The 56,591-nt window shown below is 66.8% G+C and carries 51 protein-coding genes and 1 other RNA gene (1 of these 52 running past the window's edge); 20 read left to right on the top strand and 32 right to left on the bottom strand.

Going from position 1 to position 56,591, the window contains the following annotated elements:
- Nucleotides 1-273 precede the first annotated feature (273 nt).
- The 5 genes from secF to queA all read right to left on the bottom strand — a co-directional run bounded on the left by secF (nt 274) and on the right by queA (nt 6,046).
- Complete coding sequence (gene secF, locus RCF13_RS02450; protein WP_049413603.1) at nt 274-1,254, bottom strand: protein translocase subunit SecF; 981 nt, start codon at nt 1,252-1,254, stop codon at nt 274-276.
- 16 nt (nt 1,255-1,270) lie between these two features.
- Nucleotides 1,271-3,127, bottom strand: a complete 1,857-nt coding sequence (gene secD, locus RCF13_RS02455) for a protein translocase subunit SecD (RefSeq protein ID WP_005416202.1) — start codon at nt 3,125-3,127, stop codon at nt 1,271-1,273.
- 61 nt (nt 3,128-3,188) lie between these two features.
- Nucleotides 3,189-3,533 carry a preprotein translocase subunit YajC gene (gene yajC, locus RCF13_RS02460; protein ID WP_005416201.1) on the bottom strand — a complete coding sequence of 115 codons (345 nt, stop codon included), beginning with the start codon at nt 3,531-3,533 and terminating at the stop codon, nt 3,189-3,191.
- Nucleotides 3,534-3,667: 134 nt separating this feature from the next.
- The gene (gene tgt / locus RCF13_RS02465; protein ID WP_014646826.1) at nt 3,668-4,798 is read right to left on the bottom strand and encodes a tRNA guanosine(34) transglycosylase Tgt; all 1,131 of its coding nucleotides are present in this window, start codon (nt 4,796-4,798) and stop codon (nt 3,668-3,670) included.
- Between the two features lie 180 nt (nt 4,799-4,978).
- Nucleotides 4,979-6,046, bottom strand: a complete 1,068-nt coding sequence (gene queA / locus RCF13_RS02470; RefSeq protein ID WP_134968678.1) for a tRNA preQ1(34) S-adenosylmethionine ribosyltransferase-isomerase QueA — start codon at nt 6,044-6,046, stop codon at nt 4,979-4,981.
- Nucleotides 6,047-6,256: 210 nt separating this feature from the next.
- Between queA and RCF13_RS02475 the strand changes: the two genes are divergently transcribed.
- Nucleotides 6,257-7,753 (top strand): aminotransferase class III-fold pyridoxal phosphate-dependent enzyme, encoded by a 1,497-nt coding sequence (locus RCF13_RS02475; protein WP_134968677.1) that lies wholly within the window; start codon nt 6,257-6,259, stop codon nt 7,751-7,753.
- Nucleotides 7,754-8,008: 255 nt separating this feature from the next.
- Nucleotides 8,009-8,602, top strand: coding sequence for a TIGR00730 family Rossman fold protein (locus RCF13_RS02480; protein ID WP_005416197.1), 594 nt, complete (start codon nt 8,009-8,011; stop codon nt 8,600-8,602).
- 19 nt (nt 8,603-8,621) lie between these two features.
- Here the strand turns inward: RCF13_RS02480 and RCF13_RS02485 are convergent, their stop codons facing one another.
- Nucleotides 8,622-11,462: an EAL domain-containing protein gene (locus RCF13_RS02485; protein ID WP_231352675.1), complete on the bottom strand. Its 2,841-nt coding sequence runs from the start codon at nt 11,460-11,462 to the stop codon at nt 8,622-8,624.
- Nucleotides 11,463-11,709: 247 nt separating this feature from the next.
- Here RCF13_RS02485 and RCF13_RS02490 point away from each other — a divergent pair, with 247 nt between their 5' ends.
- The 5 genes from RCF13_RS02490 to RCF13_RS02510 all read left to right on the top strand — a co-directional run bounded on the left by RCF13_RS02490 (nt 11,710) and on the right by RCF13_RS02510 (nt 15,887).
- Complete coding sequence (locus RCF13_RS02490; protein WP_231352748.1) at nt 11,710-12,228, top strand: RNA polymerase sigma factor; 519 nt, start codon at nt 11,710-11,712, stop codon at nt 12,226-12,228.
- Nucleotides 12,225-13,220, top strand: coding sequence for a hypothetical protein (locus tag RCF13_RS02495; protein WP_061477928.1), 996 nt, complete (start codon nt 12,225-12,227; stop codon nt 13,218-13,220). Before RCF13_RS02490 ends, RCF13_RS02495 begins: the two co-directional genes overlap by 4 nt.
- A gap of 40 nt (nt 13,221-13,260) precedes the next feature.
- Nucleotides 13,261-13,857 (top strand): YigZ family protein, encoded by a 597-nt coding sequence (locus tag RCF13_RS02500; RefSeq protein WP_061477929.1) that lies wholly within the window; start codon nt 13,261-13,263, stop codon nt 13,855-13,857.
- Nucleotides 13,850-15,622 (top strand): ABC transporter transmembrane domain-containing protein, encoded by a 1,773-nt coding sequence (locus RCF13_RS02505; RefSeq protein ID WP_061477930.1) that lies wholly within the window; start codon nt 13,850-13,852, stop codon nt 15,620-15,622. The genes RCF13_RS02500 and RCF13_RS02505 overlap by 8 nt, the downstream gene beginning before the upstream one ends.
- Nucleotides 15,623-15,692: 70 nt before the next feature.
- Nucleotides 15,693-15,887 carry a hypothetical protein gene (locus tag RCF13_RS02510; protein ID WP_005416191.1) on the top strand — a complete coding sequence of 65 codons (195 nt, stop codon included), beginning with the start codon at nt 15,693-15,695 and terminating at the stop codon, nt 15,885-15,887.
- Between the two features lie 259 nt (nt 15,888-16,146).
- Here the strand turns inward: RCF13_RS02510 and RCF13_RS02515 are convergent, their stop codons facing one another.
- The 3 genes from RCF13_RS02515 to RCF13_RS02525 form a co-directional block, all read right to left on the bottom strand.
- A complete protein-coding gene (locus RCF13_RS02515; protein ID WP_134968926.1) occupies nt 16,147-17,271 on the bottom strand; it encodes a prephenate dehydrogenase in 1,125 nt (374 codons plus the stop codon).
- Nucleotides 17,268-18,176 (bottom strand): pyridoxal kinase, encoded by a 909-nt coding sequence (gene pdxY, locus RCF13_RS02520; RefSeq protein WP_061477932.1) that lies wholly within the window; start codon nt 18,174-18,176, stop codon nt 17,268-17,270. The genes RCF13_RS02515 and pdxY overlap by 4 nt, the downstream gene beginning before the upstream one ends.
- Nucleotides 18,177-18,739: 563 nt before the next feature.
- Entirely contained in the window at nt 18,740-19,939 is a 1,200-nt protein-coding gene (locus tag RCF13_RS02525) for an MFS transporter (protein WP_005416188.1), read from the bottom strand.
- Between the two features lie 72 nt (nt 19,940-20,011).
- Between RCF13_RS02525 and RCF13_RS02530 the strand changes: the two genes are divergently transcribed.
- The gene (locus tag RCF13_RS02530) at nt 20,012-20,809 is read left to right on the top strand and encodes a helix-turn-helix transcriptional regulator (RefSeq protein WP_061477934.1); all 798 of its coding nucleotides are present in this window, start codon (nt 20,012-20,014) and stop codon (nt 20,807-20,809) included.
- A 122-nt stretch (nt 20,810-20,931) separates the two neighbouring features.
- Here the strand turns inward: RCF13_RS02530 and dnaJ are convergent, their stop codons facing one another.
- The 4 genes from dnaJ to hrcA form a co-directional block, all read right to left on the bottom strand.
- A complete protein-coding gene (gene dnaJ / locus RCF13_RS02535; protein ID WP_061477935.1) occupies nt 20,932-22,056 on the bottom strand; it encodes a molecular chaperone DnaJ in 1,125 nt (374 codons plus the stop codon).
- Between the two features lie 154 nt (nt 22,057-22,210).
- The gene (dnaK, locus tag RCF13_RS02540) at nt 22,211-24,133 is read right to left on the bottom strand and encodes a molecular chaperone DnaK (RefSeq protein ID WP_005416183.1); all 1,923 of its coding nucleotides are present in this window, start codon (nt 24,131-24,133) and stop codon (nt 22,211-22,213) included.
- A gap of 181 nt (nt 24,134-24,314) precedes the next feature.
- Nucleotides 24,315-24,830, bottom strand: coding sequence for a nucleotide exchange factor GrpE (grpE, locus tag RCF13_RS02545; protein ID WP_061477936.1), 516 nt, complete (start codon nt 24,828-24,830; stop codon nt 24,315-24,317).
- A 63-nt stretch (nt 24,831-24,893) separates the two neighbouring features.
- Nucleotides 24,894-25,958, bottom strand: a complete 1,065-nt coding sequence (gene hrcA / locus RCF13_RS02550) for a heat-inducible transcriptional repressor HrcA (protein WP_005416180.1) — start codon at nt 25,956-25,958, stop codon at nt 24,894-24,896.
- Nucleotides 25,959-26,073: 115 nt separating this feature from the next.
- Between hrcA and recN the strand changes: the two genes are divergently transcribed.
- On the top strand, nt 26,074-27,735 hold the full coding sequence (gene recN / locus RCF13_RS02555; RefSeq protein WP_231352673.1) for a DNA repair protein RecN: 1,662 nt from the start codon (nt 26,074-26,076) through the stop codon (nt 27,733-27,735).
- Between the two features lie 122 nt (nt 27,736-27,857).
- Here recN and RCF13_RS02560 read toward each other — a convergent pair whose 3' ends face one another.
- Nucleotides 27,858-28,775: a LysR family transcriptional regulator gene (locus tag RCF13_RS02560; RefSeq protein WP_134968051.1), complete on the bottom strand. Its 918-nt coding sequence runs from the start codon at nt 28,773-28,775 to the stop codon at nt 27,858-27,860.
- Between the two features lie 97 nt (nt 28,776-28,872).
- Between RCF13_RS02560 and RCF13_RS02565 the strand changes: the two genes are divergently transcribed.
- Nucleotides 28,873-30,117: an SGNH/GDSL hydrolase family protein gene (locus tag RCF13_RS02565; protein ID WP_231352672.1), complete on the top strand. Its 1,245-nt coding sequence runs from the start codon at nt 28,873-28,875 to the stop codon at nt 30,115-30,117.
- A gap of 58 nt (nt 30,118-30,175) precedes the next feature.
- On the opposite strand, the gene fur is transcribed toward RCF13_RS02565, so the two are convergent.
- On the bottom strand, nt 30,176-30,583 hold the full coding sequence (gene fur, locus RCF13_RS02570; RefSeq protein ID WP_005409235.1) for a ferric iron uptake transcriptional regulator: 408 nt from the start codon (nt 30,581-30,583) through the stop codon (nt 30,176-30,178).
- Between the two features lie 103 nt (nt 30,584-30,686).
- Here fur and bamE point away from each other — a divergent pair, with 103 nt between their 5' ends.
- Complete coding sequence (bamE, locus tag RCF13_RS02575; RefSeq protein ID WP_005409234.1) at nt 30,687-31,079, top strand: outer membrane protein assembly factor BamE; 393 nt, start codon at nt 30,687-30,689, stop codon at nt 31,077-31,079.
- 34 nt (nt 31,080-31,113) lie between these two features.
- Here bamE and RCF13_RS02580 read toward each other — a convergent pair whose 3' ends face one another.
- Entirely contained in the window at nt 31,114-31,371 is a 258-nt protein-coding gene (locus RCF13_RS02580; RefSeq protein WP_072168307.1) for an RnfH family protein, read from the bottom strand.
- Nucleotides 31,372-31,374: 3 nt separating this feature from the next.
- Entirely contained in the window at nt 31,375-31,800 is a 426-nt protein-coding gene (locus RCF13_RS02585) for a type II toxin-antitoxin system RatA family toxin (protein WP_061477941.1), read from the bottom strand.
- A gap of 57 nt (nt 31,801-31,857) precedes the next feature.
- Between RCF13_RS02585 and smpB the strand changes: the two genes are divergently transcribed.
- Entirely contained in the window at nt 31,858-32,361 is a 504-nt protein-coding gene (smpB, locus tag RCF13_RS02590) for an SsrA-binding protein SmpB (protein WP_005416174.1), read from the top strand.
- Between the two features lie 75 nt (nt 32,362-32,436).
- Here the strand turns inward: smpB and RCF13_RS02595 are convergent, their stop codons facing one another.
- Nucleotides 32,437-33,009: a hypothetical protein gene (locus RCF13_RS02595; RefSeq protein ID WP_061477942.1), complete on the bottom strand. Its 573-nt coding sequence runs from the start codon at nt 33,007-33,009 to the stop codon at nt 32,437-32,439.
- A 220-nt stretch (nt 33,010-33,229) separates the two neighbouring features.
- On the opposite strand from RCF13_RS02595, the gene ssrA reads away from it, so the two are divergent.
- Nucleotides 33,230-33,583, top strand: a transfer-messenger RNA (tmRNA) gene (gene ssrA, locus RCF13_RS02600).
- 158 nt (nt 33,584-33,741) lie between these two features.
- Nucleotides 33,742-34,224, top strand: coding sequence for a hypothetical protein (locus tag RCF13_RS02605; RefSeq protein ID WP_134968055.1), 483 nt, complete (start codon nt 33,742-33,744; stop codon nt 34,222-34,224).
- A gap of 14 nt (nt 34,225-34,238) precedes the next feature.
- Here the strand turns inward: RCF13_RS02605 and RCF13_RS02610 are convergent, their stop codons facing one another.
- Nucleotides 34,239-34,700, bottom strand: a complete 462-nt coding sequence (locus RCF13_RS02610) for an isoprenylcysteine carboxylmethyltransferase family protein (RefSeq protein WP_061477972.1) — start codon at nt 34,698-34,700, stop codon at nt 34,239-34,241.
- A 146-nt stretch (nt 34,701-34,846) separates the two neighbouring features.
- Here RCF13_RS02610 and RCF13_RS02615 point away from each other — a divergent pair, with 146 nt between their 5' ends.
- The gene (locus RCF13_RS02615) at nt 34,847-36,868 is read left to right on the top strand and encodes an alpha/beta fold hydrolase (protein WP_134968056.1); all 2,022 of its coding nucleotides are present in this window, start codon (nt 34,847-34,849) and stop codon (nt 36,866-36,868) included.
- Nucleotides 36,869-36,885: 17 nt separating this feature from the next.
- Here RCF13_RS02615 and RCF13_RS02620 read toward each other — a convergent pair whose 3' ends face one another.
- Nucleotides 36,886-38,109 carry a cytochrome P450 gene (locus RCF13_RS02620; RefSeq protein ID WP_229298538.1) on the bottom strand — a complete coding sequence of 408 codons (1,224 nt, stop codon included), beginning with the start codon at nt 38,107-38,109 and terminating at the stop codon, nt 36,886-36,888.
- 379 nt (nt 38,110-38,488) lie between these two features.
- On the opposite strand from RCF13_RS02620, the gene hchA reads away from it, so the two are divergent.
- The 3 genes from hchA to RCF13_RS02635 all read left to right on the top strand — a co-directional run bounded on the left by hchA (nt 38,489) and on the right by RCF13_RS02635 (nt 41,168).
- Nucleotides 38,489-39,361 carry a glyoxalase III HchA gene (hchA, locus tag RCF13_RS02625; protein ID WP_134968057.1) on the top strand — a complete coding sequence of 291 codons (873 nt, stop codon included), beginning with the start codon at nt 38,489-38,491 and terminating at the stop codon, nt 39,359-39,361.
- Between the two features lie 4 nt (nt 39,362-39,365).
- Nucleotides 39,366-40,070 carry a PA1136 family autoinducer-binding transcriptional regulator gene (locus RCF13_RS02630; protein WP_231352669.1) on the top strand — a complete coding sequence of 235 codons (705 nt, stop codon included), beginning with the start codon at nt 39,366-39,368 and terminating at the stop codon, nt 40,068-40,070.
- 240 nt (nt 40,071-40,310) lie between these two features.
- Entirely contained in the window at nt 40,311-41,168 is an 858-nt protein-coding gene (locus RCF13_RS02635) for an endonuclease/exonuclease/phosphatase family protein (RefSeq protein WP_061477948.1), read from the top strand.
- Between the two features lie 19 nt (nt 41,169-41,187).
- Here RCF13_RS02635 and RCF13_RS02640 read toward each other — a convergent pair whose 3' ends face one another.
- Nucleotides 41,188-41,451, bottom strand: a complete 264-nt coding sequence (locus RCF13_RS02640) for a hypothetical protein (RefSeq protein ID WP_032959134.1) — start codon at nt 41,449-41,451, stop codon at nt 41,188-41,190.
- Between the two features lie 142 nt (nt 41,452-41,593).
- Between RCF13_RS02640 and RCF13_RS02645 the strand changes: the two genes are divergently transcribed.
- On the top strand, nt 41,594-41,971 hold the full coding sequence (locus tag RCF13_RS02645; RefSeq protein ID WP_134968058.1) for a VOC family protein: 378 nt from the start codon (nt 41,594-41,596) through the stop codon (nt 41,969-41,971).
- A 42-nt stretch (nt 41,972-42,013) separates the two neighbouring features.
- Here RCF13_RS02645 and RCF13_RS02650 read toward each other — a convergent pair whose 3' ends face one another.
- The 6 genes from RCF13_RS02650 to RCF13_RS02675 all read right to left on the bottom strand — a co-directional run bounded on the left by RCF13_RS02650 (nt 42,014) and on the right by RCF13_RS02675 (nt 49,837).
- On the bottom strand, nt 42,014-43,435 hold the full coding sequence (locus RCF13_RS02650; protein WP_134968059.1) for an efflux transporter outer membrane subunit: 1,422 nt from the start codon (nt 43,433-43,435) through the stop codon (nt 42,014-42,016).
- A complete protein-coding gene (locus RCF13_RS02655) occupies nt 43,429-44,166 on the bottom strand; it encodes an SDR family oxidoreductase (protein WP_049470334.1) in 738 nt (245 codons plus the stop codon). Before RCF13_RS02655 ends, RCF13_RS02650 begins: the two co-directional genes overlap by 7 nt.
- Before the next feature lie 63 nt (nt 44,167-44,229).
- Nucleotides 44,230-47,400: a multidrug efflux RND transporter permease subunit gene (locus tag RCF13_RS02660; RefSeq protein WP_111201968.1), complete on the bottom strand. Its 3,171-nt coding sequence runs from the start codon at nt 47,398-47,400 to the stop codon at nt 44,230-44,232.
- Between the two features lie 127 nt (nt 47,401-47,527).
- A complete protein-coding gene (locus tag RCF13_RS02665) occupies nt 47,528-48,751 on the bottom strand; it encodes an efflux RND transporter periplasmic adaptor subunit (protein ID WP_049414417.1) in 1,224 nt (407 codons plus the stop codon).
- Between the two features lie 91 nt (nt 48,752-48,842).
- Nucleotides 48,843-49,613, bottom strand: a complete 771-nt coding sequence (locus RCF13_RS02670) for an SDR family NAD(P)-dependent oxidoreductase (protein WP_053499154.1) — start codon at nt 49,611-49,613, stop codon at nt 48,843-48,845.
- On the bottom strand, nt 49,610-49,837 hold the full coding sequence (locus RCF13_RS02675) for a hypothetical protein (RefSeq protein ID WP_049414419.1): 228 nt from the start codon (nt 49,835-49,837) through the stop codon (nt 49,610-49,612). Before RCF13_RS02675 ends, RCF13_RS02670 begins: the two co-directional genes overlap by 4 nt.
- Before the next feature lie 147 nt (nt 49,838-49,984).
- Between RCF13_RS02675 and RCF13_RS02680 the strand changes: the two genes are divergently transcribed.
- Complete coding sequence (locus RCF13_RS02680) at nt 49,985-51,016, top strand: LysR family transcriptional regulator (protein ID WP_061477953.1); 1,032 nt, start codon at nt 49,985-49,987, stop codon at nt 51,014-51,016.
- 256 nt (nt 51,017-51,272) lie between these two features.
- On the opposite strand, the gene RCF13_RS02685 is transcribed toward RCF13_RS02680, so the two are convergent.
- The 5 genes from RCF13_RS02685 to RCF13_RS02705 all read right to left on the bottom strand — a co-directional run.
- Nucleotides 51,273-51,968 carry an OmpA family protein gene (locus tag RCF13_RS02685; RefSeq protein ID WP_014646784.1) on the bottom strand — a complete coding sequence of 232 codons (696 nt, stop codon included), beginning with the start codon at nt 51,966-51,968 and terminating at the stop codon, nt 51,273-51,275.
- Nucleotides 51,969-52,107: 139 nt separating this feature from the next.
- Nucleotides 52,108-53,523: a deoxyribodipyrimidine photo-lyase gene (locus RCF13_RS02690; RefSeq protein ID WP_134969272.1), complete on the bottom strand. Its 1,416-nt coding sequence runs from the start codon at nt 53,521-53,523 to the stop codon at nt 52,108-52,110.
- Between the two features lie 89 nt (nt 53,524-53,612).
- Nucleotides 53,613-54,227 (bottom strand): inorganic diphosphatase, encoded by a 615-nt coding sequence (locus RCF13_RS02695; RefSeq protein WP_134969271.1) that lies wholly within the window; start codon nt 54,225-54,227, stop codon nt 53,613-53,615.
- 10 nt (nt 54,228-54,237) lie between these two features.
- Nucleotides 54,238-55,587: a metallophosphoesterase family protein gene (locus tag RCF13_RS02700; RefSeq protein ID WP_229298558.1), complete on the bottom strand. Its 1,350-nt coding sequence runs from the start codon at nt 55,585-55,587 to the stop codon at nt 54,238-54,240.
- Between the two features lie 14 nt (nt 55,588-55,601).
- Nucleotides 55,602-56,591, bottom strand: the 3' portion of a protein-coding gene (locus RCF13_RS02705; RefSeq protein ID WP_231352668.1) for a phytase. It continues 126 nt past the right edge of the window; 990 of the gene's 1,116 nt are visible here — the last part of the coding sequence; its start codon lies off the right edge, out of view; the stop codon is at nt 55,602-55,604.

Genomic DNA, 56,591 nt, shown 5'->3' on the forward strand with positions numbered 1-56,591 from the left:
CCCGAGGCATGCCTCGGGCGGGTTGGGCAGGACGCCCAACCCCGGTCTTGCCGTGTGCGCAGGAAAGCGCACACGAGCAAGCGGCTGCCAAGCCTACACGGACGTACTTGCGGCGTCCCCGCACTCCGACACCGCCCCGCCCACCCACGGAATACTCGCTGTTGCTGTTGCCGGCCAGCGGCCGGCACTACCGTGGGTGCAGGGCTGCAAGCCCTGCACACAAAAAACCCCGCTTGCGCGGGGTTCTCTGTGTGTTGCGTGCAGCGCGAACGCTTACGGGCGACGGGCCAGGGCCTCGACGTCCTTCGCCTTCGGCAGCAGGTCCTGCTTGCTCACGCGCAGCACACCAATCGTCAGCATCGGCACCGCCACCAGGATCGAGGACAGCACCACGATCACCGCGCCGATCATGTGCGTCTCGGCCAGCCCTTCCATCGAGCTGCCGCCGTACAGATACAGGGCAAGCGCCGACAGGAAGAACATCACGGCAGTGATCACCGTACGCGACAGCGTCTGGTTGATCGAACGGTTTAGCACTTCCATCGAGTCCACGCGCAGGCTGCGGAAGTTCTCACGGACGCGGTCGAAGACCACGATGATGTCGTTGATCGCAAAGCCCATCACCGACAGCAGGCCGGCCAGCACGGTCAGGTCGAACTCACGGCCCAGCAGGGACACGTAAGCGACCGTCACGATCAGGTCGAACATCGCCACGATGCTGGCGGTGACCGCGAACTTCCACTCGAAGCGCACCGCGATGTAGATCAGGAAGCCGGCCAGCATGAAGATGGTGGCATACAGGCCATTCATCGCCAGGTCCTTGCCGATCTGCGGGCCCACGAACTCGTTGCGGAGCACGGTGGCCTGATTGTCGGCAGTGGACAACGCCTTCACCACGGCAGCGGCCGTGGCCTTGTCCTCGTGGGCGGCGTCGCCGGTACCCGGAGCATGCTCGCCGTGCGGGGCCAGGCGGATCAGCAGGTCGGTGTTGCCACCGACGCTCTGCACCTGGGCGCCTTCGAAGCCACTCTGCTCGAGCTTGGTGCGGACCTGCTCAACATCCACCGCCTTGTCGAAGCGGGCTTCGATCAGGGTGCCTCCGGTGAAGTCCAGTGCGTAGTTGAAGCCCTTGATGCCGATGATGGCGACCGAGGCCAGGAACACCACGATGGTGACTGCCATGGCGACATGGCGCCAACGCATGAAGTCGATCTTGGTGTCGTTCGGGAGGATGTGCAGCGGAAACAGTTTCATTGTGCGTGTCGTCCCGTCAGATGGCCACGTTCTGGAGCTTCTTGCGGCGGCCGTAGATCAGCGTCGCCAGCGCACGCGACACGGTGATCGCGGTGAACATGGAGGCGAAAATACCGATGATCATGGTCAGCGCGAAGCCCTTCAGCGGACCGGTACCGAATGCAAACAGCGCCACGCCGACGATCAGGCCGGTCAGGTTGGCGTCGAGGATGGTGCCCGAGGCACGCTCGTAACCGGTCACGATCGCCGTCTTGCCCGGCACGCCGGCTCGCAGCTCTTCACGGATACGCTCGTTGATCAGCACGTTGGCGTCCACCGACAGGCCGACAGACAACGCCAGGCCGGCAAAGCCCGGCAGGGTCATGGTGGCACCGAACAGCGACATCACCGCCACTACGATCAGCAGGTTGAACAGCATCGCTGCCGAGGTGATCACACCGAACATGCGGTAGTACACGCTGAAGAACACCAGGGTGAACAGGAACGCGAACACCACCGCGCGCATGCCGTTCTTGACGTTCTCGGCGCCGAGGCTCGGGCCGACCACGCGCTCCTCGACGAAGTCCATCGGCGCAGCCAGCGAACCCGACTTCAGCAGCTTGGCCAGGTCTTCGGCTTCCTTCTTCTGCAGGCCGGTGGTCTGGAAGTTCTTGCCGAACACGCCGTTGATGTTGGCCACCGAGATCACTTCCTCGTTGACCTTGAAGCCACGCACTTCCTGGCCGTCGACGACGGTTACGGTCGGCACGCGCTCGGTGTAGACCACCGCCATCGGCTTGTTCACGTTGGCGCTGGTGAAGTCGAACATGCGCTGGCCACCGACGTTGTTCAGCGTCACGCTGACGGCCGGCGAGCCGCTGTTCGAATCGGTCACCGCCTGCGCACCGACCATCTGGTCGCCGGTGACGATCACGCGCTTGTTCAGCAGGATCGGGCCGCGGCCGTCACGCTGCTGGTAGACCTTCGCTTCCGGCGGAATGCGGCCGGAGTTGATGGCGTCCTGCGCATTGCCTTCAACCACCGCACGGTACTCCAGGGTGGCGGTGGCACCGATCATGCGCTTGGCTTCGGCGGTGTCCTGCACGCCCGGCAGCTGCACGACCACACGGTCGGCACCCTGGCGCTGGATGATCGGCTCGGCCACGCCGAGCTGGTTCACGCGGTTGCGCAGGGTGTTGATGTTCTGCTCGATGGCGCCGTTGGCGATCTGCGTGATCTCGGTCTCCGGCACGGTGACCGTGATGCGGTTGCCGCTGACGTCATAGCCGAGGGTCGGCTGTGCCTTGACCAGCGCGGCGCGGGCACGCTGCGCGGCGTCATCGCCGGCGGATGGGCTCAGGTTGGCCACGATGCTGTTATCGGCGCGGCGTTCCACCGACTGGTAGGCGATGCGCGCGTCACGCAGGGTGCTGCGCACGTCTTCGGTATAGGCATCCAGGCGCTTGTCGAGGGCAGCCTTCTGGTCGACCTGCAGCACGAAATGCACGCCGCCCTGCAGGTCCAGGCCCAGCACCATCGGGCGACCGCCGAGGTTGGCCAGCCAGTCCGGCACGGTCGAAGCGAGGTTCAGCGCCACGGTGTACTTCTCGCCGACGGTGTCACGCAGGGCGTCGCTGGCAGCGGACTGCGACTTCAGGTCCGACAGGCGGACGATCAGGCTTTCCCCTTCCTTTTCGGCACCGATGGTGGCGATGCCGGCCTTTTTCAGGTCGGCCAGCACACGGTCGCGCAGCGCATCGTCGATCTGCCCGCCACGGTTGGCGGTGATCTGGATGGCCGGGTCCTTCTGGTAGATGTTGGGCAGCGCATACAGCGCGCTGAGCGCCAGTACGATCAGGATGACGACGTACTTCCAGCGTGGAAATTCGAGCATTGCTTGGGTCCCGCGCGGCGCCATCCCCGGCGCCGCGGTTGTGCTTCGGAAAGGGAGTGGCTTACTTGGCCGAATCCAGGGTGCCGGTCGGCAGCACGCTGCCGACAGCGCCCTTCTGCACGCGGATGCGCACGTTGTCGGCCACTTCGACGGTGATGAAGTGGTCGCCAATGTCGGTGACCTTGCCGGCGATGCCGCCGTTGGTCAGCACTTCATCGCCGCGCTTGATCTTCTCCAGCATGGCCTTGTGCTCCTTCTGCCGCTTCATCTGCGGGCGGATCATCAGGAAGTACATGATGGCGATCAGGATGATCGGGAACAGCAGCGTGGTCAGGCCCATGCCCTGCGGTTGGCCGCCGGCGGCCTGGGCGTGGGCGGCGGGAATCAGGAAAGCAAGCAGGTTCATCGTTGGTCCTTTGGTTGGGCGGCGCTCCCGTCCCTTGAGGGGCGGGGGTGTCGACCGCGGATCTGGGTCAGCCTTGAAGTATGCCACGGCCCCGGGCGTTCGTCCTTGGGCCGTTCGGCAGGGGGGCGTCGGGGTTACAGCGGCGGGGCCACCGCTCCGCGTGCCGCGTAGAAGGACTCGCGGAAGGCCAGGAAGGTTCCCGCCTCGATCGCGGCACGGATGTCGGCCATGAGCTTTTCGTAATAGAACAGGTTGTGCAGGGTGCCCAGCATCGGCGCCAGCATCTCGTTGCAGCGGTCCAGGTGGCGCAGGTAGGACCGGGTGTAACCGCCGGTGCAGGCCACGCAGCCGCAGCCCGGCTCGATCGGGTCCATGTCCCGCGCGTACTGGGAATTGCGGATGCGAACGGTGCCGAACGAGGTGAAATAGTGGCCGTTGCGCGCATTACGGGTCGGCATCACGCAGTCGAACATGTCCACGCCGCGCGCCACGCCCTCGACCAGGTCCTCCGGCCGGCCCACGCCCATCAGGTAACGCGGCCGGTCGCCCGGCAGCTCCGGATCCAGGTGGTCGAGCATGGCATTGCGCTCGTGCTCCGGCTCGCCCACGGCCAGGCCGCCGATGGCGTAGCCGTCGAAGCCGATCGCCTGCAGGGCGTCGGCCGAGCGGCTGCGCAGGTCGGTGTGCACGCCCCCCTGGACGATGCCGAACAAGGCCGCGTCGTTGCCCAGCTCGTCATGCGCGTTGCGGCTGCGCTGGGCCCAGCGCAGGCTCAGCTCCATGGAACGGCGGGCAACGTCTTCGGTGGCCGGATACGGGGTGCACTCGTCGAAGATCATCACGATGTCCGAATCGAGCACCTTCTGGATCTTCATGCTCTCCTCGGGACCGAGGAACACGCGGGCGCCGTCGGTGGGCGAGGCAAAGGTCACGCCCTGCTCGGTGATCTTGCGTCGATGGGCCAGCGAGAACACCTGGAAACCACCCGAATCGGTCAGGATCGGGCCATCCCAGCGGCAGAAGCCGTGCAGCCCGCCGTGGTCGGCGATGATGTCCAGGCCCGGGCGCAGGTACAGATGGAAGGTGTTGCCGAGGATGATCTCGGCACCCAGTGCACGCACCTGGTCCGGCAGGATGCCCTTGACCGAGCCATAGGTCCCGACCGGCATGAAGGCCGGCGTTTCCACCGTGCCACGCGGGAAGGTCAGGCGGCCACGGCGGGCACGGCCGTCGCGGGTCTGGAGCTGGAACTGCAGTCGGGACATGGAGCGGTCATTCAGGCAAATAGTCGCTCATTGTCTCCCAAAACCGGGGCGACCGCCCATTCAGGCCTGAACGGCACGGCAGTAGAGCCACCACGCCATGCGTGGCTTTCCTGGTCTCCAGGCACCTGCAAGTGCGCACCAATGGTGCGCACCCACCACAAGCAGGCAGAGGTCAGCGCCCTACCCCGCTTGCGGGAACAGCAGCATGGCGTCGCCGTAGCTGAAGAAGCGGTAGCGCTGCTCGATCGCGTGCTGGTAGGCCTCGAACACGCGGTCCTTGCCTGCAAACGCCGAAATCATCATCAGCAGCGTGCTTTCGGGCAGGTGGAAATTGGTCACCATCGCGTCGACGCTGCGGATGCGGTAGCCCGGGGTGATGAAGATCTGGGTCTCGCCGGCGAACGGCAGCAGTTCGCCATCGCGCATCGCGCTTTCCAGCGCGCGCACCACGGTGGTGCCGACGCCGATCACCCGGCCGCCGGCGGCGCGCGTGCGCCGCATCTGCTGCACCAGTTCGGCGCCGACGTTCAGCCACTCGCGGTGCATCACGTGGTCCTTCAGGTCATCGGCGCGTACCGGCTGGAAGGTGCCCGCGCCCACGTGCAGGGTGACGTGGCCGAACTCCACGCCCTTGTCCTTCAGCGCCGCCAGCAGCGGCTCGTCGAAATGCAGGCCGGCAGTCGGTGCCGCCACCGCGCCCACCTCGCGCGCGAACACGGTCTGGTAGCGCTCGCGGTCGTCCACGCCCGGCTCGCGCTGGATGTAGGGCGGCAGCGGCAGGCGGCCGGCGTGCAGCAGCCACTGTTCCAGCGATTCCGGCACATGGAACTGCAGCACGTAGAACTCGCCATCGCGGCCCAGCACCTCGGCTTCGCCACCGGCATCCAGCACGATGCGGCTGCCGGCCTTCGGCGACTTGCTGGCGCCGACCTGCGCACGCGCCTGCTGAGCGCCGAGCAGGCGCTCGATCAGGATCTCCACGCGGCCGCCGCTGGCCTTCTGCCCGAACAGGCGCGCCGGAATCACCCGGGTGTCGTTGAACACCAGCAGGTCGCCCGGCTGCAGCAGCGACGGCAGGTCGCGCACCTGCAGGTCGGTGAAGGCACCGGGCGCCGGTGGTACCACCAGCAGGCGGCTGGCGGAACGTTCGGCCAGGGGAGCCTGCGCGATCAGTTCAGCCGGCAGGTCGTAATGGAAATCGGACTTCTTCAAGGCGGTGGGCGGCAACAGGTCGACAATGGCGCGCATTGTACGTCCAGCGTCTGCGAGCCGGCGCACTTCGCGGCGAACGTCGCGCAAAATGCTGCTATGCAGCAGGTTTCTACGGGGTTATCGCGCAAAAAAACAAGTGCTAGCATCGAACCGGAAGTCCGCTGCACGAGCCTGCCCCAAGCGCGCGTGATGACGCGCGTTTTGCTTTTGATGGCCCGTGCGACCCATTGTTTCAGGAGATCTGCAATGAGCTTCATCGAACGCCTCGCCCCCCTGCGCAACCAGCCCGGCACCCGCCTCACCACCGGCCTGGACGATGCCACCCTGACCGCCCTGTCCGCCAACCACCCGCAGCTGATCGCCGCCGTGGACGCCGCCGCCGAGGAATTCGCGCGTGTGCAGGCCGACCTGGGGCCGCTGCTGGCGCAGGACGAACAGGCACAGATCGACGCGATGCAGGACGGATTCGTCAATTTCTATGCCGATGACGCGGTAACCCCCTACGTGGCGCTGGCCGCGCGCGGCCCATGGGTGGTCACCCTGAAGGGCGCCGTGCTGTACGACGCCGGCGGCTACGGCATGCTCGGCTTCGGGCACACCCCGGACGCCGTGCTGGAAGCCATGGCGCGCCCACAGGTGATGGCCAACATCATGACCCCCAGCCTGTCGCAGCAGCGCTTCATCACCGCCCTGCGTGCCGAGATCGGCCACCGCCGTGGCGGCTGCCCGTTCGCCCGTTTCATGTGCCTGAATTCCGGCTCCGAAGCCGTCGGCCTGGCCGCGCGCATCGCCGACGTCAACGCCAAGCTGCAGACCGATCCTGGCGCACGTCACGCCGGCGCTGCGATCAAGCGCGTGGTGGTCAAGGGCAGCTTCCATGGCCGTACCGACCGCCCTGCCCTCTATTCGGATTCCAGTCGCAAGAGCTACATGCAGCACCTGGCCAGCTACCGCGGCGAGGACTCGGTGATCACCGTGGCGCCTTACGACGAGGCCGGCCTGCGCAAGGTGTTCGAGGATGCCGCGCGCAACCAGTGGTTCATCGAAGCCGTATTCCTGGAGCCGGTGATGGGCGAGGGCGACCCGGGCCGTTCGGTGCCGCCGTCGTTCTATGCCGTTGCCCGTGAGCTGACCCGTGCACACGGCAGCCTGCTGCTGCTCGACTCGATCCAGGCAGGCCTGCGCGCGCATGGCGTGCTGTCGGTGGTCGATTACCCCGGCTTTGAAGGCCTTGACCCGCCGGACATGGAGACCTATTCCAAGGCGCTCAACGCCGCGCAGTACCCGCTGTCGGTGCTGGCGGTGACCGAGCATGCCGCGCAGCTGTACCGCAAGGGCATCTACGGCAACACCATGACCAGCAATCCGCGTGCGCTGGACGTGGCCTGCGCCACCCTGGCCCAGCTGACCCCACAGGTACGCGCCAACATCGCCGAACGTGGCGCCGAGGCCGTGCGCAAGCTGGAACAGCTCAAGAGCGAGCTGGGTGGCCTGATCACCAAGGTGCAGGGCACCGGGCTGCTGTTCTCGTGCGAGCTGGCGCCGCAGTTCAAGTGTTACGGCGCCAACTCCACCGAGGAATGGCTGCGCCAGCACGGCATCAACGTGATTCACGGTGGTGAGAACTCGCTGCGCTTCACCCCGCACTTCGGCATGGACAGCCAGGAGCTGGACCTGCTGGTCGGCATGGTGGGACGTGCCCTGCGTGAAGGCCCGCGCCGCGAGCAGGCCGCGGCGGCGTAAGCCGCCGCTTACGTACGTAGAGCCGAAGGCAGCGGCAGGGGCCGCTGCCAACGTCGCTGGCGACGGCCCGAAGGGTGCCGGTCAGGACGACCGGCATAGCCCATTCTCGGCTGGCCTTTGCCGCGATCTGAACGAAGAGCAGCCGAGCATGGCTCGGCTCTACAGAAGGGCTCATAATCCAAGGACACCCCGTCTCTGACCGCCTTGCGGTCGGTGACGGGGCGTTTTCGTTTCCGGTCAAGAGACAGAAGATCCATGAAATCGATCTGTGTGTACTGTGGTTCCAACGCTGGCAGCAAGCCGGCCTACACCGAACGCGCCATTGCCCTGGGTGATCGCATCGCCCGCGATGGCCTGCGCCTGGTGTATGGCGGCGGCAACGTTGGCCTGATGGGCACCGTGGCCAACGCCGTGCTCGCCGCTGGCGGCGAGGTGACCGGCGTGATCCCGCGCCAGCTGGCCGACTGGGAAGTGGCCCACCGCGGCCTGACCGAACTGGAGATCGTCGGCTCGATGCATGAGCGCAAGTCGCGCATGTTCGACCTCGCCGATGGCTTCGTTGCCCTGCCCGGTGGCTTCGGCACCATGGAAGAGATCTTCGAGATGCTGACCTGGCGCCAGCTGGGCATCGGCAACAAGCCGTGCGCGTTCCTGGATGTGGAAGGTTTCTACGCGCCGCTGATCGGCATGATCGACCGCATGGTGGAAGAGCGTTTCCTGCATCCGGACCAGCGCCAGGACCTCTGGTACGGCTCGGACATCGAGGAAATGCTGGTGTGGATGCAGAACTACCAGCCGGCCCAGGCCTCGAAGTGGATCGACGAGAAACGTCGCTCGGCTCTGCGCTGAAGTGAACCGTCGCGGTGGCTCACGCCAGCGTCCGCGCCCACGGTGCGGGACGGCCCAGCAGGTAGCCCTGGCCATAATCGCAACCGAGTTCGCGCAGTGCCTGCCGCTGCGCCTCGGTCTCGATGCCTTCGCCAATGGTTTCGATGCCCAGGGTGCGGGCCAGTGACAGCACGCCTTCGACCAGCGCGCGCGTGCTCTGCACTTCCGGCCCGTGCAGGCCGGCGATGAAACTCTGGTCGATCTTCAATGTACTGATCGGGAATCGGTGCAGGTAGGACAGCGCAGAGAAGCCGGTACCAAAGTCGTCCAGCTGCACCTGGATGCCACGCTCGCGCAGGCCCTGCAGGATGCGCAGTGTGTGCGGCGCATCGTCCAGCAGCGCGACCTCGGTAATCTCCAGCCGCAGCCGGCGCGGATCGGCGCCAGACGCGTCGAGCAGGCCGAACAGGCGGTCGCTGAACTCGGCCGAGCGGAAATGGCGCGGCGAAACGTTCACCGAGACATAGCTCTGCCCACCTTCGGCCAGGCGCGCGATGACCTGCTCGTAGATCAGCCAGTCGACCTGTTCGATCAGGCCGCTTTCCTCTCCCAGCTCCAGGAACGCGCCAGGCAACAGCAGGCCACGACGCTCGTGCTGCCAGCGGAGCAATGCCTCATGTCCCACCACTTCGCCATCGGACAGGCGCACGATCGGCTGGAAGAACGGAACGAAATCACGGTTGTTGATCGCGCGGCGCAGATCGGCTTCCAGGTCGAGGCTGCGCATGGCCTGTTCACGCATGTCCTCGTCGAAGATCGCGCAGCGGTCATGGCCCTGTGCCTTGGCCCGGTACATCGCCGCATCCGCATCACGCAGCAGTTCCTCGCCGGTACGGTAGCGCGGATTCCACAACGCGATGCCCAGGCTGCCGGATGGGAACAACTCGCGGCCGGCGATCCATATCGATTCCTGCAATGCCAGCAACAAGCGCTGGCCGAAATCCAGCGCCTGTGCCAGGCCCTGCGGGCATTGCAGCACCACCGCGAATTCATCACCGCCCAGCCGTGCCACCACGTCATCGGCACCGGCCATCGATACGATGCGCTTGGCCACCTCCACCAGCATGCGGTCACCCGCGGCGTGGCCGATGCTGTCGTTGACCAGCTTGAAGCGATCCAGGTCGAGGAACAGCACGGCGAACACCGGCCCACCCTCGCGCTTGGCCAGCGCCAGCGCATCCTGCAGGCGATCGAGCAGGTGCAGCCGGTTGGGCAGGCCGGTCAGCGCATCGTGCATGGCCTGATGGGTCAGGCGTTGCTCGGCCCGCAGGCGCTCGCCGATCTGGCCGAGCAGCTTCTCGTTGACCTCGGCCAGCTCACGCGTGCGTTCCTCCACGCGCTTTTCCAGTTCAGCATGCGCCAAACGCAGCCGTTGCTGGTCGCGCTGGCGCGCCAACCCGGTTCCGATGTTCTGCGCAACGAACGTCAGCAGCCGCTGATCGTGCACGCTGAACGTACTGTTCTCGCTGTAACTCTGCACCACGATCGCACCGACCACCTCGTCATCGCGCAGCAGCGGCACGCCCAGCCAGCAATGCGAGCGCGCGCCGGATTCACGCACCTCGCCACTGGCCAGCAGCGCATCGATCTGGGCGCGTGAGGCCAGTAGGGGCCGCCGGTTGCGCACCACGTATTCGGTCAGGCCGCGACTGAACGGACGAGGTGCACGGCTGGCATTGTGCTCGTCCACCGAATAGACGAAGTCCAGGCCGTTGCCGCTTCCGTTCACCAGCGCGATGTAGAAGTTGCGCGCATCGAGCAGGCGCCCGACCACGCCATGCACCTGCCCGTAGAACTGGGCCAGGCTGTCGGCCGACATCGCCATTTCGGCAATGTTGTACAGCGCGGTCTGCAGTTGCTCGGCGCGCCGGCGCTCCGCCACTTCATCCTGCAGGCTGCGGTTGGCACGCTGCAGTTCCAGCGTGCGCCGCTCCACCTGTTGCTCCAGCCGGACCTGCGCCTGGCGCCGGTCCATCGCAGTCTGCACGTGCTGCGCGACAAAGCCCAGCAACGCCCGCTCGGCCTCGCCATAACGGGCCGCCAGCTCATAGCTCTGCACCACGATTGCGCCGCATACCCGGCCATCGCGCAGCATCGGCACACCCAGCCAGTCCAGGCTCTCGGGGCCACGCTGCGGGTCGTGCTCCTGCTCGACCACGCGTGCCAGAAGTTCGCGCGAGGGTCCGCTGAGCGGCTTGCCGTGGCGCAGCAGCGCGACGGTCAGGCTGCGCGGCATCTCGGCGGCGTCATGGCTCTGCGACGGGTCGGCGACGAAATCGTCGACCTGGTCGGCGAAGTACAGGAAGCGGATCTGGTCACGCACATCATCGTATTCAACGATGTAGCAGTTCTCCGCATACATCAGCGTGCCGAGCACGCCGTGCACGTGACGCAGCATCTCCGACATCTCCAGATCGGCGCCGGCCAGATCGGCGATCTGGAACAGCGCCTGCTGCAACCGTTCAGCCTCTTCCAGCGCCTTGATCTGCCCGGCCTGGCGGCCACGCTGCAGTGCCAGTTCCATGGCCTGACGGGCCAGCCCCCACCATGCCGCGGAAGGCACGGCGCCTTCCACCGACAGCTGCAGGCGTGCACCGTCATGTTTCCAGCCATGGCAGCCGTCGCCGATGCCCGGCGCAGTGAACGCGCCTGCCGCCCCGTCGGCCGGCCACCCGTCCTGACCACGCCCGAGCTGCGGGTCGTCCCAGCCGACGCGGACCACAGCCGTTTCCGGCAAAAGCGCATGCAACGCGCGCACCAGCGCCGTGCTCAGCACGGCCTCGTGTGGTGGCTCTTCCGCCGGTTCAGCATGCGTGGACAAATGACAATCTCTTGGCGCCGTCTATGCGTCGCCTCCCCTGAGTCGACGAGCATAGCGCGCCACCCGGGGGGCAATGGAAGCCCGTAAACCCCGAATCGTGCGCCCGTACGTTTTTCCTGCCGTCCGCAGCCCCTTCCGAGCCATGACCCTCGCCCTGCCCGCCCCTGCCACCGGCTATGCGCCATCGCCTGCAGGCCTTACCCTGTACGCCGTGGAAGCCAGCGCACTGCCAACCGATGAAGCCTTGATGCTGGCCTGGGCCGGCGGCGACCTGCACGCGTTCGAAAGCCTGTATGCGCGCCATCGCAAACGACTGTTCGGCTTCCTGCTGCGCCAACTGCGCGACAACGCGCTGGCCGAGGAGATCTTCCAGGACGTCTGGCAGCGGGTGATCAGCGCCCGTGCCGGGTGGCAGCCCGAAGCGGCGTTCAGCACCTGGCTGTTCCGCATCGCCCACAATCGCCTGAACGACCATTGGCGCGCCGCCCGCCATCGCCCTGCCGCGCCGGCCGACGCCGACCTGCGCCTGGCCGCGATCGAGGACGGGCAGACCCCGGAAGCCGAACTTTCCGAATTCGAACAACGTCGCCACATCCAGCTGGCGATGGAGCAATTGCCGCCGGAGCAGCGCGAAGTGCTGCAACTGCGGCTGGATCAGGAACTGAGCCTGGAGGAGATCGGCCAGATCACCGGCGTAGGCCGGGAAACCGTGAAATCGCGGCTGCGCTATGCGATGGACAAGCTGCGTGCGGGATTGAACGCATGAACCGAGACGAACCGCTGACGCCGGAAGAACGCGAGCTGGCCCGGCTGCTCGGCCGTCGCGCCGAGCAGGCACCACCGGCCGCACTGGACGCCGCCATCCTGGCTGCGGCGCGTGCCGCCGTGGACGTTCCGGGTACCGATGTTGCCGCCTCTCCCGAGGCGCCGCGCAAGCAGCGCACAGGCCCGCGTTGGCCAGCGGTGTTCGGCATCGCCGCTTCGATGGTGTTCGCCATCGGCATCGCCTGGCAGCTGCGTCCTGAACCGCCGCCGGTTCCGGCGGGCGAGACTGCTGTTGCCGCAGCACCGGCTGCGGCAGAAGACGTCGCGGCTGCCGATCAGGCCGCTGGAAGTGGTTCGGCCCACAGCGCAGTGGCGGTTGCGGAACCAGCCGCTGCGCCGGCAGCACCCGAGTCCGCCCCTGTTTCCGCTGCCCCGGCACCGGCCATCGCGCGTGCGCACAAGCCTGCGCCGGCCAAGACCGCTGAAGTGCCAGCCCAGGCCGCACGATCCAAGGCTGCGGATGCGGCCGCCGACACCTCCTTTGCGACGCTCCCGCCCGCTCCGGCTGCAGCACCGCCAGCGCCACCTGCACCGACCGCCTACTCGGCACCCGCACCGGCATTCGCGCCTGCAGCGTCCGGGGCAATGAAAGCACGCACGGCCGAGGCCTCGGCAGCCAATGCCGCCGAGGCCTCGGCCGAGCGGGCGCAGGCGCTGGATCGGGTGGAGATCACCTCGATGAAGCGTGAGGCGCCCAGCCGTTCCGCACCGGGCATCATGCGCCGCGGCAGCGATGCGGGCCTGAGCGCGGATGCCGTGCAGGCCGAGGTGGACGCCGACGCGCGACTGCCGCGCCGGCAGTGGCTGCAGAAAATCCGCGCGCGACGCGACGACGGCCAGCGCGATGTGGCCCGCGCCAGCCTGGAGCGCTACGTGCAGCAGTATCCGGAAGCCCGCCTGCCGCGCGACCTGCGCCCACTGCTGGACGACTGAAGCGGACGGGAATACCCGGCAACCCCGTAGAATGGCGGGAATGCTCGATACTCTCGCCCAGCCGGTCAGCCACACGCTGGAAGTCAAACACAGCCGTTTCATCGCCCATGCCGCGCCGATCGAAGGCGCCGCAGCGGCCATGGCGTTCCTGCAGCAGGTCGCGGTGGCCGATGCCACCCACAACTGCTGGGCCTACCGGTACGGCCAGGACTACCGCTCCAGCGACGACGGCGAGCCCGCCGGAACGGCCGGACGACCGATCCTGGCGGCGATCGATGGCCAGGGGTTCGACCGCGTGATGGTGGTGGTGACGCGCTGGTTCGGCGGCATCAAGCTGGGCGCCGGTGGACTGGTGCGCGCCTACGGTGGCGCTGCCGCCGAGTGCCTGCGCACCGCCCCCCGCCTGCCCCTGGTGGCGATGGCCCGGCTGCAGCTGCTGGCCGGCTTCGAGGACCTGGGCACCCTGCACGCCACCCTGCCCGCCTTCGGCGCCGGGAAGCTCGATGAACGGTTCGATGCCAACGGCGTGTGCCTGCGGGCCGAATTGCCGGCCGATCAGGTCGATGCATTGAAAATCCGCCTGCGCGACGCCACCCGTGACCGTATCCGCATACAAGACGACACCCAGGATGACTGACAAGGACGACGCCCCTGCCTCGACCCCGCCGCTGCGCCGCCTCGGCAGCCTGCGGACGTTGTGGCCGTTCGTGCGCCGCCATAGCGGGTTGTTCACCGCCTGGCTGCTGGCCCTGGCGGTCTCTTCGGCCGCCACGCTGAGCCTGCCCCCCGCCGTGAAGCAGATGATCGACCACGGCTTCACCAGCGGTGGCCAGATCAACCGTGCCTTCGCCCTGCTGATGCTGGTGGCGGTGGTGCTGGCGCTGGCGACGGCCGCACGGTTCTTCTTCGTGTCGCTGCTGGGCGAGAAGGTCGTCGCCGACCTGCGCAGCCGCCTGTACGCACACCTGATCCAGCTCGGCGCCGGTTTCCACGACCGCAGCCGCAGCGGCGAACTGGTCTCGCGCCTGACCGCCGACAGCGAACTGCTGCGCAGCGTGGTCGGCTCGACCATGTCAGTCGCCCTGCGCAGCAGCGTCACCGTGGTCGGCAGCCTGGCGATGCTGTTCGTCACCAGCCCGCGGCTGGCCGCGTGGTCACTGCTCGGCATCCCGCTGGCGGTGCTGCCGATCATCATCGGCGCGCGCAAGCTGCGCACGGTTGCGCGCAGCAGCCAGGACCGCATCGCCGATGCCAACAGCCTGGCCAGCGAGACGCTGGGCGCCGTGCGCACGGTGCAGGCGCATGCGCGCGAGCCCTATGAGCGCGGGCGCTTTGACAAGGCGCTGGGCGATGCCATCAGTGCCGCACGCCGGCGCATCGGTGCGCAATCGCTGGTTACCGCCAGCGCCATCCTGCTGGTATTTGGCGCCATCGTTGGCGTGCTGTGGCTGGGCGCGCACGATGTCATCGACGGCCGCCTCAGTGCCGGCACGCTGGGCCAGTTCGTGTTGTACGCGCTGATCGGCGGCGGCTCGGTGGGCGCCCTGGCCGAAGTGTGGAACGAGCTGCAGCGTGCGGCCGGTGGCATGGGCCGTATCGGCGAGCTGCTGCAGGAAGACATCGAGATCCGTGCGCCGGCGCAGCCGCACGCACTGCCACAACCGCTACGCGGCGAAATCCAGTTCGACGACGTGGTGTTCCACTACCCGCAGCGCCCGGATCAGGCCGCGCTGGACCACTTCAATCTGCATGTGCGTCCGGGTGAGACCGTGGCCCTGGTCGGCCCATCGGGCGCAGGCAAGAGCACGGTGCTGTCGATGCTGCTGCGCTTCCACGATCCGGCCAGCGGCCGCATCTGCGTGGATGGCATCGACGTGCGCCAGGTCGATCCGGCCGAGCTGCGCGCGCAGCTGGCACTGGTACCGCAGCAGCCGACGCTGTTCGCAGCCAGTGCACGCGACAACATCCGCTACGGCAGGCTGCAGGCCAGCGACGCCGAGGTCGAGGACGCCGCACGTGCAGCAGAGGCCGATGGCTTCCTGCGGGCATTGCCGCAAGGCTACGACAGTGAGCTGGGCGAACGCGGTGCGCGCCTGTCCGGTGGCCAGCAACAGCGCGTGGCGATCGCCCGTGCGTTGCTGAAGAATGCGCCGATCCTGCTGCTGGACGAAGCCACCAGCGCGCTGGATGCGCAGAGCGAGCATGGCGTGCAGCAGGCACTTGAGCGGCTGATGGCCGGTCGCACCACGCTGGTCATCGCCCACCGCCTGGCCACCGTGCTCAAGGCCGACCGCATCGTGGTGATGGACCAGGGCCGTATCGTCGCCGAAGGTACCCATGCGCAGCTGCTGGCCGAAGGCGGACTGTACGCTGAACTGGCACGACTGCAGTTCATCGATTGATGACGGCCGGCTAACATCGGCAAGACCAAGCTGGCCGCGCACCCGCAGCATCCGCTGAAGGAGGTACGCGATGTCGTTCCGTCAGTTCCCCGCCGTCGACAGTAATGGCGAAAGCCACATCATCATCGAATTCAAGCCCGAGGCGAACGGCAGCGGGCACCACTCCGAAGCCACGCCGCGCTATGAGCTGGATGACGGGCGCCAGCTGGTGCGCAATGGACGCGAGTTCACCACCAGTGGTGGTGAACTGCGGTTGACGATTTGAGGTTCGCCGGGCATGGCCCGGCGCTACCGCATTCGTGCTGCTCCGCGCTCGCGCTACCGGATCTCCATCCTCCGCTCTGGTAGGTGTCGACCTGGGTCGACACGCTTGTCGCCAAAAGCAGTCGAGCATGGCTCGACCCTACAAAGAAGCGTGGCCAATTTTTCGCCAGGCATCTTGACAGCCTTTGCCAGCAAGGGCTGAGCGAGGTTATCCACACATTTGCTCAGGATCCATCCACACCACCTGTGGATGAATGTGGTCAGCCGAGCACCCGCCCGATGCCGCTGGCATCCACTTCCGCGGCCGCCCGGGTGATCGCGGCCGGATCACTGCCGGCGATGAACCCGATGCGGAAGTGCACTTCGCCGCCGGGCGTACGTGAGGAATGGATCGAGGCCAGGCTGATGCGATGCTGCTCGAACACGTTCAGCAGCTCGCGCAGCGAGCCGGGCCGGTCTTCCGGCAGGTGCACCGACAGCGCGTTGCGCTCGGTCAGATCGGCCAGCAGATAGCCCACGCGTTCGAACGTATAGTTACCGTCCGCCAGCGCCTGCTCACCGAAAGCACTGCGATTGGCCGACAGCAGCTGCTCGCGGAAGGCATCACGTGCACGGTCGTCCCCCTGCCCGACCTGCGCCTGCAGGGCCTGCAGCTGGCCCACCAGCCGCTCCAGCATCGGCGCCACATACGGGTTGCCGAACTGGATGTCTTCGTAGATTGCCGGGTTGAGCGACAGGATGCGCGAAATGATCGCCGTATCCAGCTCGAACGATGCCGAACGGTACGGCATCATCGCAGCCAGATCGCCCAGCTGCGGCTGGTACTGGCGCAACACGCCGGCCTGGGCCAGATGGGTGGCATGCACCATCGCCTGCACCAGCGCCATCATCTGGTCGTGGTGCTGCGGCGTGGCCCGCACGCACTCGGCCTGCAGCGCGGCGCACAGCGTATCGACCCACGCCTGCCAGAGCTGCAGCCGCGCTTCGCAGACCACCATCACCCTGCCCTTCAGGGTCGGCGCCTTGGGCGGCGCGGTCATCGGGTGCAGGCCGACCACTTCTGCCTGCGAGGCCAGCATCGCCTGCACCGGCGCCTCCTTTACCGAGGTCACATCCAGCCACAGCCTGCCCTGCTCGCGGCCCGCCGATTGTCGCACGTACTCGGCGATCAACGCCGGGGTGTGCCGGATCGGTGCCGAGAACACCAGCACATCGGCCTGCGCCAGCAGGTGTTCCGGCGTGTGCGAACCTGGGTCGGCCGGATCGTGGCCGATCACCTGCAGCTGCAGGTGCTGCTGGAAGAAGCGGGTCAGCCAGCGCCCGTAGGCGCCAGCGCTGCCGACGATGCCGACCGTGCGCGGCGTGCGTGGGTCCAGGCCGCTCATGCCACGCGTTCGGCGCGGAAGCGCATTCCTTCGGCCAGCGCCGCCGGCGCGGCGGCGACCACGTCGAATTCCTCGAAGCCGTTGTCCAGGGTCGCCTCCAGCGCCGCATGGGTGCCGGCAATCGCACGCGAAATCGCCTGCTGCATCGATTCGCCGCGCAGCAGGAACGACACCACCAGCGACATCAGCACATCGCCGGTACCCGCCACGTCCACCGGCAGCAGCGGCGAGGTCCAGCGCCAGGTTTCCTCGCGGCCGACGGCCAGGGTCACCAGTTCACCCGGGGTGCCGCCCACGCTGTGCGCGATCACCCAATGCGGGCCGCGATCCAGCAGCGTGCGCGCGGCGGCGAGGGCATCGGCCTCGGCCAGCGCCGGCATGCCGGTCAGGCGATTCAGTTCGAAAGCGTTCGGCGTCACCAGCCAGGCATGCGGCAGCAGGCGCTCGGCGAAGATCGCTTCCAGCCCGGGTTCCACGTAGGGGCCGGTGTGCGTGTCACCAATCACCGGGTCCAGGCAATAGCGCAGCTGCGGGCAGCCCGGCAGGATGTCGTCCAGCCAGTCTGCGAAGGCGGCACCGTTGGCGGTGCTGCCGAAGTAGCCGGAAACCAGCATCTTCGCCCGCTGCGGCAGGCCGCGTTCGTGGGTGCCCAGCAGCAGGTCGGCGAACCAGTCGGCCGGCAGCACGCGGCCACGCGTGGTGTCGTAGAACGGCGCGTTGCTGAGAAGCACCGTCGGAATGCTTGCCACACGCACGCCCAGCGCGCGCATCGGCGGTACGGCAGCGCTGTTGCCGGCGTGGCCGTAGACAAGTTGCGACTGGACCGAGATGACATCGATCGGCGACGGGCCGTCGGGCCGCTGGCGGCGGCCGTGGACCAGGTGGTTATCAAGGGATTCGCTCATGGCCGCATTCTACGCCCAAGGGGGTTTTCGGCAGGGCTTGCAGCCCTGCACCTGCCGAAGCTGCAAGCAACGGCAACGGCAAAAGCGAGCTATCCGTGGGGTGGCGGGGCGGTGTCGGAATGCGGGGACGCCGCAAGTACGTCCGTGTAGGCTTGGCAGCCGCATCCATGCGGCTGACACCCCGCACTCCGACACCGCCCCGCCTTCGACAGGTTCACGCGGCTGTTGGTAACTGCGGCTGTTGGTGGGTGTCGACCTTGGTCGACACATCTGTCAGATATCGAATGAATTCATCCACGCATGGCATTTATCTACCGTGTCGACCAAGATCGACACCGACCAGAGCAGTACACCGTTCCGACAAATCGCAGGAAACTGTCGAAGGCGGGGTGGGTCCGGTTGCGGGGGCGTGAGCGCCATGGATGGCGCGACCGAGCCTACAGGGACGTATTCACGGCGTCCCCCGCAACCGGACCCACCCCGCCAATCCACGGATAGCGCGCTTCGTCTGTTGCCGTTGCCTCTGCGGGTGCAGGGCTGCAAGCCCTGCAAACCAAACCCCCTCAGTGAGCAGCAGGCCGCGACGGCGGCAGCCACGCCGCCACGATGCCCAGCAACGGCAGGAACGCGGTCAACTGGTAGACGTACTCGATGCTGGTCCTGTCCGCCAACAGGCCGAGCACGGCGGCACCCAGTCCGCCCATGCCAAACGCGAAACCGAAGAACAGGCCGGACACCATGCCGATGCGGTGCGGCATCATCTCCTGCGCATAGACCACGATCGCCGAGAACGCCGAAGACAGCACGAAGCCGATCAGCACCGCGAGCACCGTCGTCCACAACAGGTCGGCATGCGGCAGCATCAACGCAAACGGCGCCACGCCGAGGATCGAGGTCCAGATGATCGGCTTGCGGCCGATCCGGTCACCCAACGGGCCGCCGAGGAAGCCGCCAGCGGCGGACGCCACCAGGAACGCGAACAGGTGCAGCTGCGCCTGCGCCACCGGAATGCCGAAATGGTGGATCAGGTAGAAGGTGAAGTAGCTGCCGATGCTGGCCATGTAGAAGTACTTGCTGAAGATCAGCACCAGCAGGATCGCCAGCACCTTGGCCACCGTGCGTGGTGGATGGCGCGGCGCCATCGAGGCGGTACTGGCTGGGCGCGGCGTGCCCAGATGCAGCGCGTACCAGCGGCCGACATAGGTCAGCAATGCGATGCCGATCAGGGCCGCGCCTGCGAACCACGACGCGGCATGCTGGCCGTACGGCACGATCACTGCCGCCGCAATCAGGGGGCCCAACGCGGTACCGAAATTGCCCCCCACCTGGAACACCGACTGCGCGAAGCCATGACGGCCGCCCGAGGCGAGCCGCGCGATGCGCGAGGCCTCCGGATGGAAGATCGCCGAGCCGATGCCGACCATTGCCGCTGCCAGCAGCACCATCGCGTAGTTCGGTGCGAAGCCGAGCAACAGCATCCCGCACAGGGTCGAAGCCATGCCGATCGGCAGCGAATACGGTGCCGGGCGGCGGTCGGTGGCTACACCGATCAACGGCTGGAAGATCGACGCAGTGAGCTGGTAGGTCAACGTGATCAGGCCGATCTGGGTGAAGCTGAGATTGAAGCCGCCCTTGATCACCGGATAGATGGCCAGGATCAGCGACTGCATCATGTCGTTGACGACGTGCGAGGTGGAAATGGCGGCCAGCACGCCGGGGGCCGCCGGGCGTGAGGTCGTTGCGGGAGAAGCCAGGGTCGACATGGACGCAGTCAGGTTGGGGGCGAGCCACGCATGCTACGGTTGCCCCTCCCTCCCTTCTGCCGCGTTCAGGTCATGCCCTATCGCAAAAAGGACATTGCCAGTGACGTCGATCCGGCCGCGCCCTGGCGGGAGGTTCCACTGCATCGCCCGGTCACCTATCGGGTTACCCAGTACCCGGTAGGTACCCACATTCCCGGGCACAAGCACCAGCGCCACCAGCTGGTCTACGCCATCTCCGGCCTGATGGTGGTGCGCTCGGAAGTCGGCCGCTGGGTGGTGCCCTCGAACCGCGCGATCTGGATGCCGGCCGGCATGGTGCACGCGGTGGACTGCATCGCCGCCGTGCACATGCGCAGCCTGTACATCGACCCGTCGTTCGCCCCGCAGTTGCCCGCCGAACCGTTCGCGGTGCAGGTCTCGCCCCTGCTGCGCGAGCTGCTGCAGGCCGCCACGCTGGTCAAGGGCGAGCACATCGAGGACAGCCGCGATGGCCGCGTGGTCCGCCTGCTGCTGGATGAGCTGCACCGCATGGACGTGCTGCCGTTGCACCTGCCCGCGCCAACCGACCCGCGCCTGCAGAGGATCTGCCTGCACCTGCAGAAGCACCCGGGCGATGACGCCACGCTGCAGGACTGGGCGCAGGCGCTGGAGGTGGACGTGAAAACCATCCAGCGGCATTTCGCCAACGAGCTGGGCATGACCTTCGGCCAGTGGCGGCAGCAGGCACGGCTGCTGGCCGCGATGGAACGGCTGGCGGTCGGCGACAAGGTCATCGATGTCGCGCTGGCGACGGGCTACGACAGCCCCAGCGCGTTCACCAGCATGTTCAAGCGCCAGCTGGGGCAGACACCTGCGGCGTTTTTTCGGTAACGCCGTCCACGCATGGCGTGGATCCACCATCGCGGCGCATGCCCGGCGGAAACCATCGCGGATCGCAAACGAGAACGCCGGGCATGGCCCGGCGCTTCCGCTCAACGCTCCGGTTGAAAAACTCAGGACGTCATCCGGTCCCAGAAGCCCTTCACGCCGTCGATGAAGGTGGCCGACTTCGGCGAATGCTTGCGCGCTTCCTCGCCGACGAAGGTGGCTTCGAACTGCTCCAGCAGCTTGCGCTGTTCGGTGGTGAGGTTGACCGGAGTCTCCACCACCACGCGGCAATACAGGTCGCCTTCGCTGCGGCTGCGCACCGAACGCACACCCTTGCCGCGCAGGCGGAACAGCTTTCCAGTCTGGGTCTCGGCCGGAATGCGGATCTCCGCTTCGCCGCCGAGGGTAGCCACGCGCACGGTGTCACCCAGTGCCGCCTGCGAGATGCGGATCGGCACTTCGCAGTGCAGGTCGTCGCCATCGCGCTGGAAGATCGCATGCTCGCGCACGCGCACTTCCACGTACAGGTCGCCCGGCGGCGTACCGGCCGGCCCGGCTTCACCCTCGCCCTGCAGGCGGATGCGGTCACCGGTATCGACGCCCGCCGGCACCTTCACCGACAGCACCTTGTCTTCCTCGACGCGGCCGTTGCCGTGGCAGGTCTTGCAGGGCTTGGCGATGATCTGGCCTCGGCCGCCGCAGTTGTGGCAGGCCTGCTGCATGGCGAAGATGCCGCGCTGGATGCGCACCTGGCCGCGGCCATGGCACACATTGCAGGTCTCGACCTTGCCGTCCTCGGAGCCACTGCCATCGCAGTCGCTGCACTCGGCCAGGGTCGGAATCTCGATGCGGCGCTCGACGCCGCGCACGGCTTCTTCCAGGTCCAGCTCCATCACGTAGCCGATATCGGCGCCGCGACGGGCCTGGCGCGGGCCACCGCCGCCCCCGCCAAAGATGTTGCCGAAGATATCGCCGAAGATATCGTTCATGTCCGGGCCACCCGGGCCGCCGCCGCCCATGCCGTGCTCGAACGCGGCGTGGCCGTGGCTGTCGTACATGCGGCGCTTGTTGCCGTCGGACAGCACTTCGTAGGCTTCCTTGCACTCCTTGAAGGAGGCCTCGGCCGCCGCATCACCCGGGTTGCGGTCCGGATGGAACTTCATCGCGCAGCGACGGTACGCCTTCTTCAGCTCGTCGTCGGTGGCGGTGCGGGCAACGCCCAGCACTTCGTAGTAATCGCGCTTGCTCATATCGTGAATCGGGTTCCGGAAAGTCGGGATTCGTCAAAGCGGAAGAGCGGAACCAGGTCCGCTCTTGCGTCGGGCGCCCCGACACGCCGGTGGGCGGTCAGGACCCTGATGCGACAACGGGACGCTGGTGGCCAGCGTCCCGCGTCGGTCCGGATCAGGACTTCTTGTCGTCCTTGACTTCGGTGAACTCAGCGTCGACCACGTCATCCTGCGCCTTGCCGGCATTGCCGGCGTCGGCCCCCGGGGCACCGCCCTGGTCGGCCGAAGCAGCGGCGAACAGCGACTGGCCAGCTTCTTCCAGTGCCTTCGACTTGGCTTCGATCTGTGCCTTGTCGTCGCCCTTCATCGCGGTTTCCAGGTCGGCCAGCGCCGCCTCGACCTTGCCGATGACATCGCCGCCGACCTTGCTGCCGTGCTCGGTGATGGCGCTGCGGGTGCCGTGGATCAGGGCGTCGGCCTGGTTGCGGGCCTGCACCAGTTCCTGGAACTTCTTGTCTTCTTCGCGGTTGGCTTCCGCGTCGGCAACCATGCGCGCGATCTCTTCCTCGGACAGGCCCGAACCGGCCTTGATCTCGACCTTCTGCTCCTTGTTGGTCTTCTTGTCCTTGGCCGACACGTGCAGGATGCCGTTGGCGTCGATGTCGAAGGACACTTCCACCTGCGGCAGGCCACGCGGGGCCGGCTCGATGCCGGACAGGTCGAACTTGGCCAGCGACTTGTTGAAGCGGGCCTGTTCGCGCTCACCCTGCAGCACGTGCACGGTCACGGCCGACTGGTTGTCCTCGGCGGTGGAGAACACCTGCGAGGCCTTGGTCGGGATGGTGGTGTTCTTCTCGATGATCTTGGTGAACACGCCACCCATGGTTTCGATACCCAGCGACAGCGGGGTCACGTCCAGCAGCAGCACGTCCTTGACGTCGCCGCCCAGCACGCCGCCCTGGATCGCCGCACCCAGTGCCACGGCTTCGTCCGGGTTGACGTCCTTGCGCGGTTCCTTGCCGAAGAACTCGGTCACCGCCTGCTGCACCTTCGGCATGCGGGTCTGGCCGCCGACCAGGATCACTTCGCTGATGTCGCTCGAACGCAGGCCGGCATCGTTCAGGGCGACGCGGCACGGCTCGATCGACTTCTTGATCAGGTCGTCCACCAGTGCTTCCAGCTTGGCGCGGGTCAGCTTGATGTTCAGGTGCTTCGGACCCGACGCGTCAGCGGTGACGTACGGCAGGTTCACTTCGGTCTGCTGGGCGCTGGACAGCTCGATCTTGGCGCGCTCGGCAGCATCCTTCAGGCGCTGCAGGGCCAGCGGATCCTTGCGCAGGTCGATGCCCTGGTCCTTGTTGAATTCTTCAACCAGGTACTCGATGACGCGGTTGTCGAAGTCTTCGCCACCCAGGAAGGTGTCGCCGTTGGTGGCCAGCACTTCGAACTGCTTCTCGCCGTCGACATTGGCGATCTCGATCACCGAGACGTCGAAGGTGCCGCCGCCCAGGTCGTACACCACGATCTTGCGATCCTTGTTGTCGCCCTTGTCCAGGCCGTAGGCCAGCGCAGCCGCGGTCGGCTCGTTGATGATGCGCTTGACGTCCAGGCCGGCGATGCGACCGGCGTCCTTGGTCGCCTGGCGCTGGCTGTCGTTGAAGTAGGCCGGCACGGTGATGACCGCTTCGGTGACCTTCTCACCGAGGAAGTCCTCGGCGGTCTTCTTCATCTTCTCCAGCACCTTGGCCGAGATTTCCTGCGGGGCCATCTTCTTGCCGTCGCTGGTGGCGACCCAGGCATCGCCATTGTCATGGGCGAGGATGCTGTACGGGACGTGGGCAATGTCCTTCTGCACCTCACCGTCGGTGAACTTGCGGCCGATCAGGCGCTTCACCGCGTAGAAGGTGTTCTTCGGGTTGGTCACGGCCTGGCGCTTGGCCGAGGCACCGACCAGGACTTCGCCGTCCTTGGTGTAGGCGACGATCGACGGGGTGGTGCGATCGCCTTCCGAATTCTCGATGACGCGGGCCTTGCCGCCGTCCATGATCGCCACGCACGAGTTGGTGGTGCCGAGGTCGATACCAATGATCTTGCCCATGGGGGAGACTCCTGAGGATGCTTGTTGGGGTCAGTCCGGCCGTTCGGCCGGTGGATGAATACGATGTGGGGGAGGCCCGTGGAACATTCAAGCCACCTCCCGAACGCTGTGTTTCCGGTCGCCCGGCGCGTTCAGCGTCGGGCCGGGTCGCAGGTCATTCCCGCCGCCCGGCCCGGCAGGGTCAGTCGGCGGCCACCACCACCAGCGCCGGCCGCAGCAGGCGCTCGTTGAGCAGGTAGCCCTTCTGGAACACGGTCACCACGCTGCCCGGGGCAGCGCCCGGGGTCGGCGCCTGGCTGATGGCCTGGTGGTGCTCCGGGTTGAACGGCTGGCCGATCGGGTCCAGCAGGACCAGGCCGTTGTCGGCAGCGACCTTGAGCAGCTGCTTGTAGGTCAGCTCCAGGCCTTCGCGCAGCGGGTGCGGGTCGTCGCCGGCGGCCTTCAGGCCGGCATCCAGGCTGTCGAACACCGGCAACAGCTCACCCAGCAGCTTCTCGTTGGCGAACTTGCGGGCCTGCTCGATGTCACGGGCAACGCGCTTGCGCTGGTTTTCCAGGTCGGCGCGCTCACGCAGCGCATCGGCCTTGACCTGCTCGACTTCGGCGCGCAGACGCTCGACTTCGTCGTTGACGCCGGCGGTGGCAGCCGCATCGGCGGCACTCTGCTGGGATTCGATATCTGGATGTTCGTGGTTCATGTCTGGGTCCCTGGCGGTCACTCTCCGCCTCCACCCACCCTAGTGTGGGCGGGATGCTGCGTTTCAAGCGTCGGATGTTCCCGGCGTGCGTCCGGCCGGCGAAAAGGCCGCGCCAAGCACATCGGCGGTGGCCTGGACCAGCGGGATCACCCGGTCGTAGGCCATCCGCTTGGGACCGATCACGCCCAGCACGCCCAGCACCTGGCCATTGGCGGTATACGGGGCGGTGACCAGCGAGACGCCCTGCAGCGGCATCATTCCGGTCTCTTCGCCGATGAAGATGCGCACCCCCGGCGCCTGGATGGTCCGCTCCAGCAGCTGCAGGATCTCGCGCTTGCTGGAGAACAGCTCGAACAGTTCGCGCAGGCGCTCCAGGTCGGACAGGTCCTGCACGCCCATCAAGCGGGTCTGCCCGGCCACCAGCATGTCGTCGGCCGCCGGCTGCAGGGCCTGCTCGGCCAGTTCGATGCTGTGGGCCAGCAACTGCTCCAGTTCGGACCGGGCGTCGCGCAGCTCCAGCAGCAGGCGGGTACGGATCTCGGCCATCGGCAGGCCGGCGAAATGCGCATTGAGGTAGTTGGCGACCTGCTCCAGCTGGCCCGGCGCAAACTCCTGCCGGGTCTCGATCACCCGGTTCTGCACCTCGTTGTCGGCAAATACCAGGATCGCCAGCACCCGGCGCCCGTCCAGCGCCACGAAATCGATCTGGCGGAAGGCGAACTGCTCGCGCCGCGGTGCGCTGACCACGCCGACGAAGTGGCTCATCGCCGACAGCAGCTCCGAGGCGCTGCCGAGCAGGGCCTGGGTACTGCCGCCGCCGGCCAGCTCCTGGCGCAACCGGGCCAGCTCGCCCTCGCCCGGCGGCTGCATCTGCAGCAGGCTGTCGACGAACACCCGATAGCCATGCGCGGTCGGGACGCGGCCGGCCGAGGTATGTGGCGAGGCCAGCAGGCCCAGATCCTCCAGGTCGCCCAGGATGTTGCGGATGGTGGCCGGGCTGACCTCCAGGCCGGCCACGCGCGCCAGCGTCTGCGAGCCGACCGGCTCGCCGTCCTGGATGTATCGCGCGATCAGCGTGCGCAGCAGGTGGCGCGCACGCGGGGCAAGCTGGTCGGGAGAACCGTGCATGGAATCAACCTGTGAGACACGGACACTAGATAATGGCGGCGCATCGCCTTGGCAAGTCATTGGACCTCCCGCGCCCGCGTGCTAGCGTTGCGCGGCTGCTGACACCCCCTTACCCATGCTCAGACATCTTTCGATCAAGGATTTCGCCGTCGTCCGCGCCACCGAACTGGAGTTCGGGCCAGGCATGACCGTGGTTTCAGGCGAGACCGGCGCCGGCAAGTCGCTGATGGTCGACGCGCTGGGCTTCCTGTCCGGCCTGCGCGCCGACAGCGGCGTGGTCCGCCATGGCGCCGCCCGCGCCGAGCTTTCCGCCGAGTTCGTGCTGGACCAGCTTCAGGCTGCGCGCCAGTGGCTGGCCGACAACGAGCTGGACGACGAGGACCAATGCCAGCTGCGCCGCGTGATCCGCGCCGACGGCGGCTCGCGGGCCTGGATCAATGGCCGCCCGGTGACGCTGGCACAGCTGGGCGACCTGGCCTCGCTGCTGGTGGAGATCCACGGCCAGCATGAACAGCAGGCGCTGCTGGCGCGCCCGTCGCAGCTGGCCCTGTTGGATGCCTACGCCGGCAACGAGGAAGAACGCCGCCAGGTGCGCCGCGCCGCCGCCGCCTGGCAGGCACTGGTCGATGAATCGCTGGCGCTGTCACAACAGGGCGACGTCAGTGACCGGATCGGCTTCCTCGAGCACCAGCTGCGCGAACTGGACCGCGAGGACCTGGAACCGGAATCGATTGCCGCACTGGGCGCCAGCCACCGCCGCCAGGCGCATGCCAGCGCCCTGCTGAGCGCCTGCCAGGCCGCCAGCAACCAGCTCAACGGCGATGACGGCAGCTCCGCGCTGGACCTGCTGCAGCAGGTGCGCCACGAGCTGTCGCGCCTGATCGAACACGACCCGCGGCTGGGCGAGGTGGACGGCCTGATCGAGAACGCCTCGATCCAGTTGCACGAGGCCCTGTCGCTGCTGGACCGCGTGCATGACGATCTCGACGCCGACCCGGAACAGTTCGAGGAGAACGAGCGCCGCCTCGGCCGCCTGCACGACCTGGCCCGCAAGCACCGCGTGCCGATGGACGAACTGGGCGCGCAGCGCGAGCGCATGCATGCCGAAGTGGAGCAGCTGCGTGGCGCCGACGAGCGCCTGCAGCGCCTGGCCGGCGAGATCGACAAGGCCGCCGCCGCCTGGCGCGTGCGGGCTGAAGTGCTGACCGCCAGCCGCCGCAGCGCCGCTGCCGAACTGTCGGCCACCACCACCGGCATCATCGCCGAGCTCGGCATGGGCGGCGGCCAGTTCCTGATCGAACTGGAGCCACAGGACAGCGGCAAGCCCGACCCGCAGGGTGCCGAGCGCGTCGAGTTCCTGGTGGCGGCCAACGCCGGCCAGCCGCCGCGCGCCCTGCGCAAGGTGGCCTCGGGCGGTGAACTGTCACGCATCTCGCTGGCCATTGAAGTGGCCGCGCTGGACCTGGATGCAGTGCCAACCATGGTGTTTGACGAGGTCGACTCCGGCATCGGCGGCGCGGTGGCTGACATCGTCGGCCAGAAGCTGCGCGCGCTCGGCGAGAAGCGCCAGGTACTGTGCGTGACCCACCTGCCGCAGGTCGCTTCCAAGGGCCATGCCCATTACCGGGTCAGCAAGGCCCCGGTGGAAGGCATGACCCAGAGCGCAGTGGAAAAGCTGGACAACAAGGCGCGCGAGGAAGAGCTGGCGCGCATGCTCGGCGGTGTGGAAGTGAGCAAGGAAGCGCGCGCCGCCGCCCGCAAGCTGCTGCAGGCCTGAGGCCGGCGGAGCCGAGCGCGGGCTCGGCTCTACAGGATTTCCCGAACGAACCGACGTGTAGCGCCGAGCCCATGCTCGGCTTCCGCGCACCAGCGTGGCACAGCTCACCCCAGCGGCCGGCATTACCCCCGTGGCTGCGTCAGGTCGACGTTCTCCACCAGGAAATCGAGGAACGCGCGCACCCGCAGCGGCAGGTAACCGCCCTGCCCCAGGAACACCGCGTGCACCTCTTCCAGGTCGCCGGGATTGGCCTCTTCCAGCACCGGCAGCAAGCGCCCGGCAGCAATGTCCTCCTGCACCTGGAATGCCGCCAGCCGCGCCATGCCCAGCCCGCCCAGCACCAGCTGGCGCAGCGCATCGCCGTTGCTGGCGCGGGCATTGCCACTGGGCAGCAGCATCCGCTCGCGCCCCTCCTGCAGCAACGGCCACCCCTGCATCGCACGCGCGTGGCCGATGTCCAGCCGGTTGTGCGACTGCAGCTCCTCGGCAGTGCGTGGCAGCCCGTGCCGCTGCGCGTAGGCCGGTGCAGCCACGATCATCATCCGCGTCGCGCCCAGCCGTCGCGCCACCAGACTGGAGCTCTTCAGCGGCCCGGCCCGCACTGCCACGTCGGTGCGCTGCTCCAGCAGGTCGATCACCTCGTCGTTGAGGGTCAGGTCCACGCCCACCTGCGGGTTACGCTCAAGGAACGCCGGCAGCAGCGGCAACAGGAAATGGCGGCCAAACGGCACGTTGGAGTTGACCCGCAGCCGCCCGCGCGGCTCGGCATGGGCGCTGGCACAACGCTCGGCCTCCTCCAGGTCGGCCAGCACGCGCAGGCCACGCTCGTAGAACGCGCAGCCTTCCGGGGTCAGCTGCAGCTGGCGGGTGGAGCGTTGCAGCAGGCGCGTGCCCAACCGTTGCTCCAGCCGCGCCACCAGCTTGCTCACCGCCGACGGGGTCATGTCCAGCGTTCGGGCGGCGGCGGAGAAGCCACCGGTCTCGATCACGCGCACGAACACTTCCAGTTCGCCGGATCGGTTGATGTCAGGTCGCGCCATGGCAATGAATCCAGTTCACAGATGATTGTCCATGCGCAGTCTAGTTCACAGATAAGCACGGAATCACCATGGCGGTCCCTCCACTCGGGACTGCCCGATGAACCGCTTGAGCCAGCTCACCGCCACCGCCCTGCTCGCCGTGTCCGGCGCCGCCAGTGCCGCATCCGCCCCGCACTGGGTCGCCAGCTGGCAGGCCAGCCCGCAGCCGGTCTGGAACGCGGATTTCCTGTTCCCGACCCTGGTCCCGGCCACACTGCAGGACCATACCTTCCGCCAAACGGCGCGCATCAGCCTGGGCGGCCCGCGGCTGCGGGTGCGGCTGAGCAATGCCTACGGCACCCAGCCGCTGCGGATCGGAGCAGCCAGCGTGGCCGCACGCGCGGGCGCCATCCCGCAACCGCTCAGCTTCGGCGGCCAGCCCGGGGTGTTGATCGGGCCCGGTCAGGAACAGCTGAGCGATCCGCTCCCGCTGGCCACGGATGACCGCCAGGCAGTGCAGGTCAGCGTCTTTGTGCCGGGGCCGGCAACCGTTCAGACGTTCCATTGGGAAGGCCGCCAGACCAGTTGGATCGCCCCCGGCGACCAGAGCCGGGCCCAGGACCTGAGCGCAGCCAGCAGCACCACCGCCCGCCTGCTGCTGACCGGAATTGACGTCGAGGCCGGCGCCGACGCGCGCAGCGTGGTGGTGATCGGGGATTCGATCACCGACGGTGCCACCGCCAGCCTCGACCAGGACCAGCGCTGGACCGATCATCTGGCCGCGCGCCTGGCAGCGCGGGGCATAGCCGTGGTGAACGCCGGCATTTCCGGGGGGCGGCTGCTGCGCGACGGCATGGGTGAATCCGCCCTGGTCCGCTTCCGGCGCGACGCGCTGGACCAGCCTGCGGTATCCAGTGTGATCGTGCTGATCGGCATCAATGACATCAGCTGGCCAGGTACCGCATTCGCCCGGAACCAGGCCCGGCCCACGCTGGCCGAACTGCAGGCAGGGTATCGCGCGCTGGCAGAACAGGCCCGCCACCGTGGCGTGCGGATCATTGGCGCCACCCTGCCGCCGTTTGCCGACGCCCTGCCCGGCACGCCACTGGACGACTACTACCACCCGGACAAGGATGGCCTGCGCCAGCGGATCAATGCCTGGCTGCGCACGGACAGCCCGTTCGACGCAGTGATCGACCTGGACGCGGCGCTGCGCGACCCGGCCGATCCCTCACGGATGGCCGCCGCCTACGACTCCGGCGACCACCTCCACCCGGGTGATGCCGGCAACCGGGCCATGGCTGAGGCGGTCGATCTTGAGGTGCTCATGGGGCCATCCACGCATGGCGTGGATCTACCGTAAGCAACGAAAAACCCCGGGCAGGCCCGGGGTTTCGTCGCATCCAGCTGGCCGGAACGGCTTACTTGCGCTTCTTGCGCACGTACAGCACCAGCGAGTGCTCTTCCAGCTCGTAGCCATGGTCTGCGGCGATCTTGCGCTGCAGCTCCTCGATCTCGTGGCTTTCGAACTCGATGATCTTGCCACTGTCCACGTCGACCATGTGGTCGTGGTGGCCGCCACGGTCCAGTTCGTAGACCGCCTGGCCGCCCTCGAAATTGTGCTTGAGCACGAGGCCGGCGGCCTCGAACTGGGTCAGCACCCGGTACACCGTGGCCAGGCCGATCTCGTCGCCATGCTCCAGCAGCTGGCGGTAGATGTCTTCGGCGGTCATGTGGTGCTGGGCATTGCGCTGCTCGAGCAGCGCCAGGATCCGCATCCGCGGATGGGTCACCTTCAGGCCGACTTTACGCAGGTCGTGGGTTTCCATAGGTCTCCGTTCATTGGCGATTTAGCGCCAGCTGCCTCGGATTGGGTCGCGGTGGCACGCCGGGAGTGTATCATCGGTTTGATTTCCCCAACCGCCAGTCCCGATGCGCAATCTCCTGTTGGTCGCCGCCGTCGCCCTGTCCACCACCGGGTGCGGCATCATCTACAAGCAACCCATCTATCAGGGCAACCTGATCCGGGAAGATGCCGTGGCCAAGCTGCAGGTCGGGCAGAGCAAGCAGCAGGTCACCGCGCTGCTGGGCACCCCGTCCATTCCCGACCCGTTCCACGCCCAGCGCTGGGACTACACCTCCAGCCAGCGCGTGAACCGCTTGGGCCGTACCGAAGTGAAGAACTTCGTGGTGTTCTTCGAGAATGACACCGTGACCCGCTGGGAAGGCGATTACTTCCCGGGCAACGACAAGGCCCTGGCCCAGCAGACCGTGCGCCAGTTCGGCCGCAATCTGCCGAAGGACAAGAAGAAGAAGGGCCGCTGAGCCCCCTGCCCGTCCGCAGGTACGGCTTCCGGAATCAACCGCCGAGCGCGCGACGCCGGCGGTTATCCTTCGGATCTGCCAGCAGCGGGCGCAGCAGTTCGATGCGGTCGCCGTCCAGCAGAACCTGGTGCGGGCGTGCCACTACGCCATGCACGGCGACGGCGGGACAATCGGCACTGCCTTCCAGTGCGGCCGCCGCGACAGCATCGGCGACGGTGGCCCCCTCTTCCAGCTGCAGGCGGCACGACAGCACCCGCTGCGGCCAGGCCAGTACCACCTCGACCTCGATCATCGCTCAGCCCTCGTCGGCGACGCGGACGAAATCGTTGACCATGCGATCGGCCAGCCCCTGGAAGCCGATCGCCAGCGCCGGACCGAGCAGGCGCGAGCTGGGTTCGAACTCCAGGGTCAGGGTGACCTTGCAGGCATCCTCGGCCAGCGCATGGAATTCCCAGCGGCCGTGCAGCTGCTTGAACGGGCCATCGCGCAGCTGCATATCGATGCTGTGCGGTCGCCGCAGGGTGTTTTCGGTCTGGAACCAGGTGCTGAACGAACCCAGGCCCAGGTCCAGGCGCGCCACCAGGCGGTCCTCGCCCTGCTCCATGATCTGGGCAGCCGAGCACCAGCGGAAACGGCTCGGATAGGCCTGGACATCATTGACCAGGTCGAACATGCGCGCGGCCGAATGTTCGACCAGGGCGCTGCGGCGGATAGTAGGCATGAATACAGGACGTTTCGGCAATCGACCGGGCGGGCCCGAATCGGAGACAATACGGAAATGAGCAAGAACAGCGGCAAGGATAAAGCAAAGAGCGCGACGGCCAACAAAACCATCGCGTTGAACAAGCGTGCCCGCCACGAGTACCACATCGAAGAGCGCTTCGAGGCCGGCCTCGCCCTGCAGGGCTGGGAGGTCAAGTCGATCCGCGCAGGCCGCGGCAACATCATCGACGCCTACGCCTATGTGAAGCGCGGCGAGATCTACCTGATCGGCGCACAGATCACCCCGTTGATCCAGGCCTCCACCCACGTGGTGGCCAATGACCGGCGCGAGCGCAAGCTGCTGCTGCACCGGAACGAGATCGACAAGCTGATCGGCAAGGTCGAGCGCGATGGCTACACGATCGTGCCCACTGCGATGTACTGGAGCAAGAACAAGATCAAGCTCGAAGTCGCGCTGGCCAAGGGCAAGCAGACCCATGACAAGCGCGATGCCGCCAAGGACCGCGACTGGGCGATCGAGAAGCAGCGTGTGATGCGTCGCGGCAACCGCGACGCGTAAGGCTGTAGCGCCGAGCCATGCTCGGCTTCGGCAAGAAGGGCAGCCGAGCGCAGGCTCGGCTCTACAAAAGGCGGGTCACCCCGCCAGCATGCCCTGCCCGCGCATGCGCGGTGCCAGCGCCGCGTGCATCACGGCCAGGTGCATTACGACCGCCAGTTCCGGGGCATGCCGGTCATCGCCCGCGCGCCACTGCTGTGCCATCTGGGCCGCATCGGCCGGCAACAGGGCCAGCAGCTGGGCGTCATCCAGCGAATCGGCAGCGCCCTGCAGCTGTCGCGCCAGCTGCCGCGACTGCCACACATGCACGCCGATGCTGAGGCTCGCCAGCGACATCAGGACCACGGCCAGCCCGTGCTCGAACCACTGCGACAGCACTTCCGGCCCCCACAGCAGGGCCGCCAACACCGCCATGCCCGGCAGACGCCAGCCCAGCCAATGGATGCGACCGCGCTGCGACCAATGCACCACCACCGCACTGGCGACCAGTGCTGCGGCCGCTGTGGCCGGCAGTTCGGTCAGCGCGGTGGCCGCAAGCAACGCCGCCAGTACCGCCCAGACCCAGCCGGGCGGCAGCGCGCGCCGCTGATAGTCGGCCCCGACGGGCCCGACCAGCTGTCGTAGGCTGCGTTGTTGGCTTGCCTCGGTCACCCACAGTCTCCGTGTTTGTCCTGGCCCGGATGGTCGCCGCCAGTGTGTCGCAAATTCGTGCCCATGACGTTACCAATCCGCTATGACGGAGGCTCTACAACTTGTTGCGGATTGCCAAGGTGACTGTTCAGCTGTTTTGCCGTAGCATTGCCACTGTTGGGCAGGCACTGACCGTGGCGACACGAAACAGGCCTTGTACCTTGCAGAACTTGAAGAAACCGGGGGTGCATTGGTTTCGACGGGGGTTGTGAAGTCGCCTGGCGCATGCCGAGGGGGTAGCTTTCCTCGTAAATCCAGCTGCAAAACTCTAGTTGCCAACGACGACAACTACGCTCTGGCCGCTTAAGGCCTAAGCCTCGAAACCGCTTGTGTCCATGCTCGCGGTGTAGAGTCACTATCATGGAATCGCGCTGGACGGCTGCCTGTCAGTCCGGCACTAGAACACAACAGGCTGGTTCCCGGATGCGCTTTGCGCACCGTGCTGTTCGGGGACGAGATCCAACGGTGAGCTAAGCATGTAGTGCTGGGGATGGAGTGCCTTCGGACGGCGGTTCAATTCCGCCCACCTCCACCATCTGTAAGGCCTGTCGAGGCCGCAAGAAGCCGGATCTCCCGTCAACTGGGGTTCCGGCTTTTTTGTGCCTGCACGTCGCGCAGGACGTGTGGCGCATAATCGGGATGACACCTCCAACACAGCAGTCCCTCCATCCGCGACCGCCAGAAGGATCTGCCATGAAAGCCCCCCTCGCGATGTCCCTGCTCCTCACCGCGCTCGCCGCAGCCCCAGCCACGCACGCCGCAGCCCCGGCCATCGCGCCGCCCGGCATCGCCACGCTGGAGGCGCTGCTGGCCTGCAAGGCAGGCTCGGATTTCAGTGCGGCCGACGCCATCGATGCGCTGCAGGCGGCCGGCCTGGCCAAGCAGCCGGGCGGCACGTTCGAGCCGGAGGACAAGCCGGTCGCGCTGTTTGGCGGCACGGTCAGCAGTGCCGATGTGAATGTGGCCGAAGGCGAGAAAGGCCTCTTCGTGTACTTGAACGGCGTCGATCCCAAGCGCCTGGCCAGGGCTTGGTCGGTGACCGAGGTCAACGAGCATGCCAATACCGAGGAACCTTCCTACGTGAAGCGCATCGACAAGCGCCACACCCTGCACGTGATCGCGGGTGACGACTACGAGGGCTATTCGGCGGCGGTGAAGTGCCAGATCAGCCGCTGATGGCGTAGCCGATGCTACAGCCAGCGTGGCACGCGATGACGGTACTGCGCGTACGCCTCGGGAAAGCGGGCCATCAGTGCCCGCTCCTCCGGCAGGATCTGCAGCCAAGTGATGTACGCCAGGAACAGCGGCACCACCAGCAGCGCGATCAGGTTCTGCAGGTACACCATGGCACCAAACAGGACCAGCGCCTGGCCGAGATACATCGGGTTTCGGGTGCGGCGATAGATTCCGCTGGTAACCAGCGCGCTCGACGCCGAAGGTCGCAGAGGATTGACGGTGGTACCGGCGCGTCGGAAAGAGATCTTGGGCAGCAAGTTGAGCACGACACCCAGCGTCACCGTCACCCCTGCCAGCAGAACCGGCACCGGCACCCGAAGGTGCAAACCCGGCCACAGCCAGCGTGCTGCAAAGCCCATAGCGGCGAACAGCAGCATTACCACGGGCGGGGGAATACGGGTTTCCAGCCAGACCATCGCGATCACCGTGTCCTTTCCATTGGCCGCAGTGTCACACGGGAATGGCTGAATCACCCAAGGCGGCCAGGCCCAAACCGACCGTCCGGTCTATTCCGCTTTGACAGGCCCACCGCTAGAGTGGCGCCACCGCGCAGGAGGATCGCATGGCTACCACGGGCTTGGGCTTCATCGGCCGCACGACCCTCATCATCACCGTGCTGCTCACCCTGGGCGGCTGCGCGACGCTGCGCCAGTTCGGGCCGTCGGTGCAGGTCGCTTCGGTTACGCCCGGCCAGTACATCGCGCTCAAGCGCGGTGACATCCTGACCTCCGGCAAGCTCAGCGCGGCGACCATTGAGACCCTGCGCGTGGCCGGGCTCGATGAGGGCGTCTGTGCCAAGCCCGGCCTGCCCTGCATCGAGGCGATGGAAGGCAGCATCGTGGTGCGCGAGGAAGACAAGCGCTCCAGCCTGGCCGAGTTGTGGCTGCAGTATGCGATGACCCTGCCGGCGCCAAAGCGCGAGTACTCGGCATCCGGCCGTGCCAAGACCGCCGTCACCGAGCTGGATGCCGACTTCCAGCCGCGCCTGGATGCCTGGATGCAGGTTGCGCGGCAGGCCTATGCCTATCTGTTCTTCACCGAGCGCACGGCGAACCAGCGCGGCTTCGAAGACCGCCAGACCCAGGTGCGCGATTACTACAACCTGGCGGTGCAGGAAGCCTCGGTGCAGCTTTACAACGCCTATGCCACCGGGCGCGTGCACGGCCAGGCCAGCCATTTCCAGCTGGGCCGCTGGACCTTCGTGCTGGCCCCTTCAGACGAAGCATCGGCGCTGGACCAGCGTACCCCCAGCGAGCTGGTACCCGCCGCCTCGCTGTCGTTCACCGGCACGCTGCGAAGCGTGCATCGCCGCGATGGCTTCGGTGCCGAACTGGTGGCAGTGATGGATGACCCGGCCGGCAGCACGACCACCACGCCTCCGGCGGCGGCGCAGGCGGCGCAGGCAAGACGTTCTGCCACGCAGAGCTGGAGCGAGATGCCCTCGCCATCGATGACGGTGCTATTGCGCTTCTCGGGGAAAAACCTGTGGGAGGTGCTGCACGATGACGAGCCGGAGCTGGAGATCCACGATCCCTACCAGGTTTCGGAAGTGACCCTGCACGGCCAGCAGGTGCCACTGGCGGCCAACTTCACTGCCGGCTATGCTCTGTGGCTGGCCCGCTCCAACTTCAGCCGACAGTCGCTGCGCACGCTGTTCGGCGGCAAGGGTGGCATCGACACGCCGCATCTGTACATGATGCAGCCCTACGACCCGAACCGCCGCGTGCTGCTGATGATCCATGGCCTGGCCAGCAGTCCGGAAGCCTGGGTCAACGTGGCCAACGAACTGCTGCGCGACGACGAGATCCGCCGGGACTTCCAGGTCTGGCAGTTCTATTACCCGACCAACATGCCCATCGCGATGAGCCACGATGCGATGCGCCACACGCTGGCTGAAGTATTCAAGCACTTCGACCCCAGCGGCAAGGCGCAGGCCTCGCATGACATGGTGCTGGTGGGGCACAGCATGGGCGGGGTGATCGCACGGTTGATGATCTCCTCCTCCGGCGACCACCTGGTCGACACCCTGCTGGCCACCGCGCAGATGACGCCCGCCCAGCGCGAACTGCTGCGCACCAAAGGCGCACCGGTGCTGACCTTCCTGCCGGAACCGGAAGTGTCCCGCGTGGTGTTCATCGCCACGCCGCATCGCGGCACCGACGTGGCGGGCACCCGCCTCGGCCGGTGGATCGGCCGGCTGGTGCGGTTGCCACTGACCGTGCTGGAAGACGTCGCCACCATTGCCAACGACGGCCAGATCGACCGCAATGACGGCAAGCACGGCTACCAGATGAACAGCATCCAGAACCTGGACAAGGACGACCCGTTCGTCCGCGCCGTGGCTGACCTGCCGATGTCACCGAAGGTGCACTACCACTCGATCATCGCCCGCGCCAAGGCCGATGGCCCACTTGAGAAGACCGATGACGGGCTGGTGCCCTACTGGAGTTCGCACCTGCCGCACGCGGATTCGGAGAAGGTGATCGTGTCCGGGCACAGCGTGCAGGAAGCTACGCCGGCCATCGTCGAGCTGCGGCGGATCCTGCATGAGGACATGCAGGCACACGGGCGAACGGGAAAGTAAGCCGCCGTCCCGACAGATCAGGCACCGGCCGTACGCCGCGAGAACGTGCCATGCAGCGCCGCCGGAATCGCAAAGCCCTCCATGCGCACCTCGGGCCGATAGTCGGCGCTGGGGGTGAAGCGGAACTCGCGTGCCAGCAGCGCGCACAGCAATACCAGCTGTGCATTGCCGACCGCCGATCCCACGCAGGAACGCGTGGGGAAGCCGTAAGGCACATAGATGCCGGCGGTACGCTTGCGCCGTTCGGGCAACCAGCGATCAGGATCGAACTGCAGCGGGTCATCCCAGTACTTCGCCGAGCGGTGCTGGATGAACGAACTCAACTCGAACACTGTGCCTTCGGCGATGGCCTGCCCTTCCACCTGCAGATCGCAGGCGGCCACCCGGCGGTTGTTGAAGGGCGTGGAGTACAGCCGCATCACTTCCTTCAGGAAGCGCATCGTGCAGGGAATCCTGGCCATCGGCAGCGCATGGATCTCCTCATCCGAGAGCGGCGCGAACTCCTCCTCGATGCGCTGGCGCCAGTGTGGATGCATCTGCATCGCCAACAGCAGGCAGGCGGCCATCATGCCGGGCACGCCGGAAATGGCGATCAGCTGCACGGTGACCAGGTAGGTGACCTTGTCCAGGCCGATGCGCTCTCGCAGGCTCAGCAATGACTGTGCGTAGTCCAGCGCCGAACGTCCACTGCGGAGCCGGCGCTTGAGTTCGGCGGCGATCGCCCGTGATTCGGCACGGCCGATGAGGAAGTTGCGCAGCAGGTGGCGCCGATGGATGACCTGCTCGACCTGGGTGGTGTAGCGCAGATGCAGGGCGCGTTCGATGGCTGCGGTGCCGCGGGCATCGAGCCCGTCGATCACCAGCGGGATCAAGGGATGGGCCATCACTTTCCACACCGCCGGCGTGGCATCCAGCGCGTGCCCGCATACCCCATCCAGAGCCTGCCTCATGCGCGACTGCAGTGCCTCCAGGGTCTGTGCTCCGGTGAGCTCAGCACTGCAGGCGGCGATCAGGCTGCGCACTTCGGTCCAGCGCACGCGCTCGTGACGGCGGAACAGGTCGGCCAGCGACTCGACGACGTACAGCTGCTCGGAATTTTCCTTGTCGACCTTGCCGGCAAGCTCCGGGCAGAACACCCCGATTCCACCGGTTTCCAGCTTCAGCACAGGCCCTTCGCGCTCCACGCGCGCAGCCAGGCGCTCGGCAGCAATGGCGCTGCCTTCATTCGACATCCCTTGCATGCAGTGCGTCTCCGGCAGGAAGGGACTCGAAAGACGAGTCCCTTCGTCTTGCTACCGCTCGATCGCGGGTTTGGCCCCCAGGATCAGAATTCGACCCACAGCGGCCAGGTATTCCACACGCTGCTCTTTTCGTTCGGATGAATATTCAGAGTGACGCGCAATGCTCGGGCGAATCTTTTCATTTTCATTCCTTTGCTTGCTGTGTGGTTATGCCGGGATTATCCCGGCACTGGCTAGATAGCACGACATAATCCCACTGTCCAACCGGCCGGGTGGCGCGCTGCAGCATCCGGGTTGCGGCCGATTGAGGGGAATCCCTCATCGCGCCTGCGCACGCAGCCTCCTATGCTGGGCTCACTTTCCCCCAACGGAGGTCTGCATGAACACGCAAGAGCCCAGCCGCCAGCCCAGCCCCGATCCGGCCGAGCGCGATGCCTTCTTCCCGTCGCCGTATTCGCTGTCGCAGTTCACCTCGCCCAAGAGCGACCTGTCCGGCGCCGACTATCCGGATGCGCGCCGCGATGGCCGCTGGAAGGTGCTGATGATCGCCGCCGACGAGCGCTATCTGCCGACCGCCAATGGCCACCTGTTCTCCACCGGCAACCATCCGGTGGAAACCCTGCTGCCGATGTACCACCTGGACAAGGCCGGCTTCGACATCGACGTGGCGACACTGTCCGGCAACGCCGTCAAGTTCGAATGGTGGGCCTTTCCACACGAGGACCGCGAGATCGGCGCCCTGTACGAACGCTACCAGGCACGCTTCCGCCAGCCGTTGCAGCTGGACCAGGTGGTGGCCGGCCTGGGCGCCGATTCGGACTACGCCGCCGTCTTCATTCCCGGTGGGCACGGCGCGTTGATCGGCCTGCCGGAGAGCGCGGCGGTGAAGGCCGCGCTGCAATGGGCCATGGCCGAGCAGCGCCACATCATCACCCTCTGCCATGGCCCGGCGGCGCTGCTGGCGGCGGGCGTCGACGAAGCCGCGGGTGCCTCGCTGTTCCGTGGCTACCGCATCTGTGCCTTCCCCGACGCAATGGACCGGCAGACACCGGAGATCGGCTACATGCCGGGGCAGCTGCGTTGGTTCTTCGGCGAACGACTGGCCCAGCAGGGCGTGCAGATCGTCAATGAGGGCATCGATGGCAGCGTGCTGCAGGATCGCCTGCTGCTGACCGGCGACAGTCCGCTGGCCGGCAATGCGTTGGGCAAGCTGGCCGCACGTACGCTGCTCGATGCGCTGGCGGGGCGCTGAGCCAATGCCTGCGCTGGTGCCCGCGCTGCTGGAACTGGAACAGGCGCGGACATTGCCTGCGGTGGGCGGCGTGCTGCGCGCCGCCGCCTCGCCCTTGGGCTACGACCGCCTGTTGGTGTTTGCCACCGGAACCGGGCTGGAGCGCGACGCACAACGTGTTTACTGGATTGAAGGTGACTGGTTTGGCGACGGCAGCGGTAGCGGACTCGCCCGCTACCTGCACGCCTGTCCGGTCAACCGCCATGTGCTGGAAAGCAATGCGCCGTTCTTCTGGAGCAAGCGCCACGGCGTGCGTGGCGAGCGCTACCAGGTGGTGAAGCAGCCTCGCGGCGATGGCCTGCATGGGTTGCAGGTGCCGGTGTTCGGCCCGACCGGTCTGGAGGGTGCGGTCAGTTTCGCCGGCACCTCGATTGATGCGTCCGCCAGCGCGCGCCTGCTGCTTGAAATGGTCGGCACGTCAGTCTTCCGCGCGGCGCGGCGGCTTGCCGAAGCGCCGGCCGACATCCGCGCGGGCGCGCTGAGCGCACGCGAACGCGAGGTGCTGCGCTGGGTCGCCGCTGGACGGCGCCAAGCGGAGATAGCGGCCACGCTGGGGCTGTCTGCGCGCACCGTTGAGAACCACCTGCGGCGAGCACGGCAACGACTTGGCGTGGCCACCACCGCTCAGGCAGTGCGCGCGGCAGGCCGCCGTGGCGAGATTGAAGACTGATCAGGATCGAGGCACTTCCTGCTGCCTGATCAGCGTGCTGCATACGCGCTGTGCATCTGCGCGATTGCAGAAGGCAGGCGACGGGATGAGCTACGACCCGTGATCGCCGGTGCGCGGTCCACCGCGTGGGACGTTCATCGCCCGCCCGGCATCCGCGAGCCACCCATCCCTGCATAACGCTGTCCGCGCATTCGTGGCATGCTCCATGAAACCGTTTTCATGGAATGGAGGGATTCCACGATGTTGTCGCGTTTCCGTCGCCCCGCGCTGTCTGCGCTGCTGGCGCTTGCCCTGCCTCTGACCAGCGCCTGGGCCGCAGCCCCTGCGCCGTTGAAGGTGATGTCGTTCAATGTGCGCACCCCGGCCGATACCGAGCCCGGCAAGCGCTGGCCCGATCGTCGCGATGCGATGGTGAAGGTCATCCTTGATGCGCACCCGGCGGTGATCGGTACCCAGGAGCTGGTGCAGGAGCAGGCCGATTACCTCGCCCAGCACCTGCCCGGCTACCGCTGGTTCGGCGAGGGCCGCCGCGGCGGCAGCGGCGACGAGCACATGGGCGTGTTCTACGACAGCAAGGTGCTGGCGATCGAGGAATCAGGCAACTTCTGGCTGTCTGATACGCCCGATGTGCCCGGCAGCATCACCTGGGGCAACCTGTATCCACGCATGGTCACCTGGGCGCTGTTCCGCCGCATCGATGACGGCCGCCGCTTCTATTTCATGGATACCCACCTGCCCTACCGCGACGAGGACGAACCACGCCGGGTGAAAGGTGCCGAGCTGATCGGCAGGCGCGTGGCCGGCCTGCCGGCCGATCTGCCGGTGGTGCTGACCGGTGACTTCAACAGCGAACCCGGCGGCGACACCTACAAGGCATTCACCCGCGTACTGCACGACACCCGTACCCAGGTGAAGACACCGCAGGGCCCGCGACTGACCTTCCACGATTTCACTGGCAAGGCCACCGCGCAGCTGGACTGGGTGCTGGTGCGCGGTTTCCACGCGCGCAGCTTCCTGACCGATGACCGCCGCATCGATGGCGTGCTGCCATCGGATCATTTCCCGCTGGTGGTCGAACTGGACTGGCCGCAGCACTGACCCCGCACGGCAGCCGCAGCTACGGCGGCGGCTGCCGCGACAGCAGGCGATACAGGGCCTGATGCTGATCGCGCGCCTGGCAGATGCGGGCCCCTATCGCCAGGAACACCGCCACGCCGATCAGGCCCAGTCCCAGCATCGAATCCTGCAGGCGCAGGAAACCGACCGCTGCGGCCATCGTCGCCAGCACCAGCAGCACCACGACTGCCACTGACAGCCCCGCACCCGGTGGACCCGGATCGCCGAACAACATCCGTTGGGTATCCCGCCTTCCGTCCGCCATCACCTGTCCTCCCGAGTGCCTGACCCACTAGTTACACGGCGGGCCCGCAATCCGGCAGAGTCAGAAACGTCACCAAGGTGAAGACGTACGCGAAATGCACCGCGCTACCCTGCCGCGTACCCCTCGAACTGCGGAGCAGCACATGGCACACCAGAGCCGGCTGGCTGGATTCATCATCGACTGCCAGGACCTTCCCGCCGACGAAGGCGCCCGTTTCTGGGCCGCCACGCTCGGCCTGCAGGCACAGGCGGCGCGTGCCGAAGGGGGCGCCGAGTATGCCGACCTGCTGGGCGCACCGGCGGGCCTGGACGTTGAAGTCCAGCGGGTCGATCACCCGTCACGGGTGCATCTGGACATCGAGAGCGACGACATCGATGCCGAGGCCGACCGCCTGGAGAAGCTCGGCGCGCGACGGATAGGCTTCGTCAAGCGCTGGTGGGTGATGGAAGCACCGACCGGCCATCGCTTCTGTATCGTGCGCATGCGCGAGCGCGAGGTGCCGGCCAATCAGTGGCCCTGAAAGAGCAAAGGGACGGAAGCCACGGCCTCCGTCCCCCTGAAGTCACTGCACCTGCGCCACGCTCGGTAGCTGCGGTGATTGCCCCCAGCCGCCCAGCGCCTTGTACACGCCCACCACGCTGACGTTGACCTCGGACTCGGCCGCCGCCAACGCATCATCGGCTGCCAGCTGCGTGCGCTGCGCATCCAGCAGGGTCAGGAAGTCCTCCGAGCCCTCGCGATAGCGGATCTGCGCCAGCGATTCGGCACGCCGTGCCGCCTGCGCCTGCTCGACCACGATCGCCAATCGTGCCTGCTGCTTGGAATAGCGGGTCAGCGCGTTCTCGGTGTCTTCCAGGGCCAGCAGTACCGCCTGCTCATACTGCGCGGCCACGCCTTCGGCTTCAGCCTTGCTGGCACGCAGGCGTGCACGCACGGTGCCGAAGTCGAATGCCGCCCAGCTCAGCGACGGGGTCAGCGACCAGGCCTTGTTGCTGCCATTGACCAGGCCGCTGGCATCGCCACCGAGGAACCCGACGAAGCCGGACAGCGACAACCGCGGGAACAGGTCCGCCGTGGCCACGCCCACGCGTGCGGTCGCAGCCGCCAGGCGACGCTCGGCCACGCGCACGTCGGCACGCTGGCGCAGCAGTTCGCGGGTATCGCCCAGCGGAAGTGCCTTGGCGAAGGCCGGTACGTCGTGCGGCGCGAGCATGTCAGTCAGCACTTCCGGGCGCTGGCCGAGCAGCACGGCCAGCCGGTTGCGCGACTGCGCCTCGGCCACTTCCAGCAACGGGATGTCAGCCTCGATCGCCTTCAGGCGGGCACGGCTGCTCTGCACATCCAGCTCGCTGCCTGCGCCCAGCTCCCAGCGCGCCTCGGTCAGCCTCTGCGTATCGCGCAGGTTTTCCAGCGTGTGCTGGGCCACCGCGATGCGCTTCTGCGTACCACGCAACTCGAAGTAATTGCGTGCCACTTCAGCGGCGACCAGGACCTGCGCATCGGCCAGGTTGGCCTGCTCGGCACCGAGGTCGGCGCGCGCGGCTTCAGCAGCACGGCGCTTGCGGCCGAACAGATCCAGCTCCCAGCCGGCGTCGAAGCCGAGCTGGTAGCTTTCACTGAACACCCGCTGCCCACCCAGCTGCGGATCGGGTTGCTTGCGGCGGTCGTAGCTGCCGCCAGCGGTGACGTGCGGAGCCTGGTCGAGGCGGCTTTCCACGAACACCGCGCGGGCCTGGCTGACGCGGGCCACGGCCACGCGAAGGTCCAGGTTGTCCGACAGTGCGCCGTGCACCAGCTGTTCCAGCACCGGATCATCGAACTGCGCCCACCAGCTGGCGACCGGCGAAGCGGTACTGAACACCGGCTGCTGTGCACCCTGCAGGACCACCGGTTCCTGCACCGGGGCCTTGTAGTTCGGGCCGACGCTGACACAGCCCGCCAGCACCAGGCTGGAGACGGCCATCGCCAACGTGCGGATCACCATGGCAGCACCTCGCCCAGGTAGGTGAAGCTGCCGCTGGCACCGGACTCACCGATCAGCGCCATTTCCACGCTGGAGCGTGCACCTTCGCTGATCTCGATTTCGCCGTTGCCACCGTTCATGTCGGTCTTCACGTAACCCGGATGCACGGTGTTGACCTTGATCGGGGTATTGCGCAGTTCGTAGGCCAGGCTCAGGGTCCAGCTGTTCACTGCGGCCTTGGACGCGTTGTAGGCCGGAATCTTGAAGTCGTAGATGCCCGACGAGGGATCCGCGTGCAGGGTCTGCGAGCCGAGCATGCTGGACACATTGACGATGCGTCCGGACTTGGACTGCTTGACCAGCGGCAGGAATGCCTGGGTTACCGCGACCAGCGCATAGACGTTGGTGTCGAAGGTGCGCTTCCAGGTGTCCAGCGACTGCTCCGACGGCGCCTGCGCCGGGTTCTCGATCATGATGCCGGCATTGTTGACCAGGATGTCGAGGCGACCGTGGCGCTGGCGCACCTGCTCGACCGCTTCGGCGATGCTGGCCGCGTCGGTCACGTCCAGCTGCAGGGCTTCGACCGGCAGGCCTTCAGCCTGCAGCTTCAGTGCCAGCTCCACCGCGGTATCGCGCTTGCGACCGGCCAGCAGCGTGTGCACGCCGGCCTCTGCCAGCTGGCGCACGGTTTCCAGGCCGATGCCACGGGTAGCGCCGGTCACCAGCGCGATCTTGTTCTGATGGGTGTTCATGGATGCATGCCTTGTCTGTGGGGAGAGTGGCCGCCGGCCAACGACCGGCGGCGGAGTTCCGTATCAGTGGTGGATGGTCGGTTCGCCGTGCTGCACCAGCTGGCCACCACCGTTGCGGGTGACGAACTTGCGCAGGGCCACGTAGAACACGGGGGTGAGGAACAGGCCGAACAGCGTCACACCCAGCATGCCAGCAAACACGGTGATGCCGGTCACCGAGCGCACTTCGGCGCCTGCACCGTGAGACAGCACCAGCGGCACCGTGCCGGCGATGAAGGCGATGGAGGTCATCACGATCGGGCGCAGGCGCAGGCGGCAGGCTTCCAGCGCGGCTTCAACGATGCCCTTGCCGCCCATCTCCAGCTCTCTGGCGAATTCGACGATCAGGATCGCGTTCTTGCACGCCAGGCCCATCAGCACCACCAGGCCGACCTGCACGAACACGTTGTTGTCACCTCCGGTCAGCCACACGCCGAACAGCGCGGACAGCAGGGTCATCGGCACGATCAGGATCACCGCCAGCGGCAGCGACCAGCTCTCGTACAGCGCGGCCAGCACCAGGAAGGCCAGCATGATCGCCACCGGGAACACGATGAAGGCGGCCTTGCCCTGGGTTGCCTGCTGGTAGCTCAGGTCGGTCCATTCGGTGGTCATGCCCACCGGCAGCACCTTGCCGGCGATCTCGGTCAGCTTGGTCATCGCTTCGGCCGAGGACAGCAGGCGCGGGTCGGCTTCACCGGCCAGGTCCGCTGCCGGATAGCCGTTGAAGCGCAGCACCGGGTCCGGGCCGAAGGTCTGCTTGATGGTGACCATCGAACCGATCGGCACCATCTCGCCGCGGTCGTTGCGGGTACGCAGCTTGCCGATGTCCTCGACCGTCTCGCGGTACGGACCATCTGCCTGGGCGATCACCTGCCAGGTGCGGCCGAACTGGTTGAAGTCGTTGACGTAGGCCGAACCCAGGTAGGTCTGCAACGTGTCGAACAGCTCGGTGAGCTGCACGCCCTGTGCCTTGGCCTTGACGCGGTCGACCTCGGCATCGAGCTGCGGCACGTTGGCCTGGTAGCTGGAAATCGGGAAGGCCATGCCCGGCGTCTGCGCGACGGTGCCCTGCATGGCCTGAACCGCATTCTGCAGCGCGCCGTAACCCAGATTGCCACGGTCCTCGATGAACATCTGGTAGCCATTGCCATTGCCCAGGCCGAGGATCGGCGGCGGCATCATCGCGAACGCGAAGCCTTCCTGCAGGCCGGCGATCTTCTGGTTGATCTCGGCATTGATCTGCGCGGCGGTGCGGCCATGGCGCTCGGCGAACGGCTTGAGCGGAATGAACGCCACACCGGTGTTCGGCGTATTGGTGAACTGCAGCGCGTTCAGACCGGGGAACGAGATGGTGTGAGCGACGCCATCGGTTTCCTGGGCGATCTTGGCGACCTTGCGCAGCATTTCATCGGTGCGTGCGATCGACGAGCCTTCCGGCAGCTTCACACCGGCGATCAGGTACAGCTTGTCCTGGGTCGGAATGAAGCCCGGCGGTACCAGCTTGAAGATCACGCCGGTACCGACCAGCAGGATCGCGTAGACCACGAACACCGCACCGCGGCGGCCGAGGATGCGGGCCACGCCACGCTCGTACTTCTCCGAGCTGGACTTGAAGAAGCGGTTGAACGGACGGAACACCCAGCCGAACAGGCGGTCGATCAGGCGGCTCGGGCCGTCCTTCGGAGCGCCATGGGCCTTCAGCAGGCGCGCGGCCAGGGCTGGCGACAGGGTCAACGAATTGATCGCCGAGATCACCGTGGAAATGGCGATGGTGACCGCGAACTGCTTGTAGAACTGTCCGGTGACACCGGACAGGAAGGCCATCGGCACGAACACGGCACACAGCACCAGCGCGATCGCCACGATCGGGCCGGATACTTCACGCATGGCCTGGTGTGCAGCCGCAGTAGGCGACAGGCCTTCCTCGATGTTGCGTTCAACGTTCTCCACCACCACGATCGCGTCGTCGACCACGATGCCGATCGCCAGCACCAGGCCGAACAGGCTCAGCGTATTGATCGAGAAGCCCAGCAGGTACAGCGCGGCGAACGTACCCACCACCGACACCGGCACCGCGATCAACGGAATGATCGACGCACGCCAGGTCTGCAGGAACAGGATCACGACCAGCACCACCAGGGCGATCGCTTCCAGCAGCGTGGAGACCACGGCCTTGATCGAGTCGCGCACGAAGATGGTGGTGTCATACACCGCTTCGTACTTCACATCGGCCGGCATGGTCTTCTGCATCTCGTCCATCGTCGAGATGACCTGGTCGCGGATTTCCAGCGCGTTGGCACCCGGCGACTGGAAGATACCGATACCCACCGCGTTCTTGCCGTCCAGCTGCGAGCGCAGGGTATAGTCGCCCGCACCCAGTTCCAGGCGGGCCACGTCGGCCAGGCGCACGATCTCGCCATCGGTGCCGCTCTTGAGCACGATGTCGCCGAATTCCTTTTCGGTCTTCAGACGGCCCTGGGCATTGATCAGGGTCAGGAACTTGCTGTCCGGCAGCGGTTCGGCGCCGAGCTGGCCGGCCGAAACCTGCACGTTCTGCTCGCGCATGGCACGCACCACGTCGCTGGCGGTCAGGCCGCGCGAGGCCACCTTGTCCGGGTCCAGCCAGGCACGCATGGCGTAGTCGCCGCCACCGAAGATCTGCGCGTCACCCACGCCCGGAATACGCGCCAGCGCATCCTTGACGTGCAGGCGCGCGTAGTTGCGCAGGTACAGGGTGTCGTACTTGCCTTGCGGCGAGGTCAGGTGCACCACCATCAGGAAGGTCGGCGACTGCTTCTGCGTGGTCACGCCCTGCCGGCGCACGTCCTCGGGCAGGCGCGCCTGCGCCTGCGCCACGCGGTTCTGCACCTTCACCGCCGCTGCGTCCGGGTCCGTGCCCGGGCGGAAGGTGACGGTCATCTGCAGCACGCCGTCCGAGCCGGCCACCGACTTCAGGTACATCATGCCTTCGACGCCGTTGATCGCCTCTTCAAGCGGCGTGGCGACGGTCTCGGCAATGACCTTGGGGTTGGCGCCCGGATACACCGTGCGTACGACCACCGACGGCGGCACCACTTCGGGGTACTCACTGATCGGCAGGATTGGAATCGTGATCAGGCCTGCGGCGAAGATCACGATCGACAGCACCGCCGCGAAGATCGGCCTGTCGATGAAGAAGCGGGAAAAGTCCATGGAGGAATTCCTGGGAAAGGCATTCGGCGGGCAACAGCCACCCCGCCCCTCGCCGGGATGACGAAGGCAGGGAAGGCTGCCGCTGGCGCCGGCAGCTAAGCGGAAACGCGGATCAGGAGACGGCGGATCAGTGCTTCAGGGCAGCGGTGGCATCGCGGCCCGGTGCCGGCGCCGGCTGTGGCTGCATCGCCACCGCCTTGGCCTGCACCGGCATGCCCGGCATGAAGACCTTCTGCACGCCATCGATGATCACCTTGTCACCGGCGGCCAGGCCGTGCTCGACGATACGCAGGCCGTCGGCGGTGCGGCCGAGCTGGATGTCACGGCGCTGGGCCTTGCCATCCTTGTCGACCACGTACACGTACTTGCGGTCCTGGTCGGTCAGCACGGCCTTGTCGTCGATCAGCAGCGCCTGGAACTGGCCGCTGCCAAGCAGCTGCACGCGGGCGAACAAGCCCGGCGTGAACTGGCGATCGGCGTTGTCCAGCAGCGCACGGACGCGGATGGTCCCGGTACTGCGGGCGACCTGGTTGTCGAGGAAGTCGACCTTGCCCGTGTGCGGGTAGCCTTCTTCACCGGACAGGCCGACCTTCACCGGCAGCGCGCTGTCACGCTCGCTCGGGCGCTCGCCCTTGCGTGCCATCTGGGCGTAGCGCAGGAAGGTGCTTTCGTCGGCATCGAAGTAGACGAACACCGTGTCCAGCGAGACCAGCGTGGTCAGCACGCTGGCGCTGTCGCCGGCGGTGACCAGGTTGCCGGCGGTGACCATCGCGCGGCCGGCACGGCCGTCGATCGGTGCCCGCACCTTGGTGAACTCAAGATTGAGGCGGGCTGCATCCAATGCTGCCTGCGCGGCCTGCACGGCGGCGCCGGACTGGTCGGCAGCCGCACGGCGCTGCTCGGCGGTCTCGGTGGAGATCGCCTGCTGCTCGGACAGCCGCTTGGCGCGCTCGGACTCGCTGCGGGCCAGCGTGGCCTGGGTACGGGCGCGGGCCAGTTCGGCGGCTGCCCGATCGTACTCGGCCTGGTAACTGCGCGCGTCGATGGTGAAGAGCACTTCGCCCTTCTTCACTTCCTGGCCTTCGACGTAGTTGACCTTGTCGATGTAGCCGGACACGCGCGGACGCAGTTCAACGCTCTGCACCGCTTCGACGCGGCCACTGAACTCGTCCCACTGGCTGACCTGCTTGACCAGCACCGGCGCGGCGCTGACCTGCGGCGGCGGCGGTGCACCGCCTTCTTCGGCATGGCCGCCGCTGCAGGCTGCAAGCACGGCCGCGGCGAGGATCGACACGCCGGCCATCGCAATGCGATGGCCGAAACGATGTGGGGTGGTATTGGGGGAAGTCATGGCATGCATCCGTACGGAGGGGTGGTACAGCGATATGAGAACGTGTTGCAAAAATCGGCGGCGAATACTGCGACCTCAACCATGGTCGAGGTCAAGCGATGCCTGCGGTGTCGCGCCACAGCGGAGGAACTTCCAGGTGCAGCAGGCCACGCGGCAATTCGGCATCGCTGCTGTCGCAGCGGACGATGGCGCGGTTGTCGCGGCACCCATCAAGCAGGGAGACCACACGACGACCGACCAGCAGCGAGCTGGGCCACTCGATGCAGGCATTGGCCGCGTTGGCCGGGGTACAGACGGGGCTGCAGACTTCCAGCATCTGCGCGCGCACGCCCAGCGCCTGTGCTTCCTGGTGCACCACCTGCGCGTACATGCGCAGCGCGGCAGTGGTGATCGAGGTCTCGCCGTAGCCCGCCCATGGCTTGGCGTTGGCCGGGCTGCCGATCATCACGTAGCGGCGCGCATGCACGTTGTCCTGCAGCAGCGGCAGCAGGTGGCGCACGGCGTGCACGTGCGGCATCAGGTCGGCCTGCATCGCGCCCAGCAGCTCATCGCCGTTGCGGTCGATCACCCGGCCGCGACGGTAGGGGCCACCCATGGCCGCGATCACGGCGGCCAACGGACGCGGGCGCTGCGCGATGCGTTCGGCCAGCGCGCGTGCCGAGCCGTCATCGCTGAGCGAACCCAGCAGCGTCTCCAGTCCGGGCTCATCCGCGAACTGCTCATGCAGCGCGGCCAGCCGGCCCGGATCGCGGCCCACCACCAGCACCGGGCTGCCGGCTTCCAGCAACGCGCCGACCACGCCCTGGCCGACGGCACCGGTACCACCAAGGACCAGGACTTCGGGCGTCAGTATCCCATTCACGGGACATTTCCTCCCAAATCCGGGATAGTCCCGATTCGACGCAGGCGGTCGCCCTTGTGTGGGACCAGGCGGATGGCACCGCCACGCTGCTGACGCATGGGCGCGGTAAACTCACGAAAGTCCTTGTGTACCAAGGAACTCGGACGGGCTTCGACGGTCATCGCCAGGTCCAGGGTGTTCTGGCCGGCGTTCCGGAGTCGGGCAAGAATGTTGCGCAGGCTCATGGCGGACGGGCTCCAATTAACGAATGGCGCCACGATAGACCTCAAACCTTTACTTGATTAGTCCTGATTAAGGGGAATAATCATCCCGCACCCGGTCCAATCATTCTGTCACGATTGTCCCATCCCCGACGTCCAGGACCCCCGACCATGTCGCACGATCTCAACGAGACGCTGATCTTCGTCAAAGTGGTCGAGCAAGGCAGCTTCATTGCCGCTGCCAAATCGCTCGGCCTGCCCAAGACCACGGTCAGCCGCAAAGTGCAGGAGCTGGAAACGCGCCTGGGCGCGCGCCTGCTGCACCGGACCACGCGCCGCCTCGGCCTGACCGAAGCCGGTTCGATCTATCACGAGCACTGCCAGCGCATCGCGCGCGAGCTGGAAGAAGCCGAGAGCGCGGTGAGCCAGCTGCAGTCCGGCCCGCGCGGCTGGCTGCGCTTCACTGTGCCCTACTCGATCGGCATCACCTGGATTGCGCCGCTGCTGGGCCAGTTCCATGCGCAGTATCCAGAGATCCGCCTGGACATGCACATGGGCAACGAGAAGCTGGACCTGATCGCCGGTGAAGCGGACCTGGCGCTGCGCGTGGGTGCCCTGCCCGATTCCAATCTGGTCGCGCGCAAGCTGGGCAGCCTGCGCACGCAGGTGTTCGCCAGTCCGGCCTACATTGAGCGCTATGGCGAACCGCTGCATCCAGAAGAGCTGCAGTTCCATCGCATCCTGGCGATGCGCAAGCCGTACCATACCGGCAACTCGCCGCGCTTCACCTGGCAGCTGGGCGAGAACGGGGGCGAACTGCGCGACTTCCCGGTCACCCCGCTGATGACCGCCAACGACATGTCTGCGTTGAATGGTGCATTGGTCTGTGGCGAAGGCCTGCTGCTGACCGGTGATGTGATGGCCAAGCCGTTCGTCGAATCGGGCATGGTGCGCCGCGTGCTGGCCGGCTGGACCGGCCCGGAAGTGGACTTCAATGCCGTATTCGCCGGCGGCCGCCTGGTCTCGCCGAAGGTGCGTGCGTTTGTCGACTTCCTGGTCGAGAAGCTCAACTTCGATGCCAACTACATGCTGGCGCAGTGCCCCGGCGCGAAGCTGGCGCAGCAGCAGAAGGCACAGGAAGATGCCGCGCTGGAGAACAGTGGCAAGCGGATACTGGAGAAGGTGGCCGCTTCGGCGGCATGACCGGCTCTACATACGCAATCGGTGTGCCGAGCAGGCTCGGCACCTACAAAAATGCCGCCTGCAAGGGCGGCATTTTCGTTCCGGCTGTGTGGCTTTCGGTAGATGCCGACCTTGGCCGGCGCCGTTCGGAGAAGCCGCGACCGGGAACGCTATCGGTGTGCCGAGCAACGCTCGGCACCCACAAAAATGCCGCCTGCAAGGGCGGCATTTTCGCTCCGGCCGATGGCCGGACCGGCTCAAGCAGTAACGCTACGCGTTATTGCTTGAGCGGAATCACGCGAATCTCGACGCGGCGGTTCTTGGCACGGCCGGCGTCGGTGCTGTTGTCGGCAATCGGGTACGACTTGCCGGCGCCCAGCGTTTCGATACGCACGCTCTGCACGCCCTGGCCGATCAGGTACTGCGCGACCGAGTCGGCGCGTTCCTTCGACAGGCGGTTGTTGACCGCGTCGCTGCCGATGCTGTCGGTGTGGCCAACCACCTCGATCATGGTCTGGTTGTACTCACGCAGCGTACCGGCCACGCCATTGAGCGAGCCATAGAACTGCGGCTTCAGGGTCGCCTTGCCGAAGTCAAAGGTAATGCCGTCCGGGAGGTTCAGCATGATGTTGTCGCCCTGGCGCTGCACATCGATGCCGGTGTTGGCGGTGCGCTCGCGCAGTGCGCGTTCCTGGCGATCCTGGTACTGGCCGACGGCGGCACCGCTGAGTGCGCCGATACCGGCACCTATCAGCGCGTGCTGGCGCCGCTCGGTAGCACTGTCGCCGGTCAGCAGGCCGGCCGCCACGCCGATGGCGGTACCGATCAGCGCGTTGCGGCCGGTCCGGTTCTGCTGTTCGGTCGGGTTGCCGTACTGGTCACTCTGCACATAGGAGCCGCCGGTGGCGCAGGCCGACAGGACGGCCGCACTCATCAGGGCCAGTGCGACGTTGCGGGTGGTGTTGCGGATCATGAGGTTCTCCTTGGTTTCCGGTCGGCCGGCGGCTTGCGGGCGCAGAGAGGATAAACAGCCGAATGCGATGTCGGGATGATGATCCGGTGCGCCGACAGGGCCGCGTTCAGCTAACTGACCGGATCGCTCGGGTCACCCTTTACCCCGCCCCCGACTGGCGGTATGCCGCCAGCGCAGCATCGCGGCCCTCTGCCAGGTCCACCATCGGCGTGCGTGGGTAGTCAGGCGCGTGTGCGGCCAGGAGCAGAGGATGCTGCCACGGCGCAAACCGCGCCTTCACCGGCAGCGCCGCCAGCTCGGGCACCCAGCGGCTGATGTAGCGGGCCTGCGGATCGAACTTCTCGGCCTGGGTGACCGGGTTGAACACCCGGAAGTACGGCGCGGCATCGGCGCCGGTCCCGGCCACCCATTGCCAGCCCATCGTGTTGTTGGCCAGATCGGCATCGACCAGGGTGTCCCAGAACCAGCGCGCGCCATGCAGCCAGTGCGCGCGAAGGTGCTTGCACAGGTAACTGGCCACGATCATCCGAACCCGGTTATGCATGTAGCCGGTGTGCCACAGCTCGCGCAGTCCGGCATCAACGATCGGCACGCCGGTGTTGCCGCGCTGCCAGTCGTGCAGTTGCGCTGCAGTCGGCGCCGCCCAGGGGAAGCGGTCAAAACGCGGATTGAGGTTGTCCGTGGGCGTCTTCGGAAAGTGATGCAACAGGTGGTAGGCGAAATCACGCCAGCCCAGTTGCCGCAGATAGCCGTCGATGTCGGCATCGGTGCCGGCACTGCGCAGTCTTTCCAGCGCATGCGCGATGCGCCACGGTGCGATCTCACCGAAATGCAGGTGCGGCGACATCCGCGAGGTGCCCACGCGATCGGGCAGGTCTCGCTGCTCGCGGTAACCGCGCAAGGCGCCGTCCTCGAACACCGACAGCGTCTCCAGCGCACCGGCTTCGCCCGGCTGCCAGTGCTCCCAGAAGCCGGTATCCCAATCCAGCGTCGGTGCAAGCTGGAGATCATCAAGTGCAAGGCCGTCGACCGCGTGTGTCGCCAGTGCTTCCGGTGCGGCCTGCAGCGCCGGCAGGCGCCAATGACTGAGCACGTTGCGCCAGTACGGCGTGAACACCTTGTACGGCTGTCCCTGCTGGGTGGCGATGTCCCAGGGCTCGAACAACAGGCTGCCATTGCAGCTCTGCGCGTCGACGCCCTGCTCGCGCAGCGTGCGCTTGATGGTGGCGTCGCGAGGCTGGGTGGCCGGCTCGTACTTGCGGTTCCAGTACACCGCCTCGGCGCCGGTCTGCTCGATCAGCAACTGCAGGGCCGGCAGGCTGTCACCACTGCGCAGCACCAGCGACGAGCCGCGCGTACGCAGGTCGGCATCCAAGGCACCCAGTGAACGGTGGCGCCACGCATCGGAGGCGGCACCCGGCGTCCACTCCCCCTCTTCGTGCGGCGCGTGGATGTAGACCGGCACCACATGGTGACCGGCGTCCAGCGCGGCATGCAGGGCCGGATTGTCCTGCAGCCGCAGATCACGGCGGAACCATACCAACGCTACCGACACAGGCACTGCCTTCGTTGTGGAAGGCGCACATGATAGCCAGCGGTGGTGAAGGAGATGCGCGCGCCCGGCCATCCAGGCATGGCGTGGGTCTACTGCTTGAATCGCTCCATCGCTTCACTGATCAGCCCGCGCGCCTCGGCGGCGTTGCCCCAACCGTTGAGCTGCACCGGGTTGCGCCCGGCCGGCAGGTCCTTGTAGACCCGGAAGAACGCTTCGATGCGCTGTCTTTCGATCTCCGGCAGATCGGCCAGGTCGCGGATGTTGGCGTAGGTCGGGTCAACCTTGTCGGTCGGCACGCCGATGATCTTCTCGTCGTGCTCGCCGCCGTCGATCATCTTCAGGTAGCCGATCGGCCGGAAGCGTACGATCACGCCCGGATGCAGGGGTTCACGGGTCAGCACCAGCGCGTCCAGCGGATCGTTGTCGCCAGCCAACGTGCGCGGCATCGAACCGTAGTTGGCCGGATAGGCGACCGGCATCGACTGGAAGCGGTCCACATGCACCAGGCCGTCTTCCTTGATCTCGTACTTGGTGAAGCTGCCGGCCGGAATCTCCACCGCCAGATTCACTTCCTGCGGGGCTTCCCTTGGTTGGGCCACCAGGAACGGATGCAGCACGGTATCGGAAGCGGTCACCGCACTGGTCAGCAACAGCAGAGCGGCGCCAATGGCAGCGAGAGGAAGGATGCGACGGGGCGTGGTCATCGGCGTGTCCTCATTCCCAGCAGCGATCGGCGCGACCCTTGGCGGTCTGCGCACGCGGGCAGTCGCGCGGTGCGATGCGGCCTTCGGTCAGCTCCATGCGCTGTTTTCCCCCCTTGGCATCGCGGCGCAGTTCGAAGGCATCGTAGAGACGGCCGGTCACGGTGCGTGCTTCATAGCGCAGGCGCTGCGGGTCGATGTTCAACACCTGGAACAACTGGGTGTCTTCGGCCACCGGATCCATCGTCTTTCGTGCCTCGTCGGAGAGACGGTACTGCTTCGGCCCCGCCACGGTCACCACGTACTGCGGCGTTGCGGCCTGCCCCTCGCCACGGCGGCCATAGGTGTGGTCGTGGCCCTGCAGCACCAGATCGACGTTGTGGCGGCGTACCACCGGCAACAGCGCGTCACGCAACGCGGCGTTCTCGCGCCCTTCGCGCGGCGAGTAGAACGGCTGGTGCAGCAACACGATGGTCCACGGCTGCGGATTGCCGGTCAGCACCTTGTCCAGCCATTGTGCCTGTGCCTTGGCCGTGCCGAGGTCGAGTGCCGAAGTGCCATCGACCACGGCCACGCGCACGCCCTGCGCATCGAACCAGTAGCTGGTCTGCTGCGCGGCGCTGGCGCCATTGCCCGGCAGCGCAAACGTCACCGGCCAATGCTTGCCCAGCACGCGGCGTTCCTGCGGGGTGTCCTCGAACTCCTCGAAATACTCGTGGTTGCCGATGGCCGGGGCCACCAGGGTTTCCTGCGCCAGCCAGCTGGTCGCAGCAAACCACTCGCCCCACTCACTGTCATCCATGTTGTCGCCGCCGCTGACCAGGTCGCCGGCAAACAGGCTCATGCGCGCCTGCGGTGCGGCCTTCTGCGCGGCGCGCACTACCCGGCTGACATGGCTGACGTTCTTGTTCTGGGTATCACCGAAGTACAGCAGGGTCAGCGGCTGGTCGGCCGCGGCCAGTGTGCGCAACTGGTTCCAGGCGCTCCAGCTGCCGTTGCCCTGCACGCGGTAGACGTACTGGGTATCCGGCTGCAGGCCGCTGATGTCGGCGCGATGATGATGCGACAGACCATTCTCGGTCTGTAGCGAACGGGTCGTTGCGCGCACCTGGCGGATGCCCTCGATGGCCGGCGAATCTCCGGCGAGGGCAATCTCCAGCAGCGGTGCCTGCACGCTGCCGTCGGTACGCCAGGCGACAGCGAATCCATGGCTGGGATCGACCGCCGGCGAGGCGACGATGCGGTCAGGTACCGTCGTTGCTGCGTAGTGGCGGCTGCCCGCCGGCACCTGGGTATTCGGTTCGGCCGCTGCGAACGACAGCGACGGCAGCGCCAGCAGCAAGCTCAGCGCCAGCGTACGCATCACGCAGTGCCCGCTCATGCGCCACACTCCAGCGGCAGCGCCAACTGCTTGGCGATGCTCTCCCAGTCGAACGCAACCACGCCCTGGTCGTCGTGCACGGCATACAGCGCACCGTGCGGGAAGCGCACGCTGGCTTGCTGCATCATCCAGATGCCATCGGTGTTGGCCACGGTATTGCCCTGGAACGCACCGACCGGCTTCAGCGTATGCCGGTCGAACAGGTGGAACACGCTGCGCTGCTTGCCCTGTTCGGTAGTGATCCACCAGCCGTCCTTGCCACAGGTGCGCAGGGTCACGCCTTCGGCCTGGGCCTTGAACACGTCGCGACCGAAGGTGGTACCGGTGAAGCGACCTGACAGGGTGTAGACCTTGAACTCGCTGGCGTAGCTCTCGTCCTCTTCGGCGATCAGCAGGCGGTCGTTCTCGGGATCGCCCCAGATCGACTCGACCACGCGCAGCGCTCCCGCCTCGGTGGTATCGCCGATGCTGGCCACCCGCTTCGCGTCGACCTTCTCACCATTGCGGGTCACGTGATACTGGCGCACGCGCTTGTCCAGCTCGGCCAGCGGCGGCAGGATGTCACGCCCCTGTGCATCCTCGCCGTTGTCCCAGGAGTCGGTGACGTAGACGCTGTAGCCATCGGCACGACGGTCGACCCACAGTCCGTAAGGCTTGCGCAGGTCGTCCGCAGCGAACGTCGCCAACGGCGTGAAGTCCGGCAGGCGCAGTACCTGCACGCGGTGATTGTCGCGCTCCACGATCCACAGCAGGTCGTCGATCACCGCGATACCGTTTGGGCGGTCGAACTGCCCCGGTGCGGTGCCGCTGCTGCCGACGTCACGCAGGTGCTGTCCGGTGCTGCCGTCGTAGACCACCAGCTTGTCGGTAGCCTTGGCGGTGGCGATCAGCCACAGTGCGCCGTCCGGTGCGCGCCAGGCCGCCGGCGAGTCGATGTTGTCAGCCGGGGTCATCGGCGAAAGGAAGGCCTCGGCGATGGTGGTCAC

This window comes from Stenotrophomonas maltophilia group sp. RNC7 (assembly GCF_030910085.1).
GTDB lineage: Bacteria > Pseudomonadota > Gammaproteobacteria > Xanthomonadales > Xanthomonadaceae > Stenotrophomonas > Stenotrophomonas sepilia.

Coding starts and splice junctions, on each gene's coding strand:
- secF (WP_049413603.1), bottom strand. CDS start 1,254: ATGAAACTGTTTCCGCTGCACATCCTCCCGAACGACACCAAGATCGAC.
- secD (WP_005416202.1), bottom strand. CDS start 3,127: ATGCTCGAATTTCCACGCTGGAAGTACGTCGTCATCCTGATCGTACTG.
- yajC (WP_005416201.1), bottom strand. CDS start 3,533: ATGAACCTGCTTGCTTTCCTGATTCCCGCCGCCCACGCCCAGGCCGCC.
- tgt (WP_014646826.1), bottom strand. CDS start 4,798: ATGTCCCGACTGCAGTTCCAGCTCCAGACCCGCGACGGCCGTGCCCGC.
- queA (WP_134968678.1), bottom strand. CDS start 6,046: ATGCGCGCCATTGTCGACCTGTTGCCGCCCACCGCCTTGAAGAAGTCC.
- RCF13_RS02475 (WP_134968677.1), top strand. CDS start 6,257: ATGAGCTTCATCGAACGCCTCGCCCCCCTGCGCAACCAGCCCGGCACC.
- RCF13_RS02480 (WP_005416197.1), top strand. CDS start 8,009: ATGAAATCGATCTGTGTGTACTGTGGTTCCAACGCTGGCAGCAAGCCG.
- RCF13_RS02490 (WP_231352748.1), top strand. CDS start 11,710: ATGCTGGCCTGGGCCGGCGGCGACCTGCACGCGTTCGAAAGCCTGTAT.
- RCF13_RS02495 (WP_061477928.1), top strand. CDS start 12,225: ATGAACCGAGACGAACCGCTGACGCCGGAAGAACGCGAGCTGGCCCGG.
- RCF13_RS02500 (WP_061477929.1), top strand. CDS start 13,261: ATGCTCGATACTCTCGCCCAGCCGGTCAGCCACACGCTGGAAGTCAAA.
- RCF13_RS02505 (WP_061477930.1), top strand. CDS start 13,850: ATGACTGACAAGGACGACGCCCCTGCCTCGACCCCGCCGCTGCGCCGC.
- RCF13_RS02510 (WP_005416191.1), top strand. CDS start 15,693: ATGTCGTTCCGTCAGTTCCCCGCCGTCGACAGTAATGGCGAAAGCCAC.
- RCF13_RS02515 (WP_134968926.1), bottom strand. CDS start 17,271: ATGAGCGGCCTGGACCCACGCACGCCGCGCACGGTCGGCATCGTCGGC.
- pdxY (WP_061477932.1), bottom strand. CDS start 18,176: ATGAGCGAATCCCTTGATAACCACCTGGTCCACGGCCGCCGCCAGCGG.
- RCF13_RS02525 (WP_005416188.1), bottom strand. CDS start 19,939: ATGTCGACCCTGGCTTCTCCCGCAACGACCTCACGCCCGGCGGCCCCC.
- RCF13_RS02530 (WP_061477934.1), top strand. CDS start 20,012: ATGCCCTATCGCAAAAAGGACATTGCCAGTGACGTCGATCCGGCCGCG.
- dnaJ (WP_061477935.1), bottom strand. CDS start 22,056: ATGAGCAAGCGCGATTACTACGAAGTGCTGGGCGTTGCCCGCACCGCC.
- dnaK (WP_005416183.1), bottom strand. CDS start 24,133: ATGGGCAAGATCATTGGTATCGACCTCGGCACCACCAACTCGTGCGTG.
- grpE (WP_061477936.1), bottom strand. CDS start 24,830: ATGAACCACGAACATCCAGATATCGAATCCCAGCAGAGTGCCGCCGAT.
- hrcA (WP_005416180.1), bottom strand. CDS start 25,958: ATGCACGGTTCTCCCGACCAGCTTGCCCCGCGTGCGCGCCACCTGCTG.
- recN (WP_231352673.1), top strand. CDS start 26,074: ATGCTCAGACATCTTTCGATCAAGGATTTCGCCGTCGTCCGCGCCACC.
- RCF13_RS02560 (WP_134968051.1), bottom strand. CDS start 28,775: ATGGCGCGACCTGACATCAACCGATCCGGCGAACTGGAAGTGTTCGTG.
- RCF13_RS02565 (WP_231352672.1), top strand. CDS start 28,873: ATGAACCGCTTGAGCCAGCTCACCGCCACCGCCCTGCTCGCCGTGTCC.
- fur (WP_005409235.1), bottom strand. CDS start 30,583: ATGGAAACCCACGACCTGCGTAAAGTCGGCCTGAAGGTGACCCATCCG.
- bamE (WP_005409234.1), top strand. CDS start 30,687: ATGCGCAATCTCCTGTTGGTCGCCGCCGTCGCCCTGTCCACCACCGGG.
- RCF13_RS02580 (WP_072168307.1), bottom strand. CDS start 31,371: ATGATCGAGGTCGAGGTGGTACTGGCCTGGCCGCAGCGGGTGCTGTCG.
- RCF13_RS02585 (WP_061477941.1), bottom strand. CDS start 31,800: ATGCCTACTATCCGCCGCAGCGCCCTGGTCGAACATTCGGCCGCGCGC.
- smpB (WP_005416174.1), top strand. CDS start 31,858: ATGAGCAAGAACAGCGGCAAGGATAAAGCAAAGAGCGCGACGGCCAAC.
- RCF13_RS02605 (WP_134968055.1), top strand. CDS start 33,742: ATGAAAGCCCCCCTCGCGATGTCCCTGCTCCTCACCGCGCTCGCCGCA.
- RCF13_RS02610 (WP_061477972.1), bottom strand. CDS start 34,700: ATGGTCTGGCTGGAAACCCGTATTCCCCCGCCCGTGGTAATGCTGCTG.
- RCF13_RS02615 (WP_134968056.1), top strand. CDS start 34,847: ATGGCTACCACGGGCTTGGGCTTCATCGGCCGCACGACCCTCATCATC.
- RCF13_RS02620 (WP_229298538.1), bottom strand. CDS start 38,109: ATGCAAGGGATGTCGAATGAAGGCAGCGCCATTGCTGCCGAGCGCCTG.
- hchA (WP_134968057.1), top strand. CDS start 38,489: ATGAACACGCAAGAGCCCAGCCGCCAGCCCAGCCCCGATCCGGCCGAG.
- RCF13_RS02630 (WP_231352669.1), top strand. CDS start 39,366: ATGCCTGCGCTGGTGCCCGCGCTGCTGGAACTGGAACAGGCGCGGACA.
- RCF13_RS02635 (WP_061477948.1), top strand. CDS start 40,311: ATGTTGTCGCGTTTCCGTCGCCCCGCGCTGTCTGCGCTGCTGGCGCTT.
- RCF13_RS02640 (WP_032959134.1), bottom strand. CDS start 41,451: ATGGCGGACGGAAGGCGGGATACCCAACGGATGTTGTTCGGCGATCCG.
- RCF13_RS02645 (WP_134968058.1), top strand. CDS start 41,594: ATGGCACACCAGAGCCGGCTGGCTGGATTCATCATCGACTGCCAGGAC.
- RCF13_RS02650 (WP_134968059.1), bottom strand. CDS start 43,435: ATGGTGATCCGCACGTTGGCGATGGCCGTCTCCAGCCTGGTGCTGGCG.
- RCF13_RS02655 (WP_049470334.1), bottom strand. CDS start 44,166: ATGAACACCCATCAGAACAAGATCGCGCTGGTGACCGGCGCTACCCGT.
- RCF13_RS02660 (WP_111201968.1), bottom strand. CDS start 47,400: ATGGACTTTTCCCGCTTCTTCATCGACAGGCCGATCTTCGCGGCGGTG.
- RCF13_RS02665 (WP_049414417.1), bottom strand. CDS start 48,751: ATGACTTCCCCCAATACCACCCCACATCGTTTCGGCCATCGCATTGCG.
- RCF13_RS02675 (WP_049414419.1), bottom strand. CDS start 49,837: ATGAGCCTGCGCAACATTCTTGCCCGACTCCGGAACGCCGGCCAGAAC.
- RCF13_RS02680 (WP_061477953.1), top strand. CDS start 49,985: ATGTCGCACGATCTCAACGAGACGCTGATCTTCGTCAAAGTGGTCGAG.
- RCF13_RS02685 (WP_014646784.1), bottom strand. CDS start 51,968: ATGATCCGCAACACCACCCGCAACGTCGCACTGGCCCTGATGAGTGCG.
- RCF13_RS02695 (WP_134969271.1), bottom strand. CDS start 54,227: ATGACCACGCCCCGTCGCATCCTTCCTCTCGCTGCCATTGGCGCCGCT.
- RCF13_RS02700 (WP_229298558.1), bottom strand. CDS start 55,587: ATGCGTACGCTGGCGCTGAGCTTGCTGCTGGCGCTGCCGTCGCTGTCG.